The organism is Protaetiibacter mangrovi (assembly GCF_024752305.1).
Classification (GTDB): domain Bacteria; phylum Actinomycetota; class Actinomycetes; order Actinomycetales; family Microbacteriaceae; genus Homoserinibacter; species Homoserinibacter mangrovi.
In genome coordinates, this window is the sequence record NZ_JANTHX010000004.1 from 394,133 (window position 1) to 449,317 (window position 55,185).

Annotated in this window: 58 protein-coding genes, 1 tRNA gene and 1 riboswitch (2 of these 60 only partly in view); of the genes, 34 read left to right on the forward strand and 25 right to left on the reverse strand. The window is 71.9% G+C overall.

The window, feature by feature from the left end:
* The 5 genes from NUH29_RS04085 to NUH29_RS04105 all read left to right on the forward strand — a co-directional run.
* Positions 1–37: the final stretch of a cell division protein PerM gene (locus NUH29_RS04085; RefSeq protein ID WP_258797729.1), read on the forward strand. It extends 1,187 nt beyond the left edge of the window; the window shows 37 of its 1,224 coding nt (coding positions 1,188–1,224); its start codon lies beyond the left edge, outside the window; it ends in the stop codon at positions 35–37.
* A gap of 9 nt (positions 38–46) precedes the next feature.
* The gene (gene purN / locus NUH29_RS04090) at positions 47–634 is read left to right on the forward strand and encodes a phosphoribosylglycinamide formyltransferase (protein ID WP_258797730.1); all 588 of its coding nucleotides are present in this window, start codon (positions 47–49) and stop codon (positions 632–634) included.
* The gene (gene purH / locus NUH29_RS04095; RefSeq protein ID WP_258797731.1) at positions 631–2,217 is read left to right on the forward strand and encodes a bifunctional phosphoribosylaminoimidazolecarboxamide formyltransferase/IMP cyclohydrolase; all 1,587 of its coding nucleotides are present in this window, start codon (positions 631–633) and stop codon (positions 2,215–2,217) included. The genes purN and purH overlap by 4 nt, the downstream gene beginning before the upstream one ends.
* A gap of 486 nt (positions 2,218–2,703) precedes the next feature.
* Positions 2,704–4,530: an ABC transporter ATP-binding protein gene (locus NUH29_RS04100; protein WP_258797732.1), complete on the forward strand. Its 1,827-nt coding sequence runs from the start codon at positions 2,704–2,706 to the stop codon at positions 4,528–4,530.
* Positions 4,527–6,338, forward strand: a complete 1,812-nt coding sequence (locus NUH29_RS04105) for an ABC transporter ATP-binding protein (protein ID WP_258797733.1) — start codon at positions 4,527–4,529, stop codon at positions 6,336–6,338. Before NUH29_RS04100 ends, NUH29_RS04105 begins: the two co-directional genes overlap by 4 nt.
* Positions 6,339–6,355: 17 nt before the next feature.
* On the opposite strand, the gene NUH29_RS04110 is transcribed toward NUH29_RS04105, so the two are convergent.
* The gene (locus NUH29_RS04110) at positions 6,356–6,832 is read right to left on the reverse strand and encodes a hypothetical protein (RefSeq protein WP_258797734.1); all 477 of its coding nucleotides are present in this window, start codon (positions 6,830–6,832) and stop codon (positions 6,356–6,358) included.
* 87 nt (positions 6,833–6,919) lie between these two features.
* Between NUH29_RS04110 and NUH29_RS04115 the strand changes: the two genes are divergently transcribed.
* The gene (locus NUH29_RS04115; protein WP_258797735.1) at positions 6,920–8,686 is read left to right on the forward strand and encodes a hypothetical protein; all 1,767 of its coding nucleotides are present in this window, start codon (positions 6,920–6,922) and stop codon (positions 8,684–8,686) included.
* A gap of 11 nt (positions 8,687–8,697) precedes the next feature.
* Here NUH29_RS04115 and NUH29_RS04120 read toward each other — a convergent pair whose 3' ends face one another.
* Both NUH29_RS04120 and NUH29_RS04125 read right to left on the reverse strand, forming a co-directional pair.
* Positions 8,698–9,015, reverse strand: coding sequence for an MGMT family protein (locus NUH29_RS04120; protein ID WP_258797736.1), 318 nt, complete (start codon positions 9,013–9,015; stop codon positions 8,698–8,700).
* 15 nt (positions 9,016–9,030) lie between these two features.
* On the reverse strand, positions 9,031–9,483 hold the full coding sequence (locus NUH29_RS04125; RefSeq protein ID WP_258797737.1) for a GNAT family N-acetyltransferase: 453 nt from the start codon (positions 9,481–9,483) through the stop codon (positions 9,031–9,033).
* A gap of 107 nt (positions 9,484–9,590) precedes the next feature.
* On the opposite strand from NUH29_RS04125, the gene NUH29_RS04130 reads away from it, so the two are divergent.
* The 4 genes from NUH29_RS04130 (at position 9,591) to NUH29_RS04145 (ending at position 13,662) form a co-directional block, all read left to right on the forward strand.
* On the forward strand, positions 9,591–10,808 hold the full coding sequence (locus tag NUH29_RS04130) for an NADP-dependent isocitrate dehydrogenase (RefSeq protein ID WP_258797738.1): 1,218 nt from the start codon (positions 9,591–9,593) through the stop codon (positions 10,806–10,808).
* Between the two features lie 77 nt (positions 10,809–10,885).
* Positions 10,886–11,764 (forward strand): hypothetical protein, encoded by an 879-nt coding sequence (locus tag NUH29_RS04135; protein ID WP_258797739.1) that lies wholly within the window; start codon positions 10,886–10,888, stop codon positions 11,762–11,764.
* Complete coding sequence (locus NUH29_RS04140) at positions 11,764–12,618, forward strand: hypothetical protein (RefSeq protein ID WP_258797740.1); 855 nt, start codon at positions 11,764–11,766, stop codon at positions 12,616–12,618. The genes NUH29_RS04135 and NUH29_RS04140 overlap by 1 nt, the downstream gene beginning before the upstream one ends.
* Before the next feature lie 66 nt (positions 12,619–12,684).
* A complete protein-coding gene (locus tag NUH29_RS04145) occupies positions 12,685–13,662 on the forward strand; it encodes a malate dehydrogenase (protein ID WP_258797741.1) in 978 nt (325 codons plus the stop codon).
* A gap of 1 nt (position 13,663) precedes the next feature.
* Here NUH29_RS04145 and NUH29_RS04150 read toward each other — a convergent pair whose 3' ends face one another.
* Genes NUH29_RS04150 through NUH29_RS04170 form a run of 5 tightly spaced genes read right to left on the reverse strand, consistent with a single transcriptional unit; the run spans position 13,664 to position 17,734 of the window.
* Entirely contained in the window at positions 13,664–14,236 is a 573-nt protein-coding gene (locus tag NUH29_RS04150; RefSeq protein WP_258797742.1) for a YdeI/OmpD-associated family protein, read from the reverse strand.
* Between the two features lie 9 nt (positions 14,237–14,245).
* A complete protein-coding gene (locus NUH29_RS04155; RefSeq protein ID WP_258797743.1) occupies positions 14,246–14,908 on the reverse strand; it encodes an NUDIX domain-containing protein in 663 nt (220 codons plus the stop codon).
* 1 nt (position 14,909) lies between these two features.
* Entirely contained in the window at positions 14,910–16,415 is a 1,506-nt protein-coding gene (locus NUH29_RS04160) for an FAD-dependent oxidoreductase (RefSeq protein ID WP_258797745.1), read from the reverse strand.
* Positions 16,412–17,272 carry an FAD:protein FMN transferase gene (locus NUH29_RS04165; RefSeq protein ID WP_258797746.1) on the reverse strand — a complete coding sequence of 287 codons (861 nt, stop codon included), beginning with the start codon at positions 17,270–17,272 and terminating at the stop codon, positions 16,412–16,414. The genes NUH29_RS04160 and NUH29_RS04165 overlap by 4 nt, the downstream gene beginning before the upstream one ends.
* A gap of 15 nt (positions 17,273–17,287) precedes the next feature.
* On the reverse strand, positions 17,288–17,734 hold the full coding sequence (locus NUH29_RS04170; protein ID WP_258797747.1) for a hypothetical protein: 447 nt from the start codon (positions 17,732–17,734) through the stop codon (positions 17,288–17,290).
* A 146-nt stretch (positions 17,735–17,880) separates the two neighbouring features.
* Between NUH29_RS04170 and NUH29_RS04175 the strand changes: the two genes are divergently transcribed.
* The 7 genes from NUH29_RS04175 to NUH29_RS04205 all read left to right on the forward strand — a co-directional run bounded on the left by NUH29_RS04175 (position 17,881) and on the right by NUH29_RS04205 (position 25,448).
* Complete coding sequence (locus tag NUH29_RS04175; protein WP_258797748.1) at positions 17,881–19,032, forward strand: ROK family transcriptional regulator; 1,152 nt, start codon at positions 17,881–17,883, stop codon at positions 19,030–19,032.
* Between the two features lie 77 nt (positions 19,033–19,109).
* Positions 19,110–20,408: an extracellular solute-binding protein gene (locus tag NUH29_RS04180; RefSeq protein WP_258797749.1), complete on the forward strand. Its 1,299-nt coding sequence runs from the start codon at positions 19,110–19,112 to the stop codon at positions 20,406–20,408.
* Positions 20,409–20,571: 163 nt separating this feature from the next.
* On the forward strand, positions 20,572–21,498 hold the full coding sequence (locus NUH29_RS04185; protein WP_258797750.1) for a carbohydrate ABC transporter permease: 927 nt from the start codon (positions 20,572–20,574) through the stop codon (positions 21,496–21,498).
* The gene (locus NUH29_RS04190) at positions 21,495–22,337 is read left to right on the forward strand and encodes a carbohydrate ABC transporter permease (RefSeq protein WP_258797751.1); all 843 of its coding nucleotides are present in this window, start codon (positions 21,495–21,497) and stop codon (positions 22,335–22,337) included. The genes NUH29_RS04185 and NUH29_RS04190 overlap by 4 nt, the downstream gene beginning before the upstream one ends.
* Positions 22,334–23,734, forward strand: coding sequence for a beta-N-acetylhexosaminidase (gene nagZ / locus NUH29_RS04195; protein WP_258797752.1), 1,401 nt, complete (start codon positions 22,334–22,336; stop codon positions 23,732–23,734). The genes NUH29_RS04190 and nagZ overlap by 4 nt, the downstream gene beginning before the upstream one ends.
* Positions 23,731–24,657, forward strand: a complete 927-nt coding sequence (locus tag NUH29_RS04200; RefSeq protein ID WP_258797753.1) for an ROK family protein — start codon at positions 23,731–23,733, stop codon at positions 24,655–24,657. Before nagZ ends, NUH29_RS04200 begins: the two co-directional genes overlap by 4 nt.
* Positions 24,657–25,448 (forward strand): glucosamine-6-phosphate deaminase, encoded by a 792-nt coding sequence (locus tag NUH29_RS04205; protein WP_258797754.1) that lies wholly within the window; start codon positions 24,657–24,659, stop codon positions 25,446–25,448. The genes NUH29_RS04200 and NUH29_RS04205 overlap by 1 nt, the downstream gene beginning before the upstream one ends.
* 1 nt (position 25,449) lies before the next feature.
* Here NUH29_RS04205 and nagA read toward each other — a convergent pair whose 3' ends face one another.
* Positions 25,450–26,583 (reverse strand): N-acetylglucosamine-6-phosphate deacetylase, encoded by a 1,134-nt coding sequence (gene nagA / locus NUH29_RS04210; protein WP_258797755.1) that lies wholly within the window; start codon positions 26,581–26,583, stop codon positions 25,450–25,452.
* A gap of 20 nt (positions 26,584–26,603) precedes the next feature.
* A complete protein-coding gene (gene purU, locus NUH29_RS04215) occupies positions 26,604–27,461 on the reverse strand; it encodes a formyltetrahydrofolate deformylase (protein WP_258797757.1) in 858 nt (285 codons plus the stop codon).
* 44 nt (positions 27,462–27,505) lie between these two features.
* Here purU and NUH29_RS04220 point away from each other — a divergent pair, with 44 nt between their 5' ends.
* From NUH29_RS04220 to NUH29_RS04230, 3 genes are all read left to right on the forward strand, one after another.
* The gene (locus NUH29_RS04220) at positions 27,506–28,693 is read left to right on the forward strand and encodes an MFS transporter (RefSeq protein ID WP_258797758.1); all 1,188 of its coding nucleotides are present in this window, start codon (positions 27,506–27,508) and stop codon (positions 28,691–28,693) included.
* A 31-nt stretch (positions 28,694–28,724) separates the two neighbouring features.
* Positions 28,725–28,810, forward strand: a riboswitch (ZMP/ZTP riboswitch).
* Between the two features lie 40 nt (positions 28,811–28,850).
* A complete protein-coding gene (glyA, locus tag NUH29_RS04225; protein ID WP_258797759.1) occupies positions 28,851–30,143 on the forward strand; it encodes a serine hydroxymethyltransferase in 1,293 nt (430 codons plus the stop codon).
* A gap of 58 nt (positions 30,144–30,201) precedes the next feature.
* A complete protein-coding gene (locus NUH29_RS04230) occupies positions 30,202–31,089 on the forward strand; it encodes a bifunctional methylenetetrahydrofolate dehydrogenase/methenyltetrahydrofolate cyclohydrolase (protein WP_258797760.1) in 888 nt (295 codons plus the stop codon).
* Here the strand turns inward: NUH29_RS04230 and NUH29_RS04235 are convergent.
* The 3 genes from NUH29_RS04235 to galT all read right to left on the reverse strand — a co-directional run bounded on the left by NUH29_RS04235 (position 31,086) and on the right by galT (position 33,720).
* Positions 31,086–31,361, reverse strand: coding sequence for a Fe-S cluster assembly protein HesB (locus NUH29_RS04235; RefSeq protein ID WP_258797761.1), 276 nt, complete (start codon positions 31,359–31,361; stop codon positions 31,086–31,088). The genes NUH29_RS04230 and NUH29_RS04235 overlap by 4 nt on opposite strands.
* Positions 31,362–31,471: 110 nt before the next feature.
* Positions 31,472–32,638 (reverse strand): galactokinase, encoded by a 1,167-nt coding sequence (galK, locus tag NUH29_RS04240; RefSeq protein WP_258797762.1) that lies wholly within the window; start codon positions 32,636–32,638, stop codon positions 31,472–31,474.
* The gene (gene galT / locus NUH29_RS04245) at positions 32,635–33,720 is read right to left on the reverse strand and encodes a galactose-1-phosphate uridylyltransferase (RefSeq protein WP_258797763.1); all 1,086 of its coding nucleotides are present in this window, start codon (positions 33,718–33,720) and stop codon (positions 32,635–32,637) included. Before galT ends, galK begins: the two co-directional genes overlap by 4 nt.
* 51 nt (positions 33,721–33,771) lie before the next feature.
* Here galT and NUH29_RS04250 point away from each other — a divergent pair, with 51 nt between their 5' ends.
* From NUH29_RS04250 to NUH29_RS04275, 6 genes are all read left to right on the forward strand, one after another.
* A complete protein-coding gene (locus NUH29_RS04250) occupies positions 33,772–34,584 on the forward strand; it encodes a DeoR/GlpR family DNA-binding transcription regulator (RefSeq protein ID WP_258797764.1) in 813 nt (270 codons plus the stop codon).
* 75 nt (positions 34,585–34,659) lie between these two features.
* Entirely contained in the window at positions 34,660–35,595 is a 936-nt protein-coding gene (locus NUH29_RS04255) for an aldose epimerase family protein (RefSeq protein WP_258797765.1), read from the forward strand.
* Positions 35,592–36,515, forward strand: coding sequence for an aldose 1-epimerase family protein (locus tag NUH29_RS04260; RefSeq protein WP_258797766.1), 924 nt, complete (start codon positions 35,592–35,594; stop codon positions 36,513–36,515). Before NUH29_RS04255 ends, NUH29_RS04260 begins: the two co-directional genes overlap by 4 nt.
* Before the next feature lie 76 nt (positions 36,516–36,591).
* A complete protein-coding gene (locus tag NUH29_RS04265) occupies positions 36,592–37,665 on the forward strand; it encodes a VIT1/CCC1 transporter family protein (RefSeq protein ID WP_258797767.1) in 1,074 nt (357 codons plus the stop codon).
* A gap of 9 nt (positions 37,666–37,674) precedes the next feature.
* Positions 37,675–38,097 (forward strand): helix-turn-helix transcriptional regulator, encoded by a 423-nt coding sequence (locus NUH29_RS04270; protein WP_258797768.1) that lies wholly within the window; start codon positions 37,675–37,677, stop codon positions 38,095–38,097.
* A gap of 19 nt (positions 38,098–38,116) precedes the next feature.
* Positions 38,117–38,518: a VOC family protein gene (locus tag NUH29_RS04275; RefSeq protein WP_258797769.1), complete on the forward strand. Its 402-nt coding sequence runs from the start codon at positions 38,117–38,119 to the stop codon at positions 38,516–38,518.
* Positions 38,519–38,654: 136 nt separating this feature from the next.
* Here the strand turns inward: NUH29_RS04275 and NUH29_RS04280 are convergent, their stop codons facing one another.
* A complete protein-coding gene (locus tag NUH29_RS04280) occupies positions 38,655–39,422 on the reverse strand; it encodes a putative protein N(5)-glutamine methyltransferase (RefSeq protein ID WP_258797770.1) in 768 nt (255 codons plus the stop codon).
* Positions 39,423–39,522: 100 nt separating this feature from the next.
* On the opposite strand from NUH29_RS04280, the gene NUH29_RS04285 reads away from it, so the two are divergent.
* Both NUH29_RS04285 and NUH29_RS04290 read left to right on the forward strand, forming a co-directional pair.
* On the forward strand, positions 39,523–39,840 hold the full coding sequence (locus tag NUH29_RS04285; RefSeq protein ID WP_258797771.1) for a YegP family protein: 318 nt from the start codon (positions 39,523–39,525) through the stop codon (positions 39,838–39,840).
* Between the two features lie 48 nt (positions 39,841–39,888).
* A complete protein-coding gene (locus NUH29_RS04290) occupies positions 39,889–40,443 on the forward strand; it encodes a ribonuclease H family protein (RefSeq protein WP_258797772.1) in 555 nt (184 codons plus the stop codon).
* Between the two features lie 9 nt (positions 40,444–40,452).
* Here the strand turns inward: NUH29_RS04290 and NUH29_RS04295 are convergent, their stop codons facing one another.
* Entirely contained in the window at positions 40,453–40,968 is a 516-nt protein-coding gene (locus NUH29_RS04295; RefSeq protein ID WP_258797773.1) for a hypothetical protein, read from the reverse strand.
* 41 nt (positions 40,969–41,009) lie between these two features.
* Positions 41,010–41,082: transfer RNA gene (locus NUH29_RS04300), tRNA-Lys, on the reverse strand.
* 56 nt (positions 41,083–41,138) lie between these two features.
* Between NUH29_RS04300 and NUH29_RS04305 the strand changes: the two genes are divergently transcribed.
* The gene (locus tag NUH29_RS04305) at positions 41,139–41,771 is read left to right on the forward strand and encodes a DNA-directed RNA polymerase subunit beta (protein ID WP_258797775.1); all 633 of its coding nucleotides are present in this window, start codon (positions 41,139–41,141) and stop codon (positions 41,769–41,771) included.
* 328 nt (positions 41,772–42,099) lie between these two features.
* Here NUH29_RS04305 and pstB read toward each other — a convergent pair whose 3' ends face one another.
* The 7 genes from pstB to NUH29_RS04340 form a co-directional block, all read right to left on the reverse strand.
* Positions 42,100–42,879, reverse strand: a complete 780-nt coding sequence (gene pstB, locus NUH29_RS04310; protein WP_258797776.1) for a phosphate ABC transporter ATP-binding protein PstB — start codon at positions 42,877–42,879, stop codon at positions 42,100–42,102.
* 14 nt (positions 42,880–42,893) lie between these two features.
* Positions 42,894–43,976 carry a phosphate ABC transporter permease PstA gene (pstA, locus tag NUH29_RS04315; RefSeq protein WP_258797777.1) on the reverse strand — a complete coding sequence of 361 codons (1,083 nt, stop codon included), beginning with the start codon at positions 43,974–43,976 and terminating at the stop codon, positions 42,894–42,896.
* A complete protein-coding gene (gene pstC / locus NUH29_RS04320; protein WP_258797778.1) occupies positions 43,976–44,914 on the reverse strand; it encodes a phosphate ABC transporter permease subunit PstC in 939 nt (312 codons plus the stop codon). The genes pstA and pstC overlap by 1 nt, the downstream gene beginning before the upstream one ends.
* Before the next feature lie 88 nt (positions 44,915–45,002).
* Complete coding sequence (gene pstS / locus NUH29_RS04325) at positions 45,003–46,091, reverse strand: phosphate ABC transporter substrate-binding protein PstS (protein WP_258797779.1); 1,089 nt, start codon at positions 46,089–46,091, stop codon at positions 45,003–45,005.
* A gap of 127 nt (positions 46,092–46,218) precedes the next feature.
* Entirely contained in the window at positions 46,219–47,160 is a 942-nt protein-coding gene (locus tag NUH29_RS04330) for an NUDIX hydrolase (protein ID WP_258797780.1), read from the reverse strand.
* Complete coding sequence (locus NUH29_RS04335; protein WP_258797781.1) at positions 47,157–49,331, reverse strand: RNA degradosome polyphosphate kinase; 2,175 nt, start codon at positions 49,329–49,331, stop codon at positions 47,157–47,159. Before NUH29_RS04335 ends, NUH29_RS04330 begins: the two co-directional genes overlap by 4 nt.
* 46 nt (positions 49,332–49,377) lie before the next feature.
* Positions 49,378–49,845: a MarR family winged helix-turn-helix transcriptional regulator gene (locus NUH29_RS04340; RefSeq protein WP_258797783.1), complete on the reverse strand. Its 468-nt coding sequence runs from the start codon at positions 49,843–49,845 to the stop codon at positions 49,378–49,380.
* 87 nt (positions 49,846–49,932) lie between these two features.
* Between NUH29_RS04340 and NUH29_RS04345 the strand changes: the two genes are divergently transcribed.
* Positions 49,933–50,394, forward strand: a complete 462-nt coding sequence (locus tag NUH29_RS04345; protein ID WP_258797784.1) for a hypothetical protein — start codon at positions 49,933–49,935, stop codon at positions 50,392–50,394.
* Here NUH29_RS04345 and NUH29_RS04350 read toward each other — a convergent pair.
* Positions 50,391–51,065, reverse strand: coding sequence for a response regulator transcription factor (locus NUH29_RS04350; RefSeq protein WP_258797785.1), 675 nt, complete (start codon positions 51,063–51,065; stop codon positions 50,391–50,393). The two genes, NUH29_RS04345 and NUH29_RS04350, sit on opposite strands and share 4 nt — an antisense overlap.
* A 126-nt stretch (positions 51,066–51,191) precedes the next feature.
* On the opposite strand from NUH29_RS04350, the gene NUH29_RS04355 reads away from it, so the two are divergent.
* From NUH29_RS04355 to NUH29_RS04370, 4 genes are all read left to right on the forward strand, one after another.
* Positions 51,192–51,467: a hypothetical protein gene (locus tag NUH29_RS04355; RefSeq protein WP_258797786.1), complete on the forward strand. Its 276-nt coding sequence runs from the start codon at positions 51,192–51,194 to the stop codon at positions 51,465–51,467.
* A 134-nt stretch (positions 51,468–51,601) separates the two neighbouring features.
* Positions 51,602–52,234 (forward strand): nitrobindin family protein, encoded by a 633-nt coding sequence (locus NUH29_RS04360; RefSeq protein ID WP_258797787.1) that lies wholly within the window; start codon positions 51,602–51,604, stop codon positions 52,232–52,234.
* Entirely contained in the window at positions 52,231–53,313 is a 1,083-nt protein-coding gene (ygfZ, locus tag NUH29_RS04365; protein WP_258797788.1) for a CAF17-like 4Fe-4S cluster assembly/insertion protein YgfZ, read from the forward strand. The genes NUH29_RS04360 and ygfZ overlap by 4 nt, the downstream gene beginning before the upstream one ends.
* Position 53,314: 1 nt before the next feature.
* Entirely contained in the window at positions 53,315–54,442 is a 1,128-nt protein-coding gene (locus NUH29_RS04370; RefSeq protein WP_258797789.1) for an FUSC family protein, read from the forward strand.
* 160 nt (positions 54,443–54,602) lie between these two features.
* Here the strand turns inward: NUH29_RS04370 and NUH29_RS04375 are convergent, their stop codons facing one another.
* Positions 54,603–55,185: the 3' portion of a class I SAM-dependent methyltransferase gene (locus NUH29_RS04375; RefSeq protein ID WP_258797790.1), read on the reverse strand. Its footprint extends 221 nt past the window's final position; 583 of the gene's 804 nt are visible here — the last part of the coding sequence; the start codon falls outside the window, past its right edge; it ends in the stop codon at positions 54,603–54,605.

Consider the following 55,185-nt stretch of genomic DNA (forward strand, 5'->3'; position numbering starts at 1 on the left):
CTCCCTCCCCGCGCTCCTGCGCGGGCGTGGCCGGTAGGCTGGGCGGGTGCTGCGGGTCGTCGTCCTCATCTCCGGGGGCGGGTCCAACCTCCGCGCCCTCCTCGAGGCCGCGCAGGACGCCGAGTTCCCCGCCCGCGTCGTGGCGGTCGGAGCCGACCGGCAGGCCGACGGCCTCGCCCACGCGGAGCTCTTCGGCATCCCGTCGTTCGTCGTGCCCTACAGCTCCTTCGCATCGCGGGAGGCGTGGGGCGAGGAGCTGCTGAACCGGCTGCGCGAGTGGCAGCCCGACCTGGTGATCCTGTCGGGCCTCATGAAGCTGCTGCCGCATCAGGTCGTCGCCGAGTACAGCCCCCGGATCATCAACACCCATCCCGCGTATCTGCCCGAGTTCCCCGGGGCCCACGGGGTGCGCGACGCGCTCGCCGCGGGCGCCGAGCAGACCGGCGCGAGCATCATCGTCGTCGACGACGGCGTCGACGAGGGGCCCATCCTCGCCCAGCGGCGGGTGCCGATCGAGCCGGGCGACACGGAGACGTCGCTGCACGAGCGCATCAAACCCGTCGAGCGGGAGCTGCTGATCCAGACCGTGCTCGACATCGCGAACCAGACCATCCACCTCGAGGAGTACCGTTGAGCGGCCCCGCGATCGACCCGTCCCTCTACCGCGAACGCGACCGGGTTCCCATCCGCCGTGCGCTCGTCGCCGTCTCCGACAAGACCGGGCTCGTCGAGCTGGCGCGCGCCCTCGTCGAGGCGGACGTCGAGATCGTCTCCACCGGAGGCACCTCGAAGGCCATCGCGGATGCCGGCCTGCCCGTCACCCAGATCGGCGACCTGACCGGCTTCCCCGAGCACCTCGACGGCCGGGTGCGCACCCTGCACCCCAAGGTGCACTCGGGCCTCCTCGCCGACCTGCGACTCGAGAGCCACGAGGCCGAGCTGGCGCGCTTCGAGATCGAGCCATTCGAGCTCGTCGTCGTCAACCTCTACCCCTTCGCCGAGACCGTCGCCTCGGGGGCTGCCCCGGACGCGGTGATCGAGCAGATCGACATCGGCGGCCCCGCGATGGTGCGCGCCTCCGCCAAGAACCACGCCAACGTCGCGGTCGTCGTGTCGCCCGCCCGCTACGGCGACATCGTGCACGCGCTGGAGGTGGGGGGCACGACCCTCGCCGAGCGCCGCGAACTGGCCCGCGAGGCGTTCCGCCACACGGCGAGCTACGACGTCGCGGTCGCGAGCTGGATCGGAAACGTGCTCGCCCCGGACGACGAGGGCTCCGGCTTCCCCGGGTGGGCGGCCGCCACCTGGACCCGCGCCGAGGTGCTGCGCTACGGCGAGAACTCCCACCAGCGCGCCGCCCTCTACCGCGAGCCCCACGGGCTCGGCATCGCCGAGGCCACCCAACTGCAGGGCAAGGAGATGTCCTACAACAACTACGTCGACGCGGATGCGGCGCTCCGTGCCGCCTACGACCACCACGGCCCCGCCGTCGCGATCATCAAGCACGCCAACCCGTGCGGCATCGCCACCGCCGACACCATCGCCGCCGCCCACGCCCTCGCGCACGCCTGCGACCCGGTGTCGGCGTACGGCGGCGTCATCGCCGCGAACCGCCCGATCACGCGCGAGGCGGCCGAGTCGATCGCGCCGATCTTCACCGAGGTGATCGTGGCCCCCGGGTTCGAGCCGGGAGCGCTCGAGGTGCTCGCCGCCAAGAAGAACCTGCGTCTGCTCCAGCTGCCCGAGGGCTACGCGCGCACCGAGACCGAGCTGCGTCAGATCTCCGGAGGACTGCTGCTGCAGCAGTCCGACGACCACTTCACGCCCGCCCTGCAGTGGAAGCTCGCGACCGGCGAGCCCGCCGACGCGGCCACCCTCGCCGACCTCGAGTTCGCCTGGCGGGCCGTGCGCGCGGTCAAGTCGAACGCCATCCTGCTCGCCTCCGGCGGCGCCTCCGTCGGGGTCGGCATGGGGCAGGTCAACCGGGTCGACTCCTGCAAGCTCGCCGTCGAGCGGGCCGGGGAGCGCGCCGCGGGCTCGGTCGCCGCATCCGACGCGTTCTTCCCCTTCGACGACGGCCCCCGCATCCTGCTCGAGGCCGGCGTGCGCGCCATCGTGCAGCCCGGCGGTTCGATCCGCGACGACGACGTCATCGCGGCATGCGCCGAGTACGGCGCGACCCTCTACCTCACCGGAGAACGCCACTTCTTCCACTGAGTCTTCTTGCGCCGCGATAATCCGCGGCGCCGGCCGTATCCGCGCACGAGCGCGGTCGCGCGCGGATCCGGGTGCCGACACAGTCGCGGTCGTGCGAGATCCGCGGCGCCGGCCCGATCCGTGCACGAGCGCGGTCGCGCGCGAATACGGGTGCCGACACAGTCTCGGTGGTGCGGGATCCGCGGCGCCCCGGGGGCATCTGCTCAGCGCGGATGAGCGGGTGTTGCAGTGTCGGAGGCGGCGGGCATATTCTGTAGGGCTGCTCGGGCATCATCCGGGCGGACGAGGCTCGCACAACGAGGAGGCATCATGACGAACACCGGTAGCAAGCGCCCTGTCGAGGCCGCGAAGCCGGCCGTCGCCTCCCTCCCGCGGCGTCCGTAGCGGCGCAGCCCGCCCGCCTGTCACGACGGATCCGGAATCCGTCGAATCCCCTCAACGTTCCACCACTCGTGCGCGAACTCTCGCGCGTTCCCTGGATGTCCCATGTCTGATCAGTCGATCCCGCCCTCCTCGTCCCCCGGGACGGTGCGCACGCTGCTGCGCATCCTGCCCTTCGTCCGGCCGTTCCTCGGCCGCACCATCGTGAGCTTCGTCGTCTACGTCGTGCTCGTGCTCGTGCAGCTCGCGGTGCCCGTGGTGCTGCAGTGGATCGTCGACGGTCCGCTCGCGACCGGCGACGCCCGCCAGATCTGGCCCGCCGCCGGGCTCGTGCTCGCGCTCGGCGTGGCCGAGGGGCTGCTCATCATGCTGCGGCGCTTCCTGGTGCTCACCCCCTCGACGCACATCGAGGCGTCGATGCGCAACACCCTCTACGCGAAGCTGCAGGATCTGCCGGTCGCCTTCCACGACCGCTGGCAGTCGGGCCAGCTGCTCTCGCGCGCCATGGGCGACCTCGGCACCATCCGCCGCTGGCTCGCGTTCGGCGTGATCCTGCTGGTCGGCAACGTCGTCGTGATCGTCGTCGGCTTCGGCATCCTGTTCACCTGGTCGTGGCAGCTCGCGCTCGTCTTCATCGTCGCGTCGGTGCCGATGTGGGTCGTCGGGTTCCGCTTCGAGCACCGCTACTCGCTCGTGTCGCGTCGCGCACAGGACCAGCAGGGCGACCTGGCGACGACCGTCGAGGAGTCGGTGCACGGCATCCGGGTGCTCAAGGCCTTCGGTCGCGGCAAGCACAGCCTCGAGGCCTTCCTGCGGCAGGCCGAGGAGCTGCGCGGCACCGAGCTGGAGAAGGCCCGGTCGATCGCCGGCCTCTGGCTCTGGCTGCTGCTCATCCCCGACACCGCGTTCGCGCTCTCGCTGCTCGGCGGCGTGGTGCTGGCCGCGAGCGGTCAGCTCACGGTCGGCGGACTCATCGCCTTCTTCGCCGCCGCGTCCGTGCTGCGCTGGCCGATCGAGTCGATCGGGTGGCTGCTGTCGATGACGTTCGAGACCCGCACCGCGGTCGAGCGGCTCTTCGAGGTGCTCGACGAGCCCAACCCGATCCGCGATCCGGAGCACCCGGTGACGGTCGCCGAGCCGCGCGGCCGGCTCGTCTTCGAGCACGTGCACTTCCGCTACCAGGATTCGCCGGCCTCGGTGCCCGACCTGCTCGAGGACATCACCCTCGAGGTGGAGCCGGGCGAGACCATGGCGCTCGTCGGGCTGACCGGTTCGGGCAAGACCACCCTCACCGCGCTCACCACCCGGCTCTACGACGTGACGGGCGGCCGGGTGCTGATCGATGGCGTCGACGTGCGAGACCTCACCCGCGAGGAGCTGCGCGCCCGGATCGCGATGGCGTTCGAGGAGGCGACGCTGTTCTCGGCCTCCGTGCGCGAGAACGTGCTGCTCGGGCGCCCCGAGCTCGACGTCGACTCGCCGGAGGGCGAGGCGGTGCTCGCGGAGGCGCTCGACATCGCGCAGGCCGAGTTCGTGGAGCGGCTCCCGATGGGCGCCGACACGACCATCGGCGAGGAGGGGTTGAGCCTCTCGGGCGGCCAGCGCCAGCGCATCGCGCTCGCCCGCGCGGTGGCGGCTCGGCCCTCGGTGCTCGTGCTCGACGACCCGCTCTCGGCGCTCGACGTCGACACGGAGGCGCGCGTCGAGGCGGGGCTGCGCCGCGTGCTCGCCGACACGACCGCGCTCGTCGTGGCCCACCGTCCGTCGACCGTCATGCTCGCGGACCGCGTCGCCCTGCTCGAGGACGGCCGCATCACCGATGTCGGGCGGCACTCGGAGCTGCTCGAGCGCAACCCCCACTACCGTCACGTGATCTCGTCGCTCGACGACGATCGCGATACCGAGCAGGCCCCCCAGGAGGTGATCGCGTGAGCACGCTCGAAGGCGTCGAGGGCGAAGACCGTCAGGACTACACGCGCGAGGAGAGCCGCGCCATGCGGCAGCGCTCGCTCGTGCTGCTCGGCTCGCTGCTGCGACCCCTGCGCGGTCGGGTGATCGTCGCGATGGTGATCGTCGCGGCGAGCACCGGGCTGCAGACCGCGGGCCCGGCGCTCATCGCGTTCGGCATCGACGCGGGGCTGCCCGCCATCGTCGAGCGGCAGGACGCGATGCCGCTCGCGCTCGTCGTGCTGCTCTACCTGACGGCGGCCATCGTGGGCGCCGTCCTGATGTGGCACTACACGATGCTGTCGGCGCGCATCAGTCAGGCGTTCCTGTTCGACCTGCGCGGCCGCATCTACCGGCACGCGCAGCTGCTGAGCCTCGAGTTCCACGAGAGCTACACCTCGGGGCGCATCATCGCGCGGCAGACGAACGACCTCGACTCGATCCGCGAACTGCTCGACTCGGGGATCCAGGGGCTCATCCGCGGCGTGCTCTACATGGCGTTCATCGCGGTCGCCCTGCTGTTCCTCGATCCGCTGTCGGCGGTCGTCATCGCGTGCTCGCTGCCGATCCTGGCGCTGCTGACCCGATGGTTCCAGGTGACGTCGCAGCGCGCCTTCCGCGCCACCCGTGTGCACTCGGCGCGGCTCATCGTCAAGTTCGTCGAGACGATGACGGGCATCCGGGCCGTGAAGGCGTTCCGCGCGGAGCGACGCAACGAGCGGGAGTTCGGCGCGACCACCGAGGCGTATCGCGACGCCAACGCGAAGGCGATCGGCGTGTTCGGCGTCTTCGACCCGAGTCTCGTCGTGATCGGCAACGTGGTCGTGGCGGTGGTGCTGCTCGTCGGCGGGCTCCGGGTGGCCGAGGGGTCGCTCGCGGTCGGCGTGCTGCTCGCCGCGCTCATGTACACCCGCCGGTTCTTCGACCCGATGGAGGAGATGGCGCAGTTCTACAACTCCTACCAATCGGCCGCGGCGGCGCTCGAGAAGATCTCGGGAGTGCTCGACGAGAACCCGACGGTTCCGGATCCGACCCGGCCGGTCGACCTGTGGAGGGCGCGCGGGGCCCTCGACTTCGACGACGTGCGCTTCGCCTACCGCGAGGACCTCGTGGTGCTGCCCGACTTCGAGCTGCACATCCCGGCCGGCCAGACCGTCGCGCTCGTCGGATCGACGGGGGCCGGCAAGTCGACGCTCGCGAAGCTCGTAGCGCGGTTCTACGACCCCACCACGGGGTCGGTGCGGCTCGACGGCGTCGACCTGCGCGAGCTGCACCCGAAGGATCTGCGCCGGGCCATCGTCATGGTGACGCAGGAGGCGTACCTGTTCTCGGGCTCGGTGGCCGACAACATCGCGCTCGGCAAGCCCGGAGCCTCGCTCGACGAGATCCAGGCGGCGGCGCGCGCGGTCGGGGCGCACGAGTTCATCACGGCGCTGCCCGACGGCTACGACACGGATGTGAACAAGCGCGGCGGGCGCGTCTCCGCCGGTCAGCGGCAGCTGCTGTCGTTCGCGCGCGCGTTCCTCGCCGACCCGGCGGTGCTGATCCTCGACGAGGCGACGGCCTCGCTCGACATCCCGAGCGAGCGGCTCGTGCAGGAGGGCCTCACCACCCTGCTCTCGGATCGCACCGCGATCGTCATCGCGCACCGTCTGTCGACGGTCGCGATCGCCGATCGGGTGCTCGTGATGGAGCACGGTCGGATCGTCGAGGACGGCACCCCCGAGGAGCTCATCGGAGGAACGGGACGCTTCGCGGCGCTGCACAAGGCCTGGAAGGACTCGCTGGTCTGAGCGCGCGCTGGAGCCCCTCAGCCCAGGGCGTTGACGATGATCACCAGCACGAGCACGACCGCGGCGACGCCGCCGGCCGCGACACCGAGCATGGTGAACAGCTTCTTCCGGTCGAGGGCCTCGCGGAATCCGAGCCCGCCCGCCTCGCGGCGCACGAAGCGGCGGATGGGCTCGGCGCTCACCCGCAGGTCGACCTCGTCCTTGAGGCTCTGCTTGACCCCGCCGACCGGCGCCGCCACGAAGTGGGGTGCCTCGTCGCCACCCCACTCGATGTGGCGCGGGATCTCGACGATCGTGAACGTCGAGTCGATCTCGTCGGTGATGATCTGGAAGCTCGACGTCTCGCTGAGGTTGGTGTGCGCGATGAGCGGCCACCACTGCCGGTTCGCGAGGTCGAGGTCGATCGTGAATCCCTTGGCGGTGCGGGAGAACACGAATGCCGTGCCCTGCATGTGCCTCTGCATCATCGCCATGAGGTCGTCGGTTCGGGTCATGGCAGCGAGGGTACCGGCGCCACCCTCGGCCGGATACGCGCCATTTCGGGGGAGGGGCGACCGCGCGGGCGACCGTAGACTCGTCGGGTGATCGCCGCCTGCCTCATCGTGGCGGGGCTCGGGCTCGCGGCGGCTCCGTGGGCGATCGTCGCGGTGCGGCGGCTCGGCGGCCGGCTGGGGGCGACCCTCGTCTTCGCATCCGCACTGACGGTGCTGCTCCTCGCCTCCATGATCAGCGGTGCCGCACCCGTGTCGCTCGCCGCCGCGATGGTGACCGTGGCGCTGCTGTCGATCACGAGCGGGACCGCGGTGCTGGTCCGTTCGGGTCGCACCCGCCGCTCGCGCCGCCCCGGCCGGTGGCTCGAGTGGGTCGCCGCCGGACTCGGCGGCGTCGCGTGGCTGGTCGCCCTGGGTGTCGCCTCGGCGGTTCCGGGGGCGGTGCGCGTGGGGTGGGTGCTCGCGGGAGACGGATTCAACAACATCGAGCTCGCCCGCCTGCTGGCGGACGCGGACGGCCCCTTCACGGGCCCCGATCTGAACCCCGCACCGCTTCCCGCGCTGCTGCTCGCGGTGCTGGGCGGTGCCGCGGGGACGACCGGGGACGCGGTGGTGGTCCTGGCGGTGCTGTGGTCCCTCGGGATCGTCGCGACGTGCCTGGTCACCGGGCTTCTGGCGTGCACGTTCATCGACCCGGTCCGTCTGCGACTGCGGGCGCTGGTCGCCGGCGTCGCCTCGTTGCTTCCCCTGACCGTGCTCGTCGGAACCCTTCCGATGTACTGGGGGTTCCTGAACGCCGCCCTCGTCGCCCCGATCGTCATCGTCACGGTGTTCGTGCTGACGGACGCCGCACGGCATCCGCGGGCCGCGCTCGCCGCCGCGCTCCTGCTGATCACGTCGGCGCTCGTCGCCTGGGCGCCCCTTGCGGCCGTCCCCGCGGCCGCCGCGGTCGCCATCGCGATGCGGTTCCGGGTGCTGCTGGGTGCGACGCGTGGGGTGGGCATGCTGGCGGTGCTCGTGCCCCTCGTCGCGCTGGGGGTCGTCTCGGTCTCGGTCGTGGTGCCCGCGATCTTCGGCAGCCTCCCCGGGTTCGCGGCCGACGGCATCGGCTTCCCGGCGCTGTGGGCACCGCTCGCGGTCGTCGCGGCGGGGATCGCCGTCGTGCTGCTGCTCGGCTATCGCGCGCATCCGGACGTGCGGTGGTCGGTGACCGGCTGGGGTGCCGGCGTGATCGCCGCGATCGCCGGCACCGTCGTGCTCGCCGCGGGCGACCCGTCGGGCTACTACCCCGTCAAGATCGTGTGGTTCTCGGTCGTGGGCTCGGGTGTCGTGCTGGTGGCCCTGCTCGTGGGCTGGCTCTCGCGGACCTCGGGCGGACGACTCACTCTCCTGCCCGTGCTCGCGGCGGTCGGCCTCGCCGCCCTACTCCCGGTCGCGGCTCCGGGGGCGTCGCCCCTGCGTCCCGCGCCCGCCGTCCTGTTCTCGGGCGGACTGTGGTGGGGAGGCGCGGAGACCGAACGACTCGTCGCGATCGTGACGCGCGATGACGCCCCCGCCCTGCTCTGGCGCAGCGGCGAACCCGATGAGGCGCTCGTGGACATGTGGGCTCTGCTCGACGCCGGAGGGGGCTTCGGGGGAGACAAGGATCTGCGGCTCCTGGCGTTCGACGGCTATCGCGCGCTCCGGGCAGGGCACTGGCAGGGAGGCGACGCCGGGGCGCTCTGCCGACCGATCGAGCGGATCGACGGGCTCGTCGTCTACACGGCCGACCCGGGTCTCGCGGCCGAGGTGGAGGCCGCCTGCGATCTCCCCGACCCTCCGGTGCGGCTGATCCCCGACACCTCGCAGCTCCGCTGAACCGGGGGCGTTCAGTCCGGGAGGTGGCGCGCCCGCGCGAGGTCGACGCGGTACACCCGGCCGTCGCGCGACCAGAGCAGCGGCGTCCCCTCCGCGCGGAAGTGCTCCAGCGCCCGACCCTCGTGGTCGGGAGCGGGGTGACCGGATGCGCGCACCACGCGCCACCACGGCACCTCGCCGCCGTAGTACGCCATGACCTGGCCGACCCCGCGGGCCGCCCGCGATCCGACCGACGCGGCGACGTCCGAGTAGCTCATCGCGCGCCCCTCGGGGATCGCGGCGACCACCTCGAGCACGGCCTCGACGAATTCGCCCGAGGGGTGCGGCATCCGGATGCGGTGGCGTCAGAGCGCGAGCGCGCCGAGGTTCTCGCCGTAGGGGGTCTCGCCCACGACCCGGAAGCCGACCGCCTTGAAGAACTCCTCGGGCCCGGCCTCGCCGGAGGCCCAGACGACGGTGAGCTGGTGGAAGCCGCGTCGGCGCGCCTCGTCGGCGAGCGCCTCGACGGCGAAACGGCCGACGCCCATGCCCTGGGCGTCCGCCTCGACATGGATGCGCCACAGCGCCGCCTTCAGGAACTCCTCGTGCGCGTCGGGGTCGAAGGCGCCCATGACGTAGCCCACGAGGCGGTCGCCGTCCATGACGACGCGGGGCCAGGAACCGGCGGGGTCGAGATCCTGTTCGACGTGCTCGTAGGTCTCGGGGGCGATGAAGGCCGCCTGCCCGGGCTTGAGGGCGAGGTTGCGAGCAGCGACGATCGTGTTCGCCGTCAGCTCTTCCAGTCTCAGGTCCGCCATTCAGACAGGCTAACCCGCTGGGCCGTCACACGCTCAGGTATCTCGATGTCAAGATATCTCGGATGCGGGGTAGGCTGTTCCGCGGCGTACACGCGAAAGGACAGCACGTGGTCGACAAGATCAAGGTCGAAGGAACGGTCGTCGAGCTCGACGGCGACGAGATGACTCGCATCATCTGGCAGTTCATCAAGGACCGTCTCATCCACCCCTACCTCGACCTGGACCTCGAGTACTACGACCTCGGCATCGAGAACCGCGACGCGACCGACGACCAGGTCACGATCGACGCGGCCCACGCCATCCAGAAGCACGGCGTCGGCGTCAAGTGCGCCACGATCACCCCCGACGAGGCGCGCGTCGCCGAGTTCGGCCTGAAGAAGATGTGGAAGAGCCCGAACGGCACGATCCGCAACATCCTCGGCGGCGTGATCTTCCGCGAGCCGATCGTCATCTCGAACATCCCGCGCCTCGTGCCGGGGTGGAACAAGCCGATCATCATCGGCCGCCACGCCTTCGGCGACCAGTACCGCGCGACCGACTTCGTCTTCGACGGCCCGGGCACCCTGACCCTGTCGTTCCAGCCCGCCGACGGCGGCGAGGCGCAGAGCTTCGAGGTCTTCCAGGCGCCCGACGGCGGCGTCGCGATGGCGATGTACAACCAGGACCCGTCGATCCGCGACTTCGCGCGCGCCAGCTTCAACTACGGCCTCTCGCGCGGCTACCCGGTCTACCTGTCGACGAAGAACACGATCCTGAAGGCCTACGACGGCCGCTTCAAGGACCTCTTCCAGGAGGTGTTCGACGCCGAGTACAAGGAGCAGTTCGAGGCCGCCGGCATCACCTACGAGCACCGCCTCATCGACGACATGGTCGCCTCCGCGCTCAAGTGGGAGGGCGGCTACGTCTGGGCCTGCAAGAACTACGACGGCGACGTGCAGTCCGACACCGTGGCCCAGGGCTACGGCTCGCTCGGCCTCATGACCTCGGTGCTCACCACGCCCGACGGCAAGGTCGTCGAGGCGGAGGCGGCGCACGGCACGGTCACCCGCCACTACCGCCAGCACCAGGCCGGCAAGCCCACCTCGACCAACCCGATCGCCTCGATCTTCGCGTGGACCCGCGGCCTCATGCACCGCGGCAAGCTCGACGACAACCAGGCGCTCATCCAGTTCGCCGAGACCCTCGAGGACGTCGTCATCACGACCGTCGAGTCGGGCAGGATGACGAAGGACCTCGCGCTGCTCGTCGGCCCCGAGCAGGAGTGGCAGACCACCGAGGACTTCCTCGCGACGCTCGACGAGAACCTCCAGGCGCGTCTCGGCTGACGCTGCGGCGTCGGCCCCCCATCCCCGCCCCTCAACGGGGGCTGGGGGCGCCTCTCGGTGTGCAGCAGAGTTGACACATGCCCGAGAATCCGTCCGTTCCGTCGCGCCCGAAAGTCCCCCGGCAGCTGCTGGTGGCCGGGGGAGTCCTCGTCACCGTCGTGACGGCGGCGACCATCGCGATCCCGCTGATCGCCGACGCCAACCGGCGCGACACCTCCGCCGGCACCCTGACGGTCGAGACGGATGAGCCGATCGCGTCGGCCGCGCTGGCGAGCGTGGGCGTCGAACTCGCAGACGGGTTCAACCCGTACGACCAGACCGGCGACGGGGTCACCGACGTCTGGGCCATCCCCCTCGAGGCGTTCGACTCGATGCCCATCGACGGGGACGGGTGCACGCCGGAGCGGCTCGCCTGGCTGGCCGAGAACAACCTGCAGGACTCCGTTCCGCCCGCGGTCACGCTGCGCAACGACGCGACCGACGGTCAGGCGATGACCGTCGACGAGATCCGGTTCGACGGGGAGCGCACGAGCGAGTCCACCCGCGTGGTCGCCGTCCAGTGCGCGGGCTACGGGGGCGATGCGGGGCTCCAGTTCGTCGATGTGCCCCTCGCGGGCGGGAGCGCCGTGTACGGGGAGCCGCCGTGGGGCGACTCCACCACGGGCGTCGCCCCGGCGGGGAGCCCCGTCGTGCTGAACCTCTCGCCCGGTGAGCTCGTGCAGCTCATGCTCTACGCGAACCGCGACGGCTTCACCGGCGGCTTCTCGGGATCCATCGTCGCCGACGTCACGGTCGGCGACGCGAGGGAGACGGTGACGCTCGCAGACGGGTTGAGCTTCTACACCCTCGAGTACATGGACACGTTCTACCTCTACGGCCCCACGATCGGATGCGACCAGGGAGACTGCAGCCCCGCCCAGGCGAACGAGCTGATCGCCGGATACCGGACCCGGTGATGACCGATCCCCTGGTGTCCGAGGAGTCCCCGGTCGAGCAGTCCCCCGCGGAGGTCGACGCCGTCGAGCCCCCCGCGGCGGCGCCCCGCGAGTCGTTCTTCAAGCGACGCATCTGGACTCGTACCGGCAAGATCATCGCCGCCGTCGTATCGGCGGTGTCGTTCGTGACGGGGGTGATCGGCGTCATCCCCATCCTGACCCGCGACGCGACAGGCCTCGGCTCGCTGGAGGTCTCCGCCGCACCCTTCGAGGCCGGCCCGCGCGAATACGCGCTGCCCCCGGACGCCGAGCTGTCGAGCTTCCCGACCGGCGCCGCATGCGGGCCGGAGCAGCTCGCCTGGCTCGAGGCGAACGCCGCACCGCTGACCCATCGGGTCGTGCTCGACATGGGCAACCACGCGAGCGAGGGCTCGATGCTCGCCCTCACCGAGCTCCGTGCGGTGACCACAGGGGTCGCCGGCGATCTGGGCGTGCGTGTGGTCTGCGACAGCCCCGCCCAGAACGTGCAGTCGGCCCGGCTGTTCGTCGATCAGCCCGGGGCGACGGCGTACTTCGGCGGCGACACCTTCGGCGGGTCGGGGCGTCCCGATTCGCCGGTCGCCTGGAATCTCGCCCCTGGCGAGAACGGCACGCTCGTCGTCGATCTGCTGAGCGCGACCGCTGTGGGCGGCTCGCTGCAGTTCACCGCCCACAGTGGAACCGAGTCGACGACCATCGACATCGAGGGCTCCGACTTCGTCCTGCCGCCGCTCGCGGCGTCCGGCGCGCAGTACCTGCTCGCGACCGCCGACGGATTCGTCTGCCGCGCCCTCGACGGTTCGGAGTGCGACCTGACGGCTCTGCTCGCCGGCTGAGCGGCGTCGGTCCCCGGGGGACCCAAGTCCCGGTCCTCCGGATGCGGTCCCGCGTAGCGTGGGAGCATGACCGCAGCCACCACCGTCACCGTCACGGGTGCCGCGGGCCAGATCGGCTACGCGCTCCTGTTCCGTATCGCGTCGGGTGCCATGCTCGGCGACCGGCCGGTGCGGCTGCGGCTGCTCGAGATCCCTCAGGCGGTCGGCGCCGCCGAGGGCACCGCGATGGAGCTCGCCGATGCCGCGTTCCCGCTGCTGGAGTCGGTCGACGTGTTCGACGACCCGAGCGCCGCGTTCGACGGCACCGAGTTCGCGCTGCTCGTCGGGGCGCGTCCCCGCACCGCGGGCATGGAGCGCGGCGACCTGCTCGCGGCGAACGCGGGCATCTTCGGTCCGCAGGGGCGGGCGATCAACGACCGCGCATCCGATGCCGTGCGCGTGCTCGTCGTCGGCAACCCCGCCAACACGAACGCCCTCATCGCCGCCGCGCACGCGCCGGACGTGCCCGCCGAGCGCTTCACCGCGATGACGCGGCTCGACCACAATCGCGCCCTCGCACAGCTCGGTGCGAAGCTCGGCGTCGGTGTCGGGCGCCTCAGCCGCATGACCGTGTGGGGCAACCACTCCTCCACCCAGGTGCCCGACCCCGCGCACGTGCTGCTCGACGGCGAACCCGTCGGATTCGACCCCGCGTGGGTGGCGGGCGAGTTCGCGCCGACCGTGGCGACGCGCGGCGCGGCGATCATCGACGCCCGGGGCGCCTCCTCGGCGGCGAGCGCCGCGTCCGCCGCGATCGATCACCTGCACGACTGGGTTCTCGGCACGCGCGACGGGGACTGGGTCTCCGTCGCCCTGCCGAGCCGGGGCGAGTACGACGTGCCCGAGGGGCTCGTGAGCTCGTTCCCCGCCACGAGCGCGGGTGGAGAGTGGCGGGTGGTCGACGGCCTCGAGCTGTCGCCCGCGGTGCGCACGGCGCTCGACGCGTCCGTCGCGGAGCTGGCCGCCGAGCGCGACGCGGTACGCGCTCTCGGCCTGCTGCCGTAGCTCAGTACGGGGTCTCGCCGCGCTCCATCATGGCGACGAACTCGCGCGCCCGGCGCTCCCGGGTCTCGGGTCGCACCGCCTGCTGGATGCGGAAGATGAACGCCCAGCGGTTCTGCGCCGAGACCGTCGCGAAGAACGCGGACGCCGCGGGGCTCGCGTCGAGCGCCGCCTGCAGCTCGGCGGGGACGGGTGCGTCCTTCTGGCGGTAGGCGGCATCCCAGCGCCCGTCGGCCTTCGCCCGATCGATCTCTGCCTGGCCGCCCGGCCGCATCCGCCCCTCGGCGATCAGGCGTTCGACGTGCTCGCGGTTGATCTGCGACCACGGGCTGCGCGAGCGCCTTGGCGTGTACGCCTGCAGGCTGTAGTCGGCGTCGAAGGCGCCCGCCTGGCCGTCGATCCAACCGAAGCAGAGGGCCACGTCGAGCGCCTCCTGGCGCGTGATGCCCGGCACCGAGGCGTTCTTCTTGAGGATCTTCACGCGCACGCCCTCGGCGGGGGGATCGTCGGCGAGGAACGCCTCCCACTCGCGCCAGTCCGTGAACGGCAGGATCGGCTTCTCGGCGAACGACGACATGGACAGACCCTACGCGGCGCCGCCGACGGCGAAAGGCCCGCGGAGCACGGCCCACTGCAGCAGCATGATCGTCTTGGCGTCGACGATGTCGACCCCGATCCGCGCGATCGCGTCGTCGATGCCGACCTCGACGACGTCGATGTGCTCGCCCTCGTCGTGGAGCCCTCCTCCGGCCGTGCGGGCGGTCGCCCCGGAGTACCGCGCGGCGAAGAAGTGCAGGCGTTCGGTCACGGACCCGGGGCTCATGTACACGTCGAAGACGTGCTGCAGCTCGCTCACCTCGTGCCCGGTCTCCTCGAGGGCCTCGCGGCGGATGGCGGTCTCGGGGTCGTCCGCGTCGAGCAACCCGGCCGCGGTCTCGAGCATCATCCCGTCGGGGTGGTCGTTGACGTAGACCGGGTAGCGGAACTGGCGGGTCAGCAGCACCGTCCGCCGCTCGGTGTCGTAGAGCAGGATGGTCGCGCCGTTGCCGCGGTCGTAGGTCTCGGCGACCTTCTCGTGCCAGTCGCCCGCCGCATCCCGTTCGCGGTACCGGGTGCGTCGCAGCACGTGCCAGGCGGCGGCGACGAGCTCGACCTCGTCGACCCGGATGCCGGGGTTGCGGGTCAGGTCGAGCCCGGTGAGGTGCAGACCGGTGCGGCCGCGGTGGTCGGGTTCGTCGGCGCCGCGCATGTCAGTACCCGAGGAAGACGTCGGTGCGGATGCGGCGGGTGCCCGCGGCGCGCAGCGCGCGACGCAGCCGGGAGACGTCGGTGGGGGAGCCCGACAGGTAGACGGTGCGCTCGCGGGCGTCGGGGATGGCGCGATGCACGACCTCGGCGGTGAGCGCGTCCGAGCCCAGCCAGCTCCAGTGCGGCGGCAGCTCGCCGGGGTCGTCGGGGGAGAGCACGGCGACCCGCGCTCCGGTGGCGGCGAGCTCCTCGCGGTAGGCGAGGTCGGATGCCGCCCGCACCGCGTAGAGCAGCTCGGCATCCGCGGACCGCCCCGCGGCGGCGAGGGCGGCGAGCTGCGACACGAACGGGGTGACCCCGATGCCCGCGGCGACGAAGGCGAGCCGGGCCTCCGGGTCGCGCGGCAGCGTGAAGTCGCCCCACACCCCCGTCGCACGCACCCGGGTGCCGGGCTCGAGGCTGCGCAGCGCCGTCTTGAACGACGACGCGTGCTCGCGGATGCGCACGCCGACGGTGACCTCGTCGGCGCCGGGCACGGAGGTGAGCGAGAACACCCGTCGGATGCCGCCGAGGTCGTGCCGCCGGTGCGGCAGCGTCAGCTCGAGGTACTGCCCGGGCGCGAACCGCAGCGGAACCCGCGGCCGGAAGCGGAACTCCCACGCGGTCGGCGTGAGCTGTCGCGAGCCGAGGAACTCGAGCACCACGGCCCGGCGCTGCCCGAAGGCGAAGGCGGCGGCCCCGCCGATCACGAGGGCGAGCTCGGGGGTGTTGAGGAACGGGCCGACGGCGAACGGCACGCTCGTGAGCAGCGCGACGAGCAGGGAGTAGGCGAGCCGCTGCCAGCGACGCGGCGGCAGCGTCAGGGGCTCGCTCAGCATGAAGCCGGCGGCGAAGACGACGGGCGAGGAGAGCAGCGCGAACGAGAGCGCCGAGCCGAGGTCGCCGCCGAACGACAGGAAGCGCGCGGCCAGCACGCCGCCCGTGACGACCACGTAGAGCAGCCCCATCCCGATCCGGCGGGTGCGCCACAGCACGAGCAGGGCACCGATGGCGACGGCGGGCAGCATCGGCCCGGTCGCGACCCACCACGACGACAGCCCGAGCCCGCTCACCCCGATCACCACGGCCGCCAGAGCCGCCGGGTTCACGAGGTGCCGACCCCGCCAGGCCAGGAGGTACTTGGAGGCGGCCGCGATCGCGGCCGCGAGGGCGAGCACGAGCAGCCCCGAGGCGTCGGAGGCGGGCTCGAGCACGAAGAACAGCAGCATCGCCGTGATGAGGCCCGACTCGGTGAGGGGGCGGCTGCGCACCATGAGGCCGAGCGCCTGGTTGGCGATCCACGACGCGGCGAGCAGCACCGCCGCGCTCTCGAGCAGCGCGAGCGGGGCGAACGGCATCACGCCCGCGAGGCTCAGCACGAGGGCGAGCAGGGCGAGCACCAGGAGGATGCCGAGCACGAGCAGGTACATGGTGATGCGGCCGAGCAGCCGGTCGACGGCAGCGATCATGCGAACACCTCTCCGGGGAAGTCGCGGCTCGTCTGCAGCGTGCCGTCGGACAGCATCCTGACCCATTCGACGCCGCGCCGCGCGAGCCAGGACGGGTCGACGTCGAAGAAGAGCGCCGTGGCGGCGCCGTCGGCGGTCAGGTCGTCCCCCGCGACGGCCCAGGTCGCGACGACGTCGCGAGCCGGCAGCCCGGTCACGGCGTCGAGCACGTGGTGGCGCCCGTCGGCGTGGCGGCGCCTGTTCCCCGCGCTCGCCGAGAGCGCACCCCCCGAGACCTCGGCCACCCCGATCGCCTTCGTCGCATCGCCGGGATGCTCGAGGGCGATCCTCATGGGCACGTCGCGGATGCGCAGGTCGCCCGACCCGTCGACGACGGAGCGCCCGATGCCGGCGTCGGCCAGCGAGCCGCTCACGAGGTCGACGAGGTAGCCCTTGCCCGCGGCCCCCACGTCGAGCATCACGGGGTGCGCCGTGTCGAGGTGCTCGCCGTCCCAGGCGAGCGCGTCCTCCCAGCGCGGCACGACGTCGGCGACACCCGTCAACCGGGGCCCGAAGCCGGAGGCGGCCAGCGCGCCGCCGACGAGCGGCGAGACGCGTCCGGCGGTCGCCTCGTAGAGCTCCGCGTAGAGGCCGAGCAGCGGCCCGGCGTCGTGCGGCAGCCGGTGGCGCCCCGGGTCGCGGGCGATCCGCGAGACGAGCGAGTCCGCACGGTAGCGCGACCAGTCGCGGTCGAAGCGGTCGATGAGCGCGGCGACGGCGGCGCGCACCTCATCCGGCAGCGGCTCCTCGCTGTCGACGCGCCAGGGCGTGCCGAGCGCGTCGAAGTGCCAGGCGCAGGGGAGCGGGTCGGCGATCACGCGGGCCGCGCCGGGTCAGGACGCGAGCGCCTCGGACTTGATCGTCTCGATCGCCTTGTTGAAGCCGCCGCTCGTGAGCGAGGAGCCGGCGACGCGCGAGACGTCGAGGGTGTCGATGTCCTTGCCGACCACGACGTCCGCGATGCCCCCGGCGAACTTCTCCTGGAACCCTTCGGCCTGCGGGTCGTCGGCCTCGGGGGTCACGGTGACGGCGGTCACGACGTCGCCCTCGAGGGTGAGCTCGACGGCGACCGACTGCTCGCCGGCGGGGGAGATGTAGCTCCCCTCCGCCGTGTAGGTGCCGTCGGTGTAGGAGGCGGAGGTGTCGGTTCCCGTGTCGGCCTCGGCCGAGGAGCCCGTCGTGCCGCTCGCGCACCCGGCGAGGGCGAGCAGTCCGAGGCCGGCGGCGCCGATCGCGCCGAGCCGGACAGGTGCGGGGACGGTGCGGATGGTGTCGGTCATGCGGACCACAATGGCAGCGATTCCTTGATCTGGGCTGGCAATTCCGATGTGTTCGCATGGAGTGCTCTCGGATCGCCGTATTACGAGTTTGTAAACCGTCCGTTCAAACCTTGCGGGTTGTTTGTTCGTACGCTTTACTAACAAACATGTCCGCCCCGGAAGCGCAGCGCAGCGCTCCTCTCCGCGCACTCCGCCCCTCGGCGAAGGTGCTGCCCGAGCACGCGCGCAGCCACAACCGCTCCCTGGTGCTGCAGAACCTCTACCGCGGCGGCCTGCTCAGCCGCGCCGACCTCGCCCGCGAGACCGGCCTCACCCGCGTCACGATCTCCGACCTCGTCGCCGAGCTGATCGGCGACGGCCTCGTCGTCGAGACCGGCCAGCGCGAGGAGGGCCGCCCGGGCAAGCCCGCGATCCTGCTCGACATCAACCGCGCCGGGCACCGCATCATCGGCGTCGACCTCTCCGACACCGGCGTCTTCCGCGGCGCCGTGCTCGACCTCGACGGCGGCATCGTCACCCGGATGGAGGCCGAGACCGACGGTGCCGAAGGCGACGAGGTGGCCGCGATCGCCGTGCAGCTCGTGCGCGACCTCGTCGCCGCCGCCGACGCCCCGCTCCTCGGCATCGGCATCGGCTCGCCGGGCATCGTCGACCTCGCCGGCACCGTGCTGTCGGCGCCGAACCTCGGGTGGTCGGACGTCGCCCTGCAGCAGCTCGTCGCCGACGCGACGGGGCAGCCGGTCGTGGTCGCCAACGACGCCAACGCCGCGGCGCTCGCCGAGCACAGCTTCGGATCCGCCGTCGGCGACTTCATGCTCATCCGCGTCGGACGCGGCGTCGGCGCCGGCCTCATCCTCGGCGGCACGCCCGTCTACGGCAGCCGCTTCGCGGCAGGCGAGCTCGGCCACGTCGTCGTCGGCACCGACGGCGGCGACCTCTGCGTCTGCGGCAAGCACGGATGCCTCGAGACCTGGCTCTCGGTGCCCCACCTCACCGCCGGCCTCGCGGCCGCCCCGGATGCCGCCTCCCGCGACGCCGTGCTGCGTCGCGCCGGGGAGCGCCTCGGCATCGCCCTCGCGCCGGTCGTCGGCGCCCTCAATCTCGACGAGGTCGTCATCAGCGGCCCCGTCGAACTCCTCGACGGTTCCCTCACCGAGGCGGCCATCGAGACCTTCCGCGCCCGCACGATGGCCGAGTTCCACGGCGATCTGACGGTGCGGATGTCCAGCCTCGGCCAGGACATCGTCATGCGCGGCGCCGCCGCCATGGTCCTGTCGGGGAGGCTCGGGGTCTCCTGAACCCGATGACGCAACACCCTGCACCAGCGGTGCCGCCACCCGGCATCACCGCAATTCGAAGAAGAAGGAAAGCACGAATGAAGCGAAAGATCGGAGCCCTCGCCGCGGCGACGGCTGCGCTCGTCGTCCTCGCGGGCTGCTCGACCTCGGGCGACACCACGGACACGGGCAGCGCCGACGGTCAGGACATCACGTTCTGGCTCATGGGAGGTGACACCCCGGACGCTCTGCGCGACTACCTGAAGACCGAGTACAACAAGGCGACCGGGGGCACCCTCACTATCGAGCAGCAGGACTGGAGTGACGCTCTCGCGAAGCTCACCACCGCTCTGCCCGACGCCGACAATACTCCGGATGTCACCGAGATCGGGAACACCTGGTCGCCCACGTTCACGACGGTCGGCGCCTTCTCGGACATCTCCGACATGTACGACGAGCTGGGCGGCTCCAAGCTGCTGCAGTCGTTCGTCGACGTCGGCGCGGTCGACGGCAAGAACTACGCCATGCCGTACTACTTCGGCTCGCGCTACGTCTTCTACCGCAAGGACCTCTACGCGGCCGCCGGCCAGGAGGTCCCGACCACCCTGCCGCAGCTGACCGAGGCCGCGACCGCCCTCCACACCGACGCCCTCTCGGGCTTCTACCTCGGTGGCGAGGACTGGCGCAACGGCGTCTCGTGGATCTTCGCCTACGGCGGGGACCTCGCGAAGAAGGACGGCGACACCTGGAAGTCGAGCCTGTCGGACCCGAAGACCATCGAGGGCCTGACCGCGCTGCAGGAGCTCTACACCTCGGCGTCGAACGCCCCGGTGACCGAGTCCGACAGCACCCCGTGGGTCAACATCAACACCCAGCCGAACGCCACCGCCCCCGAGGCGGCGACCATCATCGCCCCCGGTTGGGCGCACTGGTCGATCGGCGACCTGGCCGAGGACCCGAACGACAGCACCAAGACGGTCGCCACCTGGAACGACGACGTGTTCGGCACCTACGTGCTGCCCGGCGTCGACGGCGGCGTCGCCCCGGTGTTCGCCGGCGGCTCCAACATCGCGATCTCGGCGGCCTCGAAGAACCAGGCCGGCGCCCGCGAGCTCATGAAGATCATCTTCAGCGACGAGTACCAGCAGATGCTCGGTGAGAACGGCCTCGGGCCGGCCAACTCGGACTTCCTGTCGTCGCTCGGCGACGACCAGTTCGCGAAGGCGCTCGCCGACTCGGCTCAGGGCTCGAAGCTGACCCCCGCCGCGCCCGGTTGGGCCGCGGTCGAGGGCTCGGGCCTGCTCGAGGAGTTCTTCGGCAAGGTCAACGGCGGCGGCGACATCGCCTCGCTCGCGGCCGAGTACGACCAGAAGATCGACGACATCATCAACGGATAGTCGATCCGACGCCGGTCGGGCAGCGCGCGCTGCCGCTGCCCGACCGGCACCCCCGGCGCCGCCGCCGGACCTCCGCAGCGCCCCACGTTCTCCGCAGCCCCGCCGCATCCGGCCCGGGCGCGTCACACCTCACACCTCGTAGCCTTCGAAAGGAGGATCCCGCATGTCCACGCACACCGCAGGGCGTCGCATCCAGCCCCGCCGCACGACCGGCGTCCCGTACGTGCTGATCGTGCCGGCCGTCGTCGCCCTGCTGCTGGGCCTCGGCTACCCGCTGGTCTGGCAGTTCATCACGGCGTTCCAGGACTACGGACTCGCCCAGCAGTTCGGCAAGCCGCCGGAGTGGGTCGGCTTCGACAACTTCGCGAACCTCCTCTGGGACGGCGAGTTCTGGGCCGTGCTCGTGCGGTCCCTCGTCTTCTGCATCGTCACGGCCGCCGTGACGGTCGTCATCGGCGTGCTCATGGCGGTGCTCATGAACGCCGTCGGCCGCACCGTGCGCCTCATCCTGCAGATCTCGATGCTGCTGGCCTGGGCCATGCCGGTCGCCGCCGCGACCACCGTGTTCATCTGGCTGTTCGACCGCCGCCGCGGCGTCGTCAACTACCTGCTCGACATGATCCCAGGCGTCGACATGAACCGCTTCGACTGGCTCGGGCACCCGCTCACCTTCTTCCTGGTGGCGATGATCCTGATCGTCTGGATGTCGGTGCCGTTCGTCTCCTTCGCCGTCTACGCCGGACTCACCCAGATCTCCGAGGAGGTCATGGAGGCGGCGCAGATCGACGGTGCGAACGCCTGGCAGCGCTTCCGCCGGATCATCGTGCCGATGATCCGCCCGGTGCTGTCGATCGTGCTGCTGCTGCAGCTCATCTGGGATCTGCGGGTCTTCGCGCAGATCACCCTGCTCAAGGACGCCGGCTCCAAGGCGAGCGACTTCGACCTGCTCGGCACCTACATCTACAAGCTCGGCGCCGCCGCCAACGACTTCGGCGTCGCGAGCGCGGTGTCCATCGTCGTGCTCGTCATCACCATCGCGATCAGCTGGGTGTACGTGCGCGAACTGATCAAGGAGGATGAGGCACAGTGACCGGAGCCAGGGTGGGGCGCGTCGCGCTCAGCGTGCTCGCGATCGTGCTCGCGATCGTCTGGATCTTCCCCGTCTACTGGATGGTGAACTCCTCGTTCATCTCGACCGCGGTGCTGCAGCAGTTCACGCCGCACTTCTTCCCGGGCGAGTACTTCACGGTGTCGAACTTCACCGGGGCGGTCGCCGACGGCTCGTTCTTCGGCGCGCTCGGCATGAGCGTCACGATCACGCTCATCGTGGTCGTGGTGTGCCTGATCTTCGCCTTCCTCGGCGCCGTCGCGATCAGCCGCTTCAAGTTCCGCGGGCGCAAGAGCTTCGTGCTCGCGCTGCTGCTGATCCAGATGCTGCCGGCCGAGGGTCTCTTCATCGCCCAGTACAAGATGGTGTCGTCGGTCGGGCTGCTCAACACCGTGCTCGGCGTGAGCGTCATCTACATCGCCGCCGTCATCCCGTTCACCATCTGGATGCTGCGCGGCTTCGTCGCCGGCGTGCCGGCGGAGCTCGAGGAGGCCGCCATGGTCGACGGGCTCAGCCGCTTCCAGGCGTTCATGCGCATCACCTTCCCGCTGCTCGCCCCGGGGCTCGTGGCATCCGGCGTCTACGCCTTCCTGCAGGCGTGGAACGAGTTCACGGTCGCGGTCGTGCTGCTGCCGGCCGAGTCGGCGCAGACGCTGCCGCTGTGGCTGCGCGGCTTCGTGCAGGCGTCGGCGACGCGCGAGACCGACTGGGGCCAGGTGATGGCGGCGTCGACCATCGTCGCGATCCCGGTGATCATCTTCTTCCTGATCGTCCAGGGCCGCATGACGAGCGGCATCGTCGGGGGTGCGGTCAAGGGATGATCTCCTCGCCTGTCCTGCTCCCCGGATTCGTCGGGACGGAGCTGCCGGGGTGGCTCGCCGCGCGACTGCGCGACGGCCTCGGCGGGGTGTGCCTGTTCGCCGAGAACATCGTGTCGCCCGAGCAGCTGCGCGCCCTCACCGCGGCGATCCGCGAGGCGAACCCGCGCGCCCTCATCGCGATCGACGAGGAGGGCGGCGACGTCTCGCGGCTGCACGCCGCCACCGGCTCGCCGTTCCCCGGGAACGCCGTGCTCGGGCGCCTCGACGACCTCGAGCTGACGGCCTCCGTCGGCGCGGCCGTCGCGGCCGAGCTGCTCGCGGCCGGCGTCAACCTCAACTTCGCCCCGGATGCCGACATCAACTCGAACCCCGACAACCCGGTCATCGGAGTGCGCAGCTTCGGCACCGACCCCGAGCTCGTCGCCCGGCACACGGCCGCCTGGGTGGCCGCCCACGAGGCGGGCGGTGTCGCGGTCAGCGCGAAGCACTTCCCCGGGCACGGCGACACGGCATCCGACTCCCACCACGCGCTGCCGGTCGTCGACCTGCCGCTCGAGACGCTGCGCGAGCGCGAGCTCGTGCCGTTCCGCGCGGCCGTCGCCGCGGGGGCTCGCACGGTGATGTCGAGCCACATCCTGCTGCCGCAGCTCGACGCGGACGCCCCGGCGACGTTCTCGTCGCGCATCCTCGAGGGGCTGCTGCGCGAGGAGCTCGGCTTCGACGGCGTCGTCGTCTCGGACGCGCTCGACATGGTCGGGGCCTCGGGCGAGATCGGCATCCCGGCGGCCGCGGTGCGTGCACTCGCCGGCGGGTGCGACCTGCTGTGCATCGGCACCCGCAACACCGACGCGCAGCTCGGGGAGATCGAGGCGGCGATCGATGCGGCCGTCGCCTCGGGTGCGCTCGCCGCCGACCGTCTCGCCGACGCCGTCGCCCGGGTGGCTGCGCTCGCCGAGTCGCTGCCGACGGCGCCCGGGCCCGCCCCCGAGCCGTTCACGACCGACCCGGGCCGGGTCGCCACCGCCTTCGAGGTCGCCGAGGGTGTGCGCCTGCCGGCCGCGACGCGCCTGGTGAGCATCGAGACCACCGCCAACATGGCGGTCGGCCCCGACGTGCCGTGGGGACCGGCGAGCGTCGGGATGACGCCCGACCCGCTGCGCGAGGGCGAGCCGCTGCCGGCATCCGACCTGCCCTACCTCGTCGTCGGCAAGGACAATCACCGTCGCGCGTGGACGCGCGCCGTGATCGACGAGGCACGCGCCGCCCAGCCCGGCACCGTCGTGGTCGACATGGGGTGGCCGTCACCCGATCGCGCGTACGCGGACGTGGCGACCTTCGGGGCGTCCCGCAGCGTCGCCGCGGCGCTGCGCGAGCTGCTCGACGGAGGTGTGCTGTGAGGGTCGGCCTCGACATCGGCGGCACCAAGACGGATGCCGTCGCGATCGGCGACGACGGTCGCGTCGTGCAGACGCTGCGCCTGCCCACCGGCTTCGGCGCCGAGGTCGTGCTGCACACCGCCGTCGCGGCCGTCCATCAGCTCGCCACCGCGACCGGCACCCCGATCGAGGGCTTCCGCTCGATCGGCATCGGCATCCCGGGCGCGGTCGACCCGGCGACCGGCCGGGTCAGCCACGCCGTCAACCTGGGCCTCGCGGATCTCGAGCTGGGCGCCGAGCTGCGCACCCGGCTCGGCCGGCCCGTGCGGGTCGAGAACGACGTGAACGCGGCGGCGCTCGGCGCGTTCCACCTGCAGGGGCTCGGCTCCGGCCAGTCCATGGCCTATCTCAACGTCGGCACCGGCCTCGCCGCGGGCATCGTGCTCGGCGGCGAGCTGTGGCGCGGCGTGAGCGGTGTCGCCGGCGAGATCGGCCACATCCCGGTCGACCCCGCGGGCCCGGTCTGCCCCTGCGGCCAGCGGGGCTGCCTCGAGCTCTACGCGTCCGGCTCGGCCGTCGCGCGCGAGTGGCCGAGCGAGGATCCGCTCCCCGTTCGCGCCCTGTTCACCGCCGCCGCGTCCGGCGACGCATCCGCCACGACGGTGCGGGACCGCCTGCTGCAGGGCGTCGCCGAGGCGACCCGTCTGCTCGTGCTGACCGTCGACGTCGACGACGTCGTGATCGGAGGCGGCATCAGCCGCATCGGCGAGCCGCTCATCTCGGGCGTGCGGGCGGTCATCGCGCGCTGGGAGGCCGCGTCCCCGTTCGTGGCGTCGCTCGACCTCGGCGGGCGGCTGCGCCTCCTGCCCCCCGATTTCCCCGCCGCCGCGGTCGGCGCCGCGTTCGTCGGCGACCCCGAGGCGAACGCCCTGGAGGTGGTGTGATGGCCGAGATCGTGATCCTGCCCGGATCCCCCGACGAGGCGAAGGCGGCCGCGGGGGAGCTCGCCGCCGACCTCATCGCGCGCGTCGTGCGGGGCAAGCCCGACGCGGTGCTGGGCCTCGCGACCGGCTCGACCCCGCTGCCCGTCTGGAGCGCCCTCGCCGCGCGCGACCTCGACTGGTCGCGCGTGCAGGGCTTCGCGCTCGACGAGTACGTGGGGCTGCCCGCCGGCCACCCCGAGAGCTACCGCGCGGTGATCACGCGCGAAGTCGTCGACACCCTCGGCCTCACGCCGACCCTCGTCCACGTGCCTGGGGACGACGGCGGCGAGATCGCGACCGCGGGGCAACGCTACGAGGCCGCGATCGCCGCGGCCGGGGGTGTCGACATCCAGGTGCTCGGCATCGGGCGCACCGGTCACATCGGCTTCAACGAGCCGGGGTCGTCGTTCGCCTCCCGCACCCGGGTCAAGACCCTCACGGAGGCGACCCGGCTCGACAACGCGCGGTTCTTCGACTCGATCGACGACGTGCCGCGGCACTGCCTCACCCAGGGGCTCGGCACCATCCTCGACGCCCGCGCGCTCGTGCTGCTCGCCTTCGGCGAGGCGAAGGCGGATGCGATCGCCGGTGCCGTCGAGGGGCCGGTCTCGGCCTCGCTGCCGGGCTCCGCGATCCAGCTGCACCCCGAGGTGACCGTGCTGGTCGACGAGGCGGCCGCCTCGAAGCTGCGCTTCGCCGACTACTACCGCTACGCCTGGGACAACCGGCCCGACTGGGCGCACTGGAGCTGACTCAGCGGATGCGCTCGCCGGCCGCCCAGACCGCGAAGACGCGGCTGTCGTCGTCGAGGGCGACCGCATCCGCGGCGTACCCCGGCTCGAGGAGCCCGAGCCGGTCGCCGAACCCGAGGGCCCGAGCCGGGACGGCGGTGACCGCACCCACGGCATCCGGCCAGGGCAGTCCTACGATGTCGACCGCGCGGCGCAGCGCCGCATCCTGGGTGAGCGTCGAGCCCGCGATCGTGTCGGTGCCGGACAGCATCGCCCGCCCGTCGCGCACCGTGACGTTGAGGGCGCCCAGGCGGTAGTCGCCGTCGGCGCTGCCCGCCGCGGCCATCGAGTCGGTGATGAACGCGACCCGGCCGGGGGCCTCGTCGAGGGTGAGGGCCACGATCCGCTCGTCGACGTGGTGACCGTCGACCACGAGCTCGAGCGTGACGCGCGGATCCGAGAGGGCCGCGACCACCGGGCCCGGGGCGCGGTGGTGGATCCCGTTCATGGCGTTGAAGGCATGCGTCAGGATGCTGGCCCCGCGGTCGAAGGCCCGAGCGGCCGTCTCGAAGTCGGCGTCGGTGTGCCCGACCGCGACCTTCACCCCGGCCGCGACGAACGCGTCGATCGCCTGGTCGGCTCCCGGTAGCTCGGGCGCCAGCGTGATCTGCCGCAGGGTGCCGTGCGCCGCCTCGATCAGCTCGTCGACCGTGATCGGGTCGGGCTCGCGCAGGTAGTCGACGTGGTGCGCGCCGCGCTTGGCGGGGGCCAGGAACGGGCCCTCGAGGTGGGTGCCGAGCACGAGGGGGTCGGACTCCATCAGCTCGGCGATCTCGCCGAGGCTCGCCCGCAGCGCGGCGAGCGGGTTCGCGACGAGCGAGACGACCGAGCGGGTCGTGCCGAGCGCCCGGTGGGTGGCCAGCGCCGCATCCAGCTCCTCGCCCCCGTCGTCGTAGGCGTGACCGCCGCCGCCGTGGCCGTGGATGTCGACGAAGCCGGGCACCAGCCGGGCGCCCTCGAGATCGACCCGGTCGTCGGCATCCGGCGCCTGCCCCGAGCCCGCCGCGCGGATGCGGTCGCCGTCGAACAGCACCCAGCCGTCCGGGGTCTCGCCGCGCTCGTCGGTGAGCAGTGCGGAGTGCAGGAGCAGCGTCACGTGTCGAGCGTAGCGACGGGCTACGTGAAGATGATGGTGCGCGCGCCGTCGAGCAGCACGCGGTCCTCCGAGAACCACTTGACCGCCTGGGTGAGGGTGCGGCTCTCCTCGTCCTGCCCGATCGCGACGAGCTCGGCGGGGGTGCGGGTGTGGTCGACCCGCACGATGTTCTGCTCGATGATCGGGCCCTCGTCGAGGTCGCTCGTGACGAAGTGGGCCGTGGCGCCGATGATCTTCACCCCGCGGGCGTGGGCCTGCTTGTAGGGGTTCGCGCCCTTGAAGCCCGGCAGGAACGAGTGGTGGATGTTGATGATCCGCCCGGCGAGGGCGTCGCACAGCTCGGGGGAGAGGATCTGCATGTACCGCGCGAGCACGACGAGCTCGATGTCGTGCTCCTCGACCACCTCGAGCACGCGCTCCTCGAAGGCGAGCTTCTGCCCGGGGCTCGTCACCGGGTGCGACTCGAACGGCACCCCGTAGAACGAGGCCAGCCCGCCGAGGTCGGGGTGGTTCGCGAGCACGAGGGGGATGTCGACCGCGAGCTGGCCTGCGCGCTGCCGGAACAGCAGGTCGTTGAGGCAGTGCGCGGCTTTCGACGCGAGCACGAGCGTGCGCAGCGGCCGGCCGACCACGTCGAGCTGCCATGTCATCCCGTAGCGCTCGGTGACGGGGGCGAGCGCCTCCTCGAAGCGCTCCCGGCTCGCCGTCGACTCGACCTGCAGCCGCATGAAGAACGTGCCCGTGTCGTCGCTCGAGAACTGCTGCGACTCGGTGATGTTGCCGTCGGCCTCCACGATCGCACCGCTGATGGCGTGCACGATGCCCGGCCTGTCCTCGCAGACGAGGGTCAGGATCCAGTGGGTGCTCTCGGGCGTCACGAGACACCAGCGTAGGGCGTCGGCGGCGCGGCTAGGCTCGACGCGTGAGCACGAGCACCACGGGGTTCCCCTTCTTCCGGCTGCTCGTCCTCACCGGGGCGATCTTCGCCTCCGTCTCGAGCGAGTTCCTGCCGACGGGGCTGCTGCCCGAGATGGCGGCCGAGCTGCAGGTCTCGGAGTCGCAGATCGGTCTGCTGGTCACCGTCTTCGCGGGCACGGTCGTGCTCTCCACCGCGCCGCTCACCGTGCTCACCCGGCGCTACTCGCGCAAGTGGCTCATGGTGCTGCTGCTCGGCGTCTTCGCCCTCACGAACGTGCTGTGCGCCATCGCGCCGAGCTACTGGTTCCTCGTGGGGGCCCGCATCGTCGGCGGTCTCGCGCACGGGCTGTTCTGGGCCGTCACGGGGCCGTATGCCGCGCGCCTCGTGCCGAAGCACCAGCTCGCCCGCGCCATCTCCATCACCAACGCCGGCGGCACGATGGCGTTCATCCTGGGGGTGCCGCTCGGCACCTTCCTCGGCCACGCGCTCGGCTGGCGGCTCGCCTTCGTGGCGATGGCCGCCGTGGTGCTCGTGTTCATGGTCTTCGTGATCGTCTACCTGCCGCCCGTGTCGCATCTCGTGCCGCTCGCGACGGGCGAGATCCCGCTGCCGGCCCGCAAGGACCGGTCGCTGCCCGCCGTCGTGATCGTGTGCGTCACGGTGGTGCTCATCATCACCGGGCAGAACATCTTCTACACCTACATCGCGCCGTGGGCGATCCAGATCGGCGGCATCGACGAGGCGGGCATCTCGGGTCTGCTGTTCGCCTACGGTGCGGCGGGCGCGATCGGCCTCGCGCTGGGCGGTGCGTTCGGCGACCGCTACCCGCGCGCCTCGGTCAACGTCTCGCTCGGCGGGGTCGTGGTGGCGATCCTGCTGCTCGGGGCGTTCGGCACCTCGGCGGTGCCGATCGTGGTCGGCATGATCCTGTGGAGCGTCTTCTTCGGCGGCGTGCCCGCGCTCATGCACTCGCGGGTGCTGCACTCGGCGTCGGAGCGCATCCGGGATCTCGCGGCCGCCTGGCTCACCACCGCGTTCAACCTGGCGATCGGCGGGGGTGCGCTGCTCGGCGGTGTGCTGCTCGACCACCTGGGCATCGCCGTGCTGCCGTGGGTGGGTGCCGCGGTCATCGCGCTGGGCCTCGTCTTCGCCGCGTCCACCGACCGCGTCCGCATGTCGCTGCACCGCTGACCCCTCACCCCTCGGACGGATCGCGTACACTCGGAGGCGTCGCGACTGGCGTTCGGATGGGTCACCATCGGGGAGCGACGATCACGAGTGCGGCGGCCGTACGCCTGGGCCGCCCCCACCGCAACCGGGTAGTTTTCTCGTGACGTAAGGAGCGCCAGTGAGCACCGAATCCACCTTCCTCTCCCCCCTCGCCGAGGTCGACCCCGAGGTCGCCGCCGCGCTCGAGGCCGAGCTCGGTCGCCAGCGCTCGACGCTCGAGATGATCGCCTCAGAGAACTTCGTGCCGCGTGCCGTGCTCGAGGCGCAGGGCTCCGTGCTCACCAACAAGTACGCCGAGGGCTACCCGGGCCGCCGCTACTACGGCGGCTGCGAGTTCGTCGACGTGGTCGAGACCCTCGCGATCGAGCGCGCCAAGGAGCTGTTCGGCGCCGCGTACGCGAACGTGCAGCCGCACTCCGGCGCCTCCGCCAACGCCGCCGTGCTGGCCGCGATCGCGCAGCCGGGCGACCGGATCCTCGGCCTCGAGCTCGCCCACGGCGGGCACCTCACGCACGGCATGAAGCTCAACTTCTCGGGCAAGCTCTACGAGGCGCACTCGTACAAGGTCGACCCCGAGACCTTCCGGGTCGACATCGACGAGGTGCGCCGGGTTGCGCTCGAGGTGCAGCCGCAGGTGATCATCGCCGGCTGGTCGGCCTACCCGCGTCAGCTCGACTTCGCCGCGTTCCGTTCGATCGCCGACGAGGTCGGCGCGAAGCTCTGGGTCGACATGGCCCACTTCGCAGGACTCGTGGCCGCGGGGCTGCACCCCTCGCCCGTGCCGTACGCGCACGTGACGAGCTCGACGGTGCACAAGACCATCGGCGGACCCCGCTCGGGCTTCATCCTCACCAACGACGAGGAGCTCGCCAAGAAGATCAACTCGAACGTGTTCCCCGGGCAGCAGGGCGGCCCGCTCATGCACGTGATCGCCGCGAAGGCGACCGCGTTCAAGCTCGCGGGCACCCCCGAGTTCCGCGACCGCCAGGAGCGCACCGTGCGCGGCGCCGCGATCCTCGCCGAGCGCCTGACCGCCCCGGATGCGAAGGCCGCGGGCGTCGACGTGCTGACCGGCGGCACCGACGTGCACCTCGTGCTCGTCGACCTGCGCACCTCCGAGTTCAGCGGCAAGGAGGCCGAGGACCGCCTGCACGAGGTCGGCATCACGGTCAACAAGAACTCGGTGCCGAACGACCCGCGCCCGCCGATGGTGACCTCCGGCATCCGGATCGGCACCCCGGCGCTCGCGACGCGCGGCTTCGGCGACGCGGAGTTCACCGAGGTGGCCGACATCATCGCCCTCGCCCTGCAGCCCGGCGCCGACATCCCGGCGCTGCGCGCCCGTGTCGCGACCCTCGCCGACGCCTTCCCCCTCTACGAGGGCCTCACCTCCCCGAGCACCTGGGCCTGAGGCGTCAGTTGGTGTCGCCTGAGCGCGCCCCGAAACGACAGAAAGTGACGCCTCGAGCATGACGGCACAGGTACTCGACGGGATCGCGACGGCGTCGGCGATCAAGGGGGAGCTGACGCAGCGGGTGGCGGCGCTCGCCGCGCGGGGCGTCGTGCCCGGGCTCGGCACGCTGCTCGTCGGCGCGGATCCCGGATCGGTCTCCTACGTGACCGGCAAGCACCGCGACTCCGCCGAGGTCGGTATCCGCTCCATCCGGGAGGAGCTGCCGGCCGATGCGAGCGAGGCGGATGTGCGCGCGGCCATCGCGCGGCTGAACGCGAACCCCGAGGTCACCGGCTACATCGTGCAGCTGCCGCTGCCGGCCGGCATCGACGAGAACGCGATGCTCGAGCTCATCGACCCCGACAAGGACGCCGACGGCCTGCACCCGACCAACCTCGGGCGGCTCGTGCTCGGCGTGGAGGGCGAGCTGCACTCGCCGCTGCCGTGCACCCCTGCGGGGGTCGTCGAGCTGCTGCGCCGACACGACGTGCCGATCGCCGGGAAGCACGTGACCATCATCGGGCGCGGCCTGACCGTGGGTCGACCGCTCGGGCTCGTCTTCACCCGCAAGGGCGTCGACGCGACGGTCACCCTGACGCACTCGCGCACGACCGACATCGCGTCCGAGGTGGCGCGGGCGGACATCGTGGTCGCCGCGGTCGGCGTGCCGCACTTCGTGAAGCCGGAGTGGGTGAAGCCCGGTGCGGCCGTGCTCGACGTGGGCGTCACGCGGGTCGGGATGACGGAATCCGGCCGGGCGAAGCTCGCCGGCGACGTCCACCCCGATGTGGCGGACGTCGCCGGCTGGCTGTCGCCGAACCCCGGCGGTGTCGGCCCGATGACGCGCGCGATGCTGATCGCGAACGTGGTCGAGGCCGCCGAGAGGCGACTCGCGAACTCCTAGAGCTGCGGCGCGAGGGCGAAGCGGATGTTGCCCGTGCCGTCGATCTGCGCGTCGAGCGTCATCTCGTCGAGCACCTGGGCGACCGGCCCGTCCATGAAGACGCGCGCCCCGGACTGCTCCACGACGACCTCGCTGGGCGCGGGGGCGTCCGCGATCGCGATGTCGAAGCGGTTGTCGCCCTGCTGGATGCGCAGCCCGGCCGTGTCGGTCTCGCTCGCGCGCGAGACCAGGTCGGAGACGACGGTGCCGGCGTTCTCGGTGAGGGTGAGCATTGCGGTTCCCCTTTCCCTTGGGTTTCGAAGTCGGCCACGATTCCGAGAATCAGGGGACGCCGCAACCCCTTCGGCGGCGAGTCGCCGGGTTTACGGAGGGGATTGCCAGGCTAGGACTCGCGCCGCGCCCCTGCGCTCGGGGTGACGGTGAAGGTGATCGGCTGGCCGAATCCGTGCTCGGCGAAGGCGCCGTCGACGGCGACCTGCAGACGCGAGACGAGGTCGCGATGCACGAGGGCGATCGCCGAGCCGCCGAAGCCGCCGCCCGTCATCCGGGCGCCGATGGCGCCGTTCGCCTGGACGGTCTCGACCGCCAGGTCGAGCTCGGGAACCGAGATCTCGAAGTCGTCGCGCATCGAGCGGTGCGAGGCGTCGAGCAGCTCGCCGATCGCCGTCGGACCGTCGGATGCGAGGGTCGCCACGGTGTCGAGCACCCGCTGGTTCTCGGTGACGACGTGCCGCACGCGGCGGAACGTCACGTCGTCGAGCACCTCGCGGGCGCGGGCGAGGTCGTCGACGGTCACGTCGCGCAGCGAGGCGACGCCGAGCGCGGCCGCCCCGGCCTCGCAGGAGGCGCGTCGTTCGCGGTAGCCGCCCGAGGCGTGCTGGTGCTCGACCTGGGTGTCGATCACGAGGATCGCGAGATCGTGCTCGGCGAGTTTCAGGTCGACCGCCTCGGCCTGCTGGGTGCGGCAGTCGATGAAGACGGCGGCGTCGTCGCGGCCGAGCAGCGAGGCCATCTGGTCCATGATGCCGGTGGGGGCGCCCACGAAGTCGTTCTCGGCCTTCCGGCCGACCCGGGCGAGCTCGACCCGGTCGAGGTCGAGCCGCCACAGCTCGGCGAGCGCGAACGCCACGGCGCCCTCGATCGCGGCAGAGGAGGAGAGCCCCGCGCCGACCGGCACGTCCGACTCGAGCATGATGTCGACGCCCGGCACCGCCGCGAGGTCGGCGTGCCCGAGCTCGCCGAGCGCCCACGCGACGCCGAGCGGGTACGCGGCCCAGCCGCTCACGGCATCCGGAGAGAGCTGCGCGAGGTCGATCTCGGCGATCTCGTCCGAGAAGGTCGAGCCGACGCGGATGCGGGCGTCGTCGCGCACGCCCACCGCCGCGAAGGTGCGGCGGTCGATGCCGAACGGCAGCACGAAGCCGTCGTTGTAGTCGGTGTGCTCGCCGATGAGGTTCGCCCGGCCCGGCGACGACCACACGCCGATCGGCTCGGTGCCGTACGCCTGGGTGAACTCGGCGCGCACCAGTTCGCGCAGATCCTGCGTCATACCGACGCCACCGCCTCCCGCAGCCGTGCGGCCGCATCCTCCGGAACGATATCCGCCACCCAGGCGCCCATGGCGGCCTCCGAGCCGGCGAGGAACTTGAGCCGGTCGGCGGCGCGGCGGGGCGAGGTGATCTGCAGCATGAGCCGCACCTCGTCGCGGCCCTCGCGCACGGGGGCCTGGTGCCAGGCGCCGATGTAGGGCGTCGGGGTGTCGTAGAGCGCGTCGAGCCCCTGCAGCAGGCGCTTGAAGACGGTCGCGAGCTCTGTGCGCTCCGCCTCGTCGAGGGCGTCGATGTCGGGCACGTGGCGGTGCGGCAGCAGATGCAGCTCGACGGGCCAGCGGGCGGCGAAGGGCACGAAGGCGGTCCAGTGCCCGCCGGACAGCACGACCCGCGGGCCGGCCTGCTCGCGCTCGAGGATGCGGGCGAAGAGGTCGGGACCGAGTTCGGCGATCGAGGCGAGCGTCGAGCGGGTGCGCGGGGTCACGTAGGGGTACGCGTAGATCTGGCCGTGCGGATGCCCGAGGGTCACCCCGATCGCCTCGCCGCGGTTCTCGAACGGGAACACCTGCGCGACGCCGGGCAGGGCCGACAGCTCGCGCGTGCGGTCCGCCCACGCCTCGATGACGGTGCGGATGCGGCTGACCGACTGGGTGCCGAGCGATCCGGTCGACTCGGGGCTGAAGCACACGACCTCGCAGCGACCCACCGACGGCGAGGTGCGGTCGTATCCGATGCCCGGCGGCGGCACGGGTCCGTCGGTCTCGGGACCGAACGAGGGCGAGCGGTTCTCGAACACGACGACGTCGTACTGGTCGGGGATCTCCGACGGGTTCTCGGCCGTCTGGGGGGCGAGCGGGTCGAGGTGGGCCGGCGGCAGGAAGACGCGGTTGTTGCGGGCGGAGGCCACCGAGACCCAGTCGCCGGTGAGCACGTCCTGGCGCATGGTCGCGGTCGCGGGTCGGGGGTCGAGCGCGCGTTCGTCGAGTCGGCGCTCGGGTGGGAGCGTCGAGTCGGCGTCGTCGAAGTAGAGCAGCTCGCGTCCGTCGGCCATGCGCGCGACGCGGCGGGTGACACCGGTCATGCACTTACGATAACGTAAGCGGATCTTGCTGAATCGAAAGGTTTCGAAAGTATGACGGATGCCGCGCTTCCCGCCGAGCTGCGGCGCGCGCGGATCGCCGAGCGGGTCCGCGAAGACGGCATCCTGCGGGTCGCCGAAGCGGCCGCCTGGTTCGGCGTGAGCGAGGTCACGATCCGCTCGGACCTGGGGCTGCTCGAGGGGGCCGGGCTGGTGCGCCGGGTGCACGGCTCCGCCTTGCCCGTGCTCGCCGGGCCGCGTGAGGAGCCCCTCGAGCGCGTCTCGGCGCGGGATGCCGCGGCCAAGCGGGCGATCGGACGGCGGGCGGCCTCGCTCGTCGGCAGCGGCACGAGCGTGCTGCTCGACGTGGGCTCGACCACGCTCGCCGTCGCCCACGCCCTCGTCGACCGGGTGGAGCGCGGCGACCTCGACGAGCTCGTCGTCGTCACCAACGGGCTCTCGATCGCGCTCGCCCTCGAGGCCGCCGTACCGCGCATCACCGTCGTCCTCACCGGCGGCACCCTGCGTCCGCTGCAGCACTCGCTCGTCGACCCGGGCGCCTCCGAGTCGATCGCGGGCCTGCACGTCGACCTCGCGGTCCTCGGCTGCAACGGCGTGGACGCCGAGGGGCGCGTCACCAACCTCAACCTCGCGGAGGCCGAGGTGAAGCGCGCGATGCTCGCCGCATCCGCCACCCACCTGGTGGTGGCCGAGTCGGCCAAGCTCGGCGCGCGCCACCTCGGCACCATCGGCCTGGCCGACGCGTCGACCACCATCGTGACGGCCGGCCCCTGGTCCGACGCCGCCTCGACCGCGGCATCCGCGCTCGCCGCCCTCGGGGTCCGCGTCATCCGTGCCGATGGGTGAGGGGTCGCAAAGTGCACCTGCGGCGGCGTGTCGGGTGCACTTTGCGACCCCTCACCGGTGGCTAGGCTCGTCACCGTGCATTCCCCCCTCGGTGACGTGATCGAACTGCGCACGGCCGCCTCCACGGCCCGCATCGCGCCTCTCGCGGCGGCCCTCGCCGGGCTCGAGGTGCGCGGCGTCGAGCTCGCCGAGCGCACCCCCGACACCCGCATCCCCTCGCACGGGCACGGCATCGTGCTCGCGCCGTGGCCCAACCGGGTGCGCGGGGCGCGCTGGACGCACGACGGGGTCGAGCAGTTCCTCGACGTCACCGACCCGAGCCGCGGCAACGCCATCCACGGCCTGCTGCGCAACACCGCCTATCGCGTCGCCGACCGCACGGATGCCGCGGTCACGCTGGCGGCCCGCATCCACCCCCAGCACGGCTGGCCGTTCCTGCTCGACACGACCGTGCGCTACGCGCTCTCCGACGACGGCCTCACCGTCACGCACACCGCCCGCAACCTCGGCTCGGCACGCGCTCCCTGGGCGGTCGGCGCGCATCCGTACCTGCGCGTCGGCGCCGGGCCGCTCGACGAGGTCGCGCTCGAGGTGCGCGGCGGCGACCGCTATCTCGAGCTCGACGAGGCGCTCGTGCCCGTGGCGGTGCGCGAGGTCGAGACGGGGGGCCCGCTCGACGTGCGCACGCCCCGCCCCCTCGGCGGGCTCGACCTCAACGTCGCCTACCAGGATGTCGCGACCGGCCCGGAGGGGGCGGCCGCCCTCATCGCCCCGGACGGAGTCCGCACCGTGGTCTGGCAGGACCCCGCCTTCCGCTGGCTGCAGGCCTACACCCCGCGCGACTTCCCGCACGTCGACGCCGACGGCGCCGAGGCGGCGGCGCTCGCCGTCGCCCTCGAGCCGATGACGGCCGCCCCCGACGCCCTCAACTCGGGCGAGGGGCTCGTGTGGCTGGAGCCGGGCGAGAGCTGGCAGGCGTCGTGGGGCATCCGATACGAGGAGAACGCATGAGCACCATCACGGGAGTCGGCGAGCGGTTCGAGCTGCACCTCGGCGACGCCGTCGCCGAGGTGGGCACGGTCGCGGCCGTGCTGTGCCGGCTGCAGGTGGGCGGGGTCGACCTCGTCGAGCCGCTGCCCCTCGAGACCGCGCCGCCGCCGTTCTGCGCGGGCATCGCGCTCGCCCCGTGGCCGAATCGGGTGCGCGCCGGCCGCTGGCTGCTCGACGGCCAGGTGCAGCAGTTCGACATCACCGAGCCGAAGCGCGGAGGCGCCCTGCACGGCCTGCTCGAGTTCGCCGAGTACGAGGTGCGCGAGCGCACGGATGCCGCCATCACCCTCGGCGCCACCATCCACCCCCAGCACGGCTGGCCGTTCCTGCTCGACACCTGGGTGCGCTTCGAGCTCACCCCGGACGGCCTCGCGGTCACCCACGGCGCCCGCAACCTCTCGGCGGTGCGCGCGCCCTACGCGACCGGAACGCATCCGTATCCGCGGATCGGCGACTTCGACGTCGCCGACCTGGTGCTGACGGTGCCCGCCGACGAGTACCTCGAGGTCGACGAGCGTCTCGACCCGATCGCGTGGCACCCGGTCTCCGGCGGCACCGAGCTGCGCGGCGGCGTGCCGGTCGGCGAGCTCGAGCTCGACACCGCGTTCCGGGGGCTCACGCCCGCAGACGGCGTGACGGCGACGCTGACCGCTCCGGATGGTTCGCGGCTCGAGGTCTGGCAGGACGCCGACTGGCGCTACCTGCAGATCTTCACCACGCCGATCTTCCCGAAGGCCGACGGTCTCGGCACCGCGGTCGCGATCGAGCCGATGACGGCCCCGCCCGACGCGCTCAACTCGGGCGACGACCTCATCTGGCTCGCGCCGGGTGAGAGCTACGAGGGCACCTGGGGCCTGCGCTACCGTCCCGCTCCCCGCTGATCGAGTGTCGCCCGTAGGGCGGCGTATCGAGATCTTCGGCCCCCCGCAAAACGTATGCGGTCGGCAGAATGAATCGGTGACATCCCCCGACACCCCCACCCCCGCCCAGATCCGGCGCTGGCGCGGCTACCTCGCGGCCGAGCGCGCGGAGGCCCGCATCTACCGCGACCTCGCCGGGCGGCGGGAGGGGCAGGAGCGCGACATCCTGCTCGCCCTCGCCGACGCCGAATCCCGCCACGAGAGCCACTGGCTGGCGCTGCTCGGCGACCGTGCGGACCCCGCGCCGCGACCCGGAATCCGCACCCGGCTGCTCGGCTTCCTCGCGCGGCGGCTCGGTTTCCTCTTCGTGCTGGCGCTGGCTCAGCAGGCCGAGGGGCGCTCGCCCTACGACGACGACCCGCACGCGACCGAGCAGATGGCGGCCGACGAGCGGATCCACGGCGAGGTGCTGCGCGGGCTCGCCGCCCGCGGGCGCACGCGCCTCTCGGGGAGCTTCCGGGCCGCGGTGTTCGGGGCGAACGACGGCCTCGTGTCGAACCTCGCCCTCGTGCTCGGCATCGGCGCGACCGGCGCGGCGCCTCAGGTCGTGCTGTTCACGGGCATCGCGGGCCTGCTCGCGGGGGCGCTCTCGATGGGGGCGGGGGAGTACGTGTCGGTGAAGTCCCAGCGTGAGCTGCTGGCGGCATCCCGCCCCGACCCCGAGTCGCAGTCGGCGCTGCCGCACCTCGACGTCGACGCCAACGAGCTGGCGCTCGTCTACCGCGCGCGCGGCATGACCCAGGACGAGGCCGAGGACCACGCGCAGGGCGTGCTCGCGACGCTGCACCTCGACGCCGACGCGCCCCCCGAGGAGGTCGATCCGGATGAGGCGGTCGGCTCGCCGTGGCGTGCCGCGGTGTCGAGCTTCCTGTTCTTCGCATCCGGCGCGCTCATCCCCGTGCTGCCCTACCTGTTCGGGATGACCGGCTTCGGGGCCGTCGCGCTCGCCTCCGCGCTCGTCGGCCTCGCGCTGCTCGGCACGGGCGCCGTGGTCGGAATCCTCTCCGGCACCTCGCCGCTGTTCCGGGCGCTGCGGCAGCTCGCCATCGGCTACGGCGCCGCCGCCGCCACCTACGTCCTCGGCCTCCTCTTCGGCGCGACCCTGGGGTAGAACTGACCCATGGACCGCGCCGACCTCGTGCTGCTGCGCAAGGCGCGCGACCGCATCGACCGCGAGTACGCGCAGCCGCTCGACGTCGAGGCGCTCGCGCGCACCGCGCTCATGTCGAGCGGCCACTTCGCCCGCAGCTTCCGCGCCGCCTACGGCGAGACCCCCTACGGCTACCTCATGACCCGCCGCATCGAACGGGCGAAGGCGCTGCTGCGCCGGGGCGACCTGAGCGTGACGGAGGTGTGCGTGGCGGTCGGCTGCACCTCGCTCGGTTCGTTCAGCGCGAGCTTCACGAAGCTCGTCGGCGTGAGCCCGAGCGCCTATCGCGCCGCGGCGCATCCCGATGCGTCCGAGTCGGCGCTCGACGACATCCCGTGCGTCGCGAAGACGGTGACCCGTCCGGTCAGGAATCGAGAAGCGTCGACCGCCTGAGCCGCCGTAGCGTTGCGGCATGACGATCAGAATCCAGCACAGCTACATCGCCTTCGACGACGCGGAGGCGGCCCTCGGCTTCTACCGCGACGTGGTGGGCTTCGAGGTGTCGAACGACGTCGACATGGGCGGCGGGATGCGGTGGATCACCCTCGCCCCCGCCGGTTCCGATGTCTCGATCGTGCTCACCCCGGTGGGCGCGGGGGAGTCGGATGCCGACCGCGAGGTCATGGCCGATCTGCTCGCGAAGGGCGTGCTCGGCGGGCTCGTGCTCGCCACCGACGACCTCGACGCCGACTTCGAGCGGATCGCCGCATCGGGCGCCGACGTGATCCAGGAGCCGATGGACCAGCCGTGGGGCGTGCGCGACGCCGCGTTCCGCGACCCGGCCGGCAACCAGCTGCGCCTCACCCAGCACTGACGTGTGCGCGGTGATGCTGCCCGACGGGCGCTGGACGCATGTGCTCGTCAGTGGGTTGAGCAGCGCCCGGAGGGCGCGTGTCGAAGCCGCGGCGTGCCGGAGTGATCTCGACACGCCGCCTGCGGCGGCTACCCGATCAGCGGGGGTGCGCCACCCCGACGACGCACGTGCCGTCCCGCTCCTCGTCGCGCACCACCCGCACCGCGAGCCCCTGCTCCACGAGTAGTGACGCCGTGCGCGGCGCCTGGCGCTCGCTCGTCTCGATGATCACGCGACCGCCGGGCGCCAGCCACTCCCGGCATCCGGCGGCCACCCGTGCCTGCACCTCGAGACCGCCCACGCCGCCGTCGAGGGCGACCCGATGCTCGTGGTCGCGCGCCTCGGAGGGCATGAAGGCGATCTCGTCGCTCGGCACGTAGGGGGCGTTCGCGACGAGCAGCGCGACCCGCCCGCGGAGCTCTGCGGGCAGCGGCGCGTAGAGGTCGCCCTCGAGCACGCGCTCCGGGGGCAGGTTGCTGCGGGCGACGGCGACCGCATCGGGGTCGATGTCGCACGCCCACACCTGCGCGTCGGGCCGGGTCGCCGCGATCGCGGCGGCGATCGCCGCGACTCCGCAGCACAGTTCCACCGCCACAGCGTCGTCGGGCAGCCCGTCGAGCGCCGCATCGACGAGCAGTTCGCTGCGCACCCGCGGCACGAAGACCCCCGGCGCGACGGTCACCCGCAGCCCCGCGAACCCCGCCCAGCCGAGCAGCGGCTCGAGCGGCTCGCCGGCGATGCGGCGCTCGACGAGCGCCTCCAGCGCGTCACCGGATGCCGCATCCCGCAGCAGCTCGGCCTCGTCCTCGGCGAACACGCAGCCCGCCGCGCGCAGCCGCTCGACCAGCGGATCCGGGGTGTTCACGCGGGCAACCGTACGGCATCCGACGACCGTGGACAGCGGTTCGGGCCGGGAGCATACTGACCGCACCGGCCGTGCGGACCGGGGAGAGGAGCACAGTGCCGTGCGATTCGATGTGAAGGCCGACGCGGGCGGCCACTTCTCATGGTGGCTGCTGTCGGGCAACGGTCAGCAGGTGGCGTGGGCGGGCGAGTCGTTCGCCTCGAAGTCCAACGCCAAGCGGGCCGCCGAGTCGTTCAAGGTCGGCGCGAGCGAGGCGCACTTCGAGCTCTACGAGGATGCGGGCGGCAAATGGCGCTGGCGTGCCCATCGCGGCAACCACATCGTGGCCGTGCCGGGGGAGTCGTTCGCCACCAAGTCCAACGCCAAGCGGGCGGCCGACAACGTGCGCGACAACGCCGCGGGAGCCGCGGGACCCTAGCTCGCGTGGGCGGCGGCGCGTATCCGGGGCTGCTGGCAGACTCGGAGGGTGACCGCCTCCGACCGATACGTGCTCGCCACCGACGGTGCCTGCAAAGGCAACCCCGGCCCCGCCGGCTGGGCGTGGGTGGGGGAGGACGGCGAGTGGGCCGCCGGTTCGCTGCCGTCGGGCACCAACAACATCGGCGAGCTGCTGGGGCTGCTGAACGCGATCCGCGACCACGCGCAGGTGCGAGAGCTCGTCGTGCAGGCCGACTCGAAGTACGCGATCGACACCTACTCGTCGTGGATGGACGGCCACAAGCGCCGCGGTTGGCTCACCTCCGCCAAGAAGCCGGTCGCCAACCGCGAGATCCTCGAGCAGCTGATCGCCGTGCGCGACGCCCGCCGCGCCGCGGGTCTGCCGGATGTCGTGCTCGAGCACGTGCGCGGCCACGCCGGCCACCGCCTCAACAGCTGGGCCGACGAGCGCGCCGTGCGCGCCTCCCAGCACGCCGCGAAGGGCGAGGAGTCGCAGTGGTCGTCGCTCGGCGGGGTGCAGCCGAAGCTCGACGTGTCCGTCGACCCGCCGCGCGGCGCCGCGGATCGCGTCGGGCGGCGGTAGCGTCCCCGGCTAACGCTGCTCAGGCATGCCGGTGGGGGCCGGTTCGTGCAGCACCTCTCCGTTGATGGTGCCGACCGACGCGATCGTGTACGGATCGAGGTTGAGCACGTCGCCCTCCCAGAGCATCCCCGTCGCCCCCCGGCGGATCTGGTTGAGCGCGACGATGTAGGGCCCGGGGAGCCCGAATCGCTCGGCGACGAAGTCCAGGATGTCCCCGGAGCCGACCGTGTAGGCGACGGCGACGCCCCGGGCGTCGAGCGTGGCCGTTCCGATCGCGTACTCGCGGGGGCCGGCATCCACCGCATCCACGATCGGCCAACCACCGATCTTGGGGGTGGGCGTCGTCGTGCGCACGGGTGCGGGAGCTGCGGACGACGGCGAGGCGGACGGCGTGGGGGACGCCGTCGTCCGGCCCGGTGTCGGTGTCGGGCTCGGCGGGGATGGGGCGGGCGTGCACCCGCCGAGTGCGACAGCGCAGACGAGGCCGACGGCCGCCCCCGCGATGATCGCACGACTCCCGGACATGACGACATCCTGAGGCACGCTCCGCGCGCTCTGCAATGGGGTGGGCCCGGTGGGGCTCGAACCCACGACCCGCGGATTAAAAGTCCGATGCTCTACCGACTGAGCTACAGGCCCGATGCCTCCAGGGTAGCCGTCAGCGGGGTGGCCGGTCGCCGGGGGAGAATGGGGCGATGGCCGACGACTTCCACAAGCCCACGCTCTTCGGCGGGCGCGAGTTCGAGGCGTTCGAGAGCTCCTCGCCCGACCCCGCCGTCACCCGCCGCATCGCGCACGACACCGCGCGCAGCCTCGTCTCCCGGGTGCGCGACGCGGGGGATCCGAGCGTCGTCGACCGGGTCGTCGGATTCACCGACGAGCACGGCCTGGAGACGATCGCGGAACTCTGGGCGATGTCCGGCCCGCGCACCCTTCCGGGCGCCCTGTGGCGCATCTACCTGCTGCGGGTGATGATCCGCCAGGACCCGGACGGCGTCGCCCTGCTGTTCCAGCGGGGCACCGAGGTGCTCGCCACCATCGACCCGATCGTCGCGGGCGCGCCCACTCCCGCAGGGCCCCAGGAGGTGCTCGAGCTGTCCGACCGCATCCTGCGCGGCGTCTTCGAGGGCGACTTCGCGGATGCGCTGGAGCGCGCCGCGGCGTTCTGCCGTGTCGAGGCGGCGGGTGCCGCATCCGTGGCCGATGACCAGGACGCGGCGGCGCCCGAGCGCTCGACCGAGCTCACGACGCGGGCCGCCCGCCTCACGACGATCGCCGAGGACCTGGCATCCTGCGCCCGCCTCGCCCGCGACGACTCGCTCGACTGACCGCCGCCGCGGCATCCGCAGCACCCCACCCCAGAAATGCAGGAGATTCTGCGGATCGGGCCCGGAACACGGATGCGGCTCCCCGTTCGACCGAGGATCTCCTGCATTTCTGAGGACAGCCGTGCGGATGCGGCGGCCCCGGCACCCGGCGACGCCCTCGCGTAGACTGTCGGGGCCGGGCCGCAGTAACCCCGGGCTCCACTTTTAGCCGCTTCGAGCGGCCTTGCGCCGAGAGGCGTTCTGCGGCCCGGCACTTTCACGCCCTGGCGTTGCTGCCGCGTCCGTCTGCAGCACGCCGACTCCGTGATTCGGGACGAGCCCGCGGGGGTCACCCGAACTTGCCGGAGACGTAGTCCTCGGTGGCCTTCACGGACGGGTTCGAGAAGATCGTCGTGGTGTCGTCGTACTCGATGAGCTTGCCGGGCTTGCCGGTGCCCTCGATGTTGAAGAACGCCGTCTTGTCGGAGACGCGCGACGCCTGCTGCATGTTGTGGGTCACGATCACGATCGTGTACTCGGTCTTCAGCTCCTCGATGAGGTCCTCGATGGCGAGGGTCGAGATCGGGTCGAGGGCCGAGCAGGGCTCGTCCATCAGGATGACCTCGGGCGACACCGCGATCGTGCGCGCGATGCAGAGACGCTGCTGCTGGCCGCCGGAGAGACCCGAGCCCGGCTTGTCGAGGCGGTCCTTCACCTCGTTCCACAGGTTCGCACCCATGAGCGACTTCTCGACGAGTTCGTCAGCCTCCTGCTTCGGCATGCGGGTGTTGTTGAGCCGCACGCCCGCGAGCACGTTCTCGCGGATCGACATCGTCGGGAACGGGTTCGGGCGCTGGAACACCATGCCCACCTGGCGCCGCACGAGCACCGGGTCGACGCCCGGGCCGTAGAGGTTGTTGCCGTCGATGAGCACCTCGCCGTCGACGCGCGCGCCCGGGATCACCTCGTGCATGCGGTTGAGCGTGCGGATGAAGGTCGACTTGCCGCATCCGGACGGGCCGATGAAGGCGGTCACCGTGCGCGGTTCGATCGTGAGGGTCACACCCTCGACGGCCCGGAACGTGCCGTAGTAGACGTCGAGGTCGCGGACTTCGATGCGCTTGGACATGGGTTCCTAACCGATCAGCGCCCGGTCTTGGGCGAGAAGTAGTGGGACACGATTCGGGCGATCGCGTTGAGCAGCGCCACGATGAGGATGAGGGTGAGCGCGCCGGCCCACGAGCGGTCGAAGTAGAACTGCGCGTCGGTGCCGGGGCTCACGTACTGCGTGTAGACGAACACCGGCAGCGACATCATGCGCTCCGAGAACGGGTTGTAGTTCATCGACGCGGTGAAGCCGGCCACGATGAGCAGGGGCGCCGTCTCGCCGATGACGCGCGAGATCGAGAGCATGATGCCCGTCGTGATGCCCGCGATCGAGGTCGGCAGCACGACCTTCGCGATGGTGCGCCACTTGGGCACCCCGAGCGCGTAGGAGGCCTCGCGCAGCTCGTTGGGCACGAGGCGGATGATCTCCTCGCTCGAGCGCACCACCACCGGGATCATGAGGATCGACAGGGCGACCGAGCCGGCGAAGCCCATCCGCACGCCCTCGCCGAAGATCAGGGCGAACACCGCGTAGGTCGCGAGGCCCGCGACGATCGAGGGGATGCCGGTCATCACGTCGACGAAGAAGGTGATGCCCTTGGCGAGGCGGCCGGTGCCGTACTCGACGAGGTAGATCGCCGTCATGAGCCCGACCGGGATCGAGATGACCGCGGCGAGACCCGTGATCAGCAGGGTTCCGACGATGGCGTGCAGCGCGCCGCCGCCCTCGCCGACGACGTTGCGCATCGACTGGCTGAGGAACGTGCCGTTGAGGAAGGTCGGCAGGCCGTTGACGACCACCGTCAGGGTCAGCCAGATCAGCGGGATGAGGGCGAGCACGAACGCGCCCGTCACGAGCGAGGTGATGAGGCGGTTGGTCGCCTGGCGCGCACCCTCGACGAGGCGCGACAGCAGCCAGTTGGCGAACACGAACAGCACCACGCCGCCGATGATCCCGAGGATCCAGTTGAACTCGCCCTCGGGGCTCCCCATGATCGCGGCCGCGCCGAGCGAGACCACCAGGGCGACGGCGAGCACGGCCCACGGCGTCCACCGGGGCAGCTTGCCCGCGGTGTAGGAGTTGGCGATCACGCGCGGTGCCTGGGTTCCGGTCGTCATCAGTTGGCTCCCGAGAATTCCTTGCGCAGCGAGACCGCCCACCGCGCGACCGAGTTCACCGCGAAGGTGATGACGAAGAGGATGAGGCCGGTCGCGATGAGCACGTTCACGCCGATGCCGTGGGCTTCGGGGTAGTTGAGCGCGATGTTCGCGGGGATGGTCGTCGGGTTCTGCGAGCTCGTCAGCACGAAGCTGATGATGACGGCGGGCGAGAGCACCATGGCCACGGCCATCGTCTCGCCGAGGGCGCGGCCGAGGCCGAGCATGACGGCCGAGATGATGCCGGGGCGACCGAACGGCAGCACCGCCATCCGGATCATCTCCCAGCGGGTCGCGCCGAGCGCGAGCGCCGCCTCCTCGTGGAGCTTCGGCGTCTGCAGGAACACCTCGCGGCAGAGCGCGGTGATGATCGGCAGGATCATGACGGCGAGCACGATCGCCACCGTCAGGATGGTGCGCCCGGTGCCCGACACGGGCGGGGTGAACAGCGGGAACCATCCGGCGTTGTCGACCAGCCAGGCGTAGAAGGGCTGGATGGCGGGGGCGAGCACGCCGGCGCCCCAGAGGCCGTAGACGACCGACGGCACCGCGGCGAGCAGGTCGATCGTGTAGCCGAGGCCCTGGGCGAGGCGGCGCGGTGCGTAGTGCGAGATGAAGAGCGAGATGCCGAGGGCGATGGGCACCGCGATGATGAGCGCGAGGGCCGCGGCCCACACGGTGCCGAAGACGAGGGGGCCGACGTAGCTCCAGAAGCTGTCGGGCGAGCCCTTGATCTCGGCCGGGTCGACCAGGAACGCGGGGATCGACTGGGCGACCAGGAAGATGGCCACCGCGGCGAGCACGACCAGGATGAGGGTTCCCGCGGCGAGCGCTGCGCCGGAGAACAGGGTGTCTCCGAGCCGCTTCTTCGCGGCGATCCGGGCCGGGGCGGCGGTCATGGGTCCTCGTCTTGGTCGGTGTCGGGTTCAGTGTGTCGGGCTGCGGCCCCCGGTGCAAATGCCCGGGGACCGCAGCCCGACACAGGTGTTACTTGATCGACGCGATCGCGTCGGCGACCTTCGCCGACAGGTCGTCCGAGAGCGGGGCGGCGCCCGCCGACTCGGCGGCGACCGACTGGCCGTCGGCGCTCGTGATGTAGCCGATGTAGGCCTTCACGAACTCGGCCTTGGCCGGGTCGGCGTACTCCTGGCAGACGATGCTGTACGAGACGAGCACGAGCGGGTAGTGGCTCGGGTCGGTCGTGGTGCGGTCGAGCTTGAACGCGAGGTCGTTCGCGTCGCGGCCGTCGGCGAGGGGCGAGTCGGCGACGACGGCGGCCGCGGCCTCCGGCGTGTACGACACGAACTCGTCGCCCACCTTGATCGCGGCGGTGCCGAGCGAGCCGGCCTTCGACGCGTCGGCGTAGCCGATGGTGCCCGAGCCGTTGGTGACGGCGTCGACGACACCGGTCGTGCCCTGGGCGCCCTCACCGCTCTGGAACGGGAAGGTGTCGGCCGCCTTCTGGTCCCACACGGTGGGAGCCGTCTGGCCGAGGTAGTCGGTGAAGTTCTTGGTCGTACCCGAGTCGTCCGAGCGGTGCACCGCGGTGATCGCCAGGTCGGGGAAGGTCACGCCGTCGTTGAGGGCGGCGATCGCCGGGTCGTTCCAGTTGGTGATGTCGCCCTTGAAGATCTTGGCGAGGGTGTCGGAGTCGAGGTTCAGCTCGTCGACGCCGTCCACGTTGAAGATCACCGCGATGGGCGAGATGTAGGTCGGGATGTCGAGCGCCTTGGAGTCGGCGGCGCACGACTCGAAGGTGCCGGCGAGCTCGTCGTCCGAGAGGGCCGAGTCGGAGCCGGCCCAGTCGGAGCCGCCGGCGATGAAGGTCGCGCGGCCCGCGCCCGAACCGGTCGGGTCGTAGTTGATGGTCACATCCGGGTTGGCGGTCTGGAAGGCGGCGATCCAGGCCTCCTGGGCGGAGCCCTGGGCCGAGGAACCGGCGCCGTTGAACGTGCCGGAGAGGGTGCTCGCCGAGCTCTCGTCGCCGGACGGCGTCTCGTTCGAGGCGCACGAGGAGAGCGCGAGGGCGCCCACCATCGCGAGGGCGGCGATGCCACCGATACGCGTGATCTTCACTGTGTTCCCTTCGGGAATGTCGGTCAGGGGTGATTCGAGGCTCTTGGCGGCCTCGATCCCCGACGCTAGGAAGCGACGGTGACCAGGTTCGGCGGGAACGGTGAACGGAAGGTGAACGGAACGGTAACTACGTGGTCGGGCTGTGCACCTCGACGGCGACGATCCCGCTCTCGGGGTCGTCGACCGGCACGTGCAGCACGGCGTACTCGCCGGTCGAGAGCGCGGCCGCGCGCTGCAGCTTGCTGCTGCCGGAGGTCCGCGTCTGCTCGGCGACCGCGGCGATGATCTGCGGCAGCACCGGACCGTGACTGCACAGCACCACCGACTCGCGCATCCGGATGCGGTCCGCCACGAGCTCCGCCACCGGTTTGCCGCCCGAGCGGTAGGCGTCCTGCGCGATCACGTGCTCCTCGTCGACCGGGAGCCCCGTCACGCGGGCCGTGGGGGCGATGGTGCGCAGGCAGCGCTCGGCCGTCGAGCTGACGAGGGTGCGCGGCCGGAACGCGGCGATGCCGTGCGAGACGCTCATCGACTGGTCGATTCCCCGCTGCATGAGCGGGCGCGTCGAGTCGGGGCCGTCCCAGTCCTCGGCCGGCACGGCCTTGCCGTGCCGCAGCGCGACGATCGCGAACGTGCGCGCGCGCCCCTGGGCGTACAGCTCGGCGAAGCGGTCGACGATGTCGAGGTCGTGCGGGTAGCTCAGCACCTTCGCGGCCTTCTTGAGCCCCACCCAGTGCAGCTCCTCGATCTCGTCGTTCGACACGAACGTCGAGTTCGCGATCGCCTCGCGGCTGACCTCCCCGGCCCAGTAGTAGACCTGCTTGTCGCGGCCTCCGGGGAGCTGGTATTCGACGACCCCGAGCGGGGCGCCCAGGCCGATGATGAGGCCCGTCTCCTCGGCGATCTCGCGCACGGCCGTCTCGGGCAGCGTCTCGCCCGGGTCGACCTTGCCCTTGGGAAGCGACACGTCCTTGTGCTGCGTGCGGTGCACGAGCAGCACCTTCGGCTTGCCCTTCTTGGAGACCTTCCAGCAGACGGCCCCGGCGGCCAGCACGGGGGCCTGGCTCATCGGGATCCTCCCGTCCGGCGACGGCTCGACACCTGCCGCCAGGTCGCGTCCTGCAGGTCGGTGAGCGGCTGGCCCTCCGCGTCGCGGTCGTGACGCAGCCATGCGCCGTCGGCCTCGAGCTCCCACGCCGAGGTGCTCGCATCCATCGCGAGGTCGAACAGCTCGGCCGTCTCGGCGATGTGGGCGGGCGCGTCGAGCCGCACGAGGGCCTCGACGCGGCGGTCGAGGTTGCGGTGCATCATGTCGGCGCTGCCGATGTAGACCTGCGGGTCGCCGTCGTTCGCGAACGCGAAGATGCGCGAGTGCTCGAGGTAGCGCCCGAGGATCGAGCGCACCCGGATGTTCTCGCTGAGCCCCGGCACCCCGGGCCGCAGGGAGCAGATGCCGCGCACCCACACCTCGACGGGCACCCCCGCCTGGCTCGCGCGGTAGAGCCCGTCGATGATGGCCTCGTCGACCATCGAGTTCACCTTGATCCGGATGCCGGAGGGCTTGCCGAGCCGCGCGTTGTCGGCCTCCTGCTCGATGTTCTTGAGCAGCGCCTTGCGCAGGTAGCGGGGTGCGACGAGCAGCCGCTTGAACTTCTTCTCGATGGCGTAACCCGAGAGCTCGTTGAAGAGCCGCGTGAGGTCCTTGCCGACGGTGTCGTCGTCGGTCAGCAGGCCGAGGTCTTCGTAGATGCGGCTGGTCTTCGGGTTGTAGTTGCCGGTGCCGATGTGGCTGTAGTGCTTGAGCTCGCCGCCCTCCTGACGCACGACGAGGGCGAGCTTGCAGTGGGTCTTGAGACCGACGAGACCGTAGACGACGTGGACGCCGGCCCGTTCGAGCTTGCGCGCCCAGGAGATGTTGGCCTGCTCGTCGAAGCGGGCCTTGATCTCGACGAGCGCGAGCACGGCCTTGCCCGCCTCGGCGGCGTCGATGAGCGCCTCGACGATGGGGCTGTCGCCGCTCGTGCGGTAGAGGGTCTGCTTGATGGCGAGCACGTTCGGGTCGGCCGCGGCCTGCTCGAGGAACGCCTGCACGCTCGTCGCGAACGACTCGTAGGGGTGGTGCAGCAGGATGTCGCCCTTGCTGATGGAGGCGAAGATGTCGGGCTTCTCGGTGGGTTCGGCGGGCTGCAGCGCGACCGAGGTCGTCGGCACCCGGCGCGGGTAGCGCAGCTCCGGGCGGTCGAGGCCCGACAGCTCGAAGAGGCCGCCGAGGTCGAGCGGGGAGGGCAGCCGGTACACCTCGCGGTCGGTGATGCGCAGCTCCTGCATGAGCAGCCCGAGGGTCACCTCGTCCATGTCGTCCGAGATCTCGAGGCGGATGGGCGAGCCGAAGCGTCGGCGCAGCAGCTCCTTCTCGAGCGCCTGCAGCAGGTTCTCGGTCTCGTCCTCCTCGATGACGACGTCCTCGTTGCGGGTCACCCGGAACTCGTGGTGCTCGAGCACCTCCATGCCCGGGAACAGCTCGCCGAGGTGGTTGGCGATCAGATCCTCGAGGGGGATGTAGCGGCGGATGCCGGTGGTCTCCGGCAGCTGCACGAACCGCGGCAGGTTGGTGGGCACCTTGAGGCGCGCGAACTCCACCTTGTCGGTCTTCGGGTTGCGCACCCGGATCGCGAGGTTGAGTGAGAGCCCGGAGATGTAGGGGAACGGATGCGCCGGGTCGACGGCGAGCGGCATCAGCACCGGGAAGATCTGGTTCTGGAAGATGTCGTGCACCCGCTCGCGGTCGACCTCGTCGAGGTCGCTCCAGTTCTCGATGTGGATGCCGGCATCGTCGAGCGCGGGCTTGACGAGGTCGTGGAACGCGCGCGCGTGGCGCTCCTGCAGCTCGTGCGCGCGCTCGGAGATGTCCTCGAGCACCTCGAGCGGGGCCCGGCCGACGTTGGTCGGAACGGCGAGGCCGGTGTCGATACGGCGCTTGAGGCCCGCGACGCGCACCATGAAGAACTCGTCGAGGTTCGAGGCGAAGATGGCGAGGAAGTTGGAGCGTTCGAGCAGCGGGAGGGCCGGGTCCTCGGCGAGTTCGAGCACCCGCTGGTTGAAGGCCAGCCAGCTGATCTCGCGGTCGAGGAAGCGGTCGGGAGGCAGCGTGCCGTCGTCGACGGGGGCGGGATCGGCCTCGTAGTCGTCGAGCAGATCGGCGGCCAGCGTCGCGTCTCCGAGCGGGCTGTTCGTCTCCATCGCCCCATCCTGCCAGCAATGGCGTGACGCATCCGTGAATAGGGGGCTACTGCTCCATGGATTCGGGGGAGGCGATCGCCCGGGCCGATCCGAGCATCGCGTCGAGGCGCGCGGCGCCGAGGCGCTCGGAGAGCTCGGCGGAGACGGCACGGGAGCTGCGTGCGGCGTCGAGGCAGAACGCGATGCCGCGTTCGGTGAGCTCGACGCGCACGGCCCGGCCGTCGTCGGGGTCGGGGCCGGTGCGCACGTAGCCGGCCTCCTCGACGTCGCGCACGAGCATCCCCATCGCCTGCCGGGTGAGTCCGGCGTGCGCTGCGAGATCGGTGATGCGGCTGCCGCCGGCGTCGAGCCCGGCGAAGACGGGCAGGTGCGCGGGTCGGATCGCGTCGTGGCCCCGGGCGTGCAGGTGCCGGAACAGGGCGCTCCGCGCCGCGCGCTCGGCGGCCCCGAGGGTCAGCGCGACGTCGGCGGCGAGCGCCTCGGCGAGCTCGTCGAGCTCGGATCCGTCCGACATGGGCAACGTCCTTGACAAATTAGGCAATCGACCTGACTATTTAGGAAAGCACCTTTACTAGTTCATCTCGACCGCAGAAAGCACATTATGCCGAACGACATCGTCCTCCCCGCCCGGGGCACCGCCTTCCCCGCCCTCGACCTCGTCGACGCCGACGGGCACGTCGCGCCGCTCTCCGAGCTGATCGGCGGACGCCGCGCCGTCGTGCACTTCATGCGCTCGCCCAGCTGCCCGGTCTGCCTCGGCCACGGCGCCGTCCTGCAGCGGATGCGGTCGGCCGGCGAGATCCCCGACGTGCCCATCGTGTTCGTCGCACCCGGGGGAGCGGATGCGGCGGCCGAGGCGCAGGCGCGACTCGCCGGGCGCGGCATCGTCGTGCGCGCATCCGACGACGCGCACCCGGCGCTCGGCCTCGGCCGCTTCCTCGCGCTGCAGCACAGCGGCACCTTCGTGCTCGACGCGGACGGCGCGGTGCTCTCGGCCGTGTCGGCGGCGATCCCGACCGCGAGCTTCTCGCGCGCGGCGACGATCGACGCGCTGCGGGACTAGACCCCGACCTGCTCGTCCTCGTAGACGTTGAAGCGATAGCCGACGTTGCGCACCGTGCCGATCAGCGACTCGAGGTCGCCGAGCTTCGCGCGCAGGCGGCGCACGTGCACGTCGACGGTGCGGGTGCCGCCGAAGTAGTCGTACCCCCACACCTCGCTGAGCAGCTGCTCGCGCGTGAACACGCGGCTCGGGTGGGTGGCGAGGAAGCGCAGCAGCTCGAACTCCTTGAAGGTGAGGTCGAGCGGGCGACCGTGCACCTTCGCCGAGTAGCTCGCCTCGTCGATCACGACGCCGGAGGCCTGGATCTTGGAGACCGAGTTCTCCTTGGCGAGCCGGTCGATCACCAGGCGGATGCGGGCGTCGACCTCGGCGGGACCGGCGGTCGACAGGATGACCTCGTCGACCCCCCAGTCGGCGGAGACCGCGGTGAGCCCGCCCTCCGTCAGCACGAGCACGAGCGGCACGCCGAGCCCGGTGGTGCGGAGGATCTTGCACAGCGACTTGGCGCTCGCCAGATCCTGACGCGCATCGACGAAGACGAGGTCCGAGGTGGGCGCGTTGACGAGAGACGCGGGCTCCGCGGGGATCACGCGCACGCGGTGGCTGAGCAGTCCCAGCGCCGGCAGCACATCCGTGTCGGCGGCGGAGCTCAATATCAGCAGCTGCGCCACGCAGGTCCTTTCGAGGCGGTATCGGGTCTCGTCGCTAGGGCACAGTGTACGCAGGCCCGGGCCCGCGGCTCTCCTCGGGCCCCGCGCGGGGCCCCGGACGGGGGGCGACGCCGTAGGCTGGGCACCGTGTCCAGCTCGTTGCGCAGCGTGATCCCCGTCTGGGTCCTCGCCCTCGTCGGCGCCGTCGCGGTCGCGTTCATCGCATCCGCCGCCCCGCTCGTCTGGCTGCCCGTCGTGTTGGCGCTCGCGGTGCTGCTCACCTTCACCATCCAGCTCTCCCTCGCGCGCAAGGAGGGGTTCGTGGAGCGGATCGTGGCGAGCCTCGGCGGGGCGTTCCTCATCCTCGTGCTCGCGACGCTGCTCATCTGGGCGTTCGGCGGCCTGACGGCCGGCGCGGCCTGATCGCACTAGACTCGATCCCATGATGCTGGCGCTCGAGCTCTTCTTCATCGGTCTGCTCGGCCTCGCGACGCTCTCCATCGGGGCCGTCTCGGTCGTCGTGCTCTACAACCTCTTCCGCGGCCAGCGCTGAGGCCGTGTTCGAGCTCGACGTCGACCTGCCGGCCGAACTCGTCCCGCTCTCCTGGCTGATCGGCGTCTGGGAGGGCAGCGGTGTCGTGGCCTACAAGGTGGGCGACGAGGTGCGCGAGCACGAGTTCGGGCAGCGCGTCGCGTTCAGCCACGACGGCACCCCGCACCTGCAGTACTCGTGCACCGCGTGGCTGCTGCCCGAGACCGACGCCGCGGCGTCCGATGACGACGTGGCGCCGCATCCGCGCCATCTGTTCTCGGAGATCGGCTACTGGCGGCTTTCGCGCCCGCTCGTCGACGCCGACGACGGCCCGGCGATGCTCCCCGGCACAGCAGCGCCGATCTTCCGGACCGCCGACGCCGTCGAGACGCTGCGCAACGGTCGCGGCGCCTTCGACATCGAGGTGATGCTCGTGCAGCCGGGCGGGGTCAGCGAGCTCTACCTCGGCGAGATCAACGGCCCGCGCATCGACCTCGCGACGGATGCCGTGCTGCGTTCCGGCACGGCGAAGGACTACGCCGCGGCCACCCGCCTCTACGGTCTCGTCGACGACCACCTGCTGTGGGCGTGGGACATCGCGGCACTCGGCCAGGACCTGCGCACCCACGCGTCGGGGCGGTTGGGGCGCGTCGAATGACCTCCCCCTTCGCGGATCGGGACGGCGCCGTGGGCGACCCGCCCGAGCACTACGGCGACCCGATCGGCGAGCAGCGTCCGCTCGCCGCCGGAACCGCGATCGTCGACCTCTCCGACCGCGACGTCGTCTCGCTCACCGGACCCGACCGCCTTCGCCTCGTCGACTCGCTCACCTCGCAGTCGCTCGCGGGCCTCGCGCCGGGCGACTCCGCCGAGACCCTGCTGCTCGACCCCTCGGGCCGCATCGAGTACGCCGCGCGCGTGCTCGACGACGGCGAGGTCGCGTGGCTGCTGATGGATGCGGGCACGGGTGCCGGTTTCGCCGCCTTCCTCGACCGGATGCGGTTCATGCTGCAGGTCGTCGTCGCCGACCGCTCGGGCGAGTTCGCGACCGTCGGCACCTTCGGCGACGCCCCCGCCGCCACCGCGGCGCCGAACGGGGTGCCGCTGGTCTGGGTCGACCCCTGGGGCGTCGTGCAGGCGGGCGGATTCCAGTACGCCGCCGGCACGCATCCGGCCGACGGCTGGAGCTACCGCGAGGCGCTCGTGGAGCGCGAGCGGCTGCCCGAACTGGCCGGACTGCCCGCCGCGGGAACCCTCGCGCTCGAGGCGCTGCGGATCGCCGCCTGGCGCCCGCGGGCCGCGACCGAACTGGACGGCACCTCGCTGCCGCACGAGTTCGACTGGCTCCGCTCGGCCGTTCACCTCGCGAAGGGCTGCTACCGCGGCCAGGAGACGGTCGCCAAGGTGCACAACCTCGGCCACCCCCCGCGGCGGCTCGTGATGCTGCACCTCGACGGCTCCGACGGCGTGCTGCCCGCGGCCGGCGACGAGGTGCGGCTCGGCCGCCCCGATTCCGAGGGCGCCGCGGTCGGACGCGTCACCGCCGCCGCCTGGCACCACGAGCTCGGACCGGTGGCGCTGGCGATCCTCAAGCGGTCCGCGGATCCGGCATCCGAGCTCACGGTCGTCGTCGACGACGTGCTCGTGCCGGCGGCCCAGCAGGTGATCGTGCCGCCCGACGCGGGCGCGACCGCCGACGTGCCGCGCATCCCGCGCCTGGGTGCGGTGCGGCGCTGAGGTGACGGAGCGGTCCGACGCGAGCGTGAGCGCCGAGCTGCGCCGACTCGAGCGCCGGGTGCGGCGCCAGGTGGACCTGCGGATGGCGGGTCGTCGGGTGTGGGAGTCGCTCCCCGCGATCCTGCAGATCCTCACCGCGGTGGCCGCCGCCTACGCGATCGCCCACTGGGGTCTCGGACATGCCGTGCCGCTCCTCGCGATCACGGTGACCATCAACTCGCTCGGCTTCACCCGCGACGCCCGGCCCGTGCGGGTGGCCGAGTCGGTCGTCGGCATCCTGCTGGGGATCGCCCTCGGCGACGCGCTCGCACTGCTCGTCGGGCGCGGCCTCTGGCAGCTGCTGCTCGTGCTCGCCGCGGTGTTCGTGGTGGGCCGCGCCGTCTCGGCGAACCCGTCGTTCGCGGTGGCGGCGGCCGTGCCGTCGGCGCTCGTCGTGATGCTGCCCGATCCGGTCGGCGGTCCGTTCACGCGCTCCCTCGACGGCCTCGTCGGCGGGGTCGTCGCGCTGCTCGTCACCGCGCTCATCCCGCGCGACCCGCGTCGCTCGGCGGCCCGCGACGGCCGCGCCCTGTTCTCGGTGCTCGAGGAGTCGCTCGGCTCGATCGTCGACGCGCTCGCGCACGCGGACCCCGCGGCCGCGGACCTCGCCCTCACCCGACTGCGGCGCACCCAGCCGCTCGTCGACGCCTGGGGCACCTCGCTCGACTCGGCGATCTCGATCGCCCGCATCTCGCCGTGGGTCAACCGGCACCTGCCCGAGCTGCGGCGCAGCACCCGGGTGCTGCGGGGCGCGGACCTGGCGACCCGTCACCTGCGCACGATCGCCCGCCGCTCCGAGTTCCTGGTGCGCGACGGCCGTGCGCGGCCGGCGCTCGCCGGGCTCGTCTCGCAGCTCGCCTCGGGGGTGCGCATGCTCGGGCGCGAGCAGGACGACCCCGAGCTCGCGGGGGCCGCACGGGCGGACCTCACGCGCCTCGCCGCGCGGCTCGACCCGGCCGAGGTGCTGCCCGGTGCCCCCGTGACGGACGTCGCCATCCTGCTGCTGCTGCGCCCGCTCGCCGTCGACCTGCTCGACGCATCCGGTCTCGACCCCGACGCCGCGCGCGCCCTGCTGCCCCCCGTGGCGTGACCCCTACCCGAGGCGTCACTTTGTGTCGCCTCCCAGCAGCTTTGGACGACCCAAATCGACGCCTCACAGGCACACCTGCCGACGGGAGAGATCGAGGCGTCACTTTGTGTCGCTTGCGTGGTGAGGGACGCGACGCAAAGTGACGCCTCGAGAACGAGCCTCAGGGGTTCGGGGCGACGGCGAGCCAGGGGAGGGCGAGCTCGCCGAGACGCCAGCGGGCTCGGCCGCCGAGCGGCGGGGTGTCGAGCACGGGCCACGAGTCGCGGACGGATGCCACGGCCGCCTGCCAGCGCTGCACCGGCCCGTAGACCGACAGCGGCGCATGCGTCGCCCACGCCCGGTCGAGGTCGACGAGCAGCGCGTGCACGCGCTCGCCCGGCACGTTGCGGTGGATGAGCGCCTTCGGCAGCCGCTCGGCCACGATCGAGGGCGCCTCGAGCTCGGCCAGGCGCAGCGAGATCGTGAAGGTGTGCGGCCCGTCGGCGTCGAGCGTCACCCAGCTCGAGATCCGCCCCAGCTCGTCGCAGGTGCCCTCGACGAGCTGCCCGCCGGGGGCGAGGCGCGTGCCCATCCGCGCCCAGGCATCGGCGACCTCCGCCTCGTCGTACTGCCGCAGCACGTTGAACGCCCGGATGATCGCGGGCCGGCGCCCGCCGTCGGTCGGCACCTCGAAGCCGCCGAGCCGGAAGCTCACCCCCGGCGCGGCGGCCGCGGAGGCGAGGCGCACCCGCTCGGGGTCGATC

What these genes read in the sequence shown, in the direction of transcription:
- NUH29_RS04100 (WP_258797732.1), top strand. Translation starts at nt 2,704, where the DNA reads ATGTCTGATCAGTCGATCCCGCCCTCCTCGTCCCCCGGGACGGTGCGC.
- NUH29_RS04110 (WP_258797734.1), bottom strand. Translation starts at nt 6,832, where the DNA reads ATGACCCGAACCGACGACCTCATGGCGATGATGCAGAGGCACATGCAG.
- NUH29_RS04120 (WP_258797736.1), bottom strand. Translation starts at nt 9,015, where the DNA reads ATGCCGCACCCCTCGGGCGAATTCGTCGAGGCCGTGCTCGAGGTGGTC.
- NUH29_RS04125 (WP_258797737.1), bottom strand. Translation starts at nt 9,483, where the DNA reads ATGGCGGACCTGAGACTGGAAGAGCTGACGGCGAACACGATCGTCGCT.
- NUH29_RS04135 (WP_258797739.1), top strand. Translation starts at nt 10,886, where the DNA reads ATGCCCGAGAATCCGTCCGTTCCGTCGCGCCCGAAAGTCCCCCGGCAG.
- NUH29_RS04140 (WP_258797740.1), top strand. Translation starts at nt 11,764, where the DNA reads ATGACCGATCCCCTGGTGTCCGAGGAGTCCCCGGTCGAGCAGTCCCCC.
- NUH29_RS04145 (WP_258797741.1), top strand. Translation starts at nt 12,685, where the DNA reads ATGACCGCAGCCACCACCGTCACCGTCACGGGTGCCGCGGGCCAGATC.
- NUH29_RS04150 (WP_258797742.1), bottom strand. Translation starts at nt 14,236, where the DNA reads ATGTCGTCGTTCGCCGAGAAGCCGATCCTGCCGTTCACGGACTGGCGC.
- NUH29_RS04155 (WP_258797743.1), bottom strand. Translation starts at nt 14,908, where the DNA reads ATGCGCGGCGCCGACGAACCCGACCACCGCGGCCGCACCGGTCTGCAC.
- NUH29_RS04160 (WP_258797745.1), bottom strand. Translation starts at nt 16,415, where the DNA reads ATGATCGCTGCCGTCGACCGGCTGCTCGGCCGCATCACCATGTACCTG.
- NUH29_RS04170 (WP_258797747.1), bottom strand. Translation starts at nt 17,734, where the DNA reads ATGACCGACACCATCCGCACCGTCCCCGCACCTGTCCGGCTCGGCGCG.
- NUH29_RS04175 (WP_258797748.1), top strand. Translation starts at nt 17,881, where the DNA reads ATGTCCGCCCCGGAAGCGCAGCGCAGCGCTCCTCTCCGCGCACTCCGC.
- NUH29_RS04180 (WP_258797749.1), top strand. Translation starts at nt 19,110, where the DNA reads ATGAAGCGAAAGATCGGAGCCCTCGCCGCGGCGACGGCTGCGCTCGTC.
- NUH29_RS04185 (WP_258797750.1), top strand. Translation starts at nt 20,572, where the DNA reads ATGTCCACGCACACCGCAGGGCGTCGCATCCAGCCCCGCCGCACGACC.
- nagZ (WP_258797752.1), top strand. Translation starts at nt 22,334, where the DNA reads ATGATCTCCTCGCCTGTCCTGCTCCCCGGATTCGTCGGGACGGAGCTG.
- NUH29_RS04205 (WP_258797754.1), top strand. Translation starts at nt 24,657, where the DNA reads ATGGCCGAGATCGTGATCCTGCCCGGATCCCCCGACGAGGCGAAGGCG.
- NUH29_RS04230 (WP_258797760.1), top strand. Translation starts at nt 30,202, where the DNA reads ATGACGGCACAGGTACTCGACGGGATCGCGACGGCGTCGGCGATCAAG.
- NUH29_RS04235 (WP_258797761.1), bottom strand. Translation starts at nt 31,361, where the DNA reads ATGCTCACCCTCACCGAGAACGCCGGCACCGTCGTCTCCGACCTGGTC.
- galK (WP_258797762.1), bottom strand. Translation starts at nt 32,638, where the DNA reads ATGACGCAGGATCTGCGCGAACTGGTGCGCGCCGAGTTCACCCAGGCG.
- galT (WP_258797763.1), bottom strand. Translation starts at nt 33,720, where the DNA reads ATGACCGGTGTCACCCGCCGCGTCGCGCGCATGGCCGACGGACGCGAG.
- NUH29_RS04250 (WP_258797764.1), top strand. Translation starts at nt 33,772, where the DNA reads ATGACGGATGCCGCGCTTCCCGCCGAGCTGCGGCGCGCGCGGATCGCC.
- NUH29_RS04260 (WP_258797766.1), top strand. Translation starts at nt 35,592, where the DNA reads ATGAGCACCATCACGGGAGTCGGCGAGCGGTTCGAGCTGCACCTCGGC.
- NUH29_RS04270 (WP_258797768.1), top strand. Translation starts at nt 37,675, where the DNA reads ATGGACCGCGCCGACCTCGTGCTGCTGCGCAAGGCGCGCGACCGCATC.
- NUH29_RS04275 (WP_258797769.1), top strand. Translation starts at nt 38,117, where the DNA reads ATGACGATCAGAATCCAGCACAGCTACATCGCCTTCGACGACGCGGAG.
- NUH29_RS04295 (WP_258797773.1), bottom strand. Translation starts at nt 40,968, where the DNA reads ATGTCCGGGAGTCGTGCGATCATCGCGGGGGCGGCCGTCGGCCTCGTC.
- NUH29_RS04305 (WP_258797775.1), top strand. Translation starts at nt 41,139, where the DNA reads ATGGCCGACGACTTCCACAAGCCCACGCTCTTCGGCGGGCGCGAGTTC.
- pstB (WP_258797776.1), bottom strand. Translation starts at nt 42,879, where the DNA reads ATGTCCAAGCGCATCGAAGTCCGCGACCTCGACGTCTACTACGGCACG.
- pstA (WP_258797777.1), bottom strand. Translation starts at nt 43,976, where the DNA reads ATGACGACCGGAACCCAGGCACCGCGCGTGATCGCCAACTCCTACACC.
- pstC (WP_258797778.1), bottom strand. Translation starts at nt 44,914, where the DNA reads ATGACCGCCGCCCCGGCCCGGATCGCCGCGAAGAAGCGGCTCGGAGAC.
- NUH29_RS04330 (WP_258797780.1), bottom strand. Translation starts at nt 47,160, where the DNA reads ATGAGCCAGGCCCCCGTGCTGGCCGCCGGGGCCGTCTGCTGGAAGGTC.
- NUH29_RS04335 (WP_258797781.1), bottom strand. Translation starts at nt 49,331, where the DNA reads ATGGAGACGAACAGCCCGCTCGGAGACGCGACGCTGGCCGCCGATCTG.
- NUH29_RS04340 (WP_258797783.1), bottom strand. Translation starts at nt 49,845, where the DNA reads ATGTCGGACGGATCCGAGCTCGACGAGCTCGCCGAGGCGCTCGCCGCC.
- NUH29_RS04345 (WP_258797784.1), top strand. Translation starts at nt 49,933, where the DNA reads ATGCCGAACGACATCGTCCTCCCCGCCCGGGGCACCGCCTTCCCCGCC.
- ygfZ (WP_258797788.1), top strand. Translation starts at nt 52,231, where the DNA reads ATGACCTCCCCCTTCGCGGATCGGGACGGCGCCGTGGGCGACCCGCCC.